Origin of the sequence: Sphingomonas molluscorum (assembly GCF_039522995.1) — a bacterium.
In the GTDB taxonomy this organism is placed as follows: domain Bacteria; phylum Pseudomonadota; class Alphaproteobacteria; order Sphingomonadales; family Sphingomonadaceae; genus Sphingomonas; species Sphingomonas molluscorum.
The window spans coordinates 274,499-331,251 of record NZ_BAAAEL010000001.1 but is presented as its reverse complement, the minus strand read 5'-3'; the positions used below and the strand labels follow the sequence as shown (position 1 = coordinate 331,251).

General features: G+C 64.9%; 51 protein-coding genes and 2 pseudogenes (2 of these 53 running past the window's edge). 26 read left to right on the top strand and 27 right to left on the bottom strand.

Annotation, left to right across the window (positions count from 1 at the left end):
- Window positions 1–913, top strand: the 3' portion of a protein-coding gene (locus ABDZ92_RS01650) for a retropepsin-like aspartic protease (RefSeq protein ID WP_125962498.1). 128 nt of this gene lie to the left of the window's left edge; the window shows 913 of its 1,041 coding nt (coding positions 129–1,041); its start codon lies off the left edge, out of view; its stop codon occupies window positions 911–913.
- Window positions 914–1,188: 275 nt separating this feature from the next.
- On the opposite strand, the gene ABDZ92_RS01645 is transcribed toward ABDZ92_RS01650, so the two are convergent.
- On the bottom strand, window positions 1,189–1,461 hold the full coding sequence (locus ABDZ92_RS01645) for a hypothetical protein (RefSeq protein ID WP_125962499.1): 273 nt from the start codon (window positions 1,459–1,461) through the stop codon (window positions 1,189–1,191).
- A 301-nt stretch (window positions 1,462–1,762) separates the two neighbouring features.
- Here ABDZ92_RS01645 and ABDZ92_RS01640 point away from each other — a divergent pair, with 301 nt between their 5' ends.
- Both ABDZ92_RS01640 and ABDZ92_RS01635 read left to right on the top strand, forming a co-directional pair.
- A complete protein-coding gene (locus ABDZ92_RS01640; RefSeq protein ID WP_125962500.1) occupies window positions 1,763–2,002 on the top strand; it encodes a hypothetical protein in 240 nt (79 codons plus the stop codon).
- A gap of 40 nt (window positions 2,003–2,042) precedes the next feature.
- A complete protein-coding gene (locus tag ABDZ92_RS01635) occupies window positions 2,043–3,923 on the top strand; it encodes a hypothetical protein (RefSeq protein ID WP_206432282.1) in 1,881 nt (626 codons plus the stop codon).
- Between the two features lie 901 nt (window positions 3,924–4,824).
- On the opposite strand, the gene ABDZ92_RS01630 is transcribed toward ABDZ92_RS01635, so the two are convergent.
- The 4 genes from ABDZ92_RS01630 to ABDZ92_RS01615 form a co-directional block, all read right to left on the bottom strand.
- Window positions 4,825–5,924, bottom strand: a protein-coding gene (locus ABDZ92_RS01630; RefSeq protein WP_272695223.1) for an IS3 family transposase whose coding sequence is annotated in 2 segments (ribosomal slippage) — window positions 4,825–5,663 and window positions 5,663–5,924 — 1,101 coding nt in all. Because the reading frame shifts where the segments join, the coding sequence is not laid out codon by codon here.
- A 75-nt stretch (window positions 5,925–5,999) separates the two neighbouring features.
- Window positions 6,000–6,596 carry a GGDEF domain-containing protein gene (locus tag ABDZ92_RS01625; protein WP_125961726.1) on the bottom strand — a complete coding sequence of 199 codons (597 nt, stop codon included), beginning with the start codon at window positions 6,594–6,596 and terminating at the stop codon, window positions 6,000–6,002.
- A 3-nt stretch (window positions 6,597–6,599) separates the two neighbouring features.
- Window positions 6,600–7,205, bottom strand: a complete 606-nt coding sequence (locus tag ABDZ92_RS01620; protein WP_125961725.1) for a sensor histidine kinase — start codon at window positions 7,203–7,205, stop codon at window positions 6,600–6,602.
- A gap of 82 nt (window positions 7,206–7,287) precedes the next feature.
- Window positions 7,288–7,980, bottom strand: a complete 693-nt coding sequence (locus ABDZ92_RS01615) for a Crp/Fnr family transcriptional regulator (RefSeq protein ID WP_272695278.1) — start codon at window positions 7,978–7,980, stop codon at window positions 7,288–7,290.
- A gap of 321 nt (window positions 7,981–8,301) precedes the next feature.
- Here ABDZ92_RS01615 and ABDZ92_RS01610 point away from each other — a divergent pair, with 321 nt between their 5' ends.
- Window positions 8,302–8,553, top strand: a complete 252-nt coding sequence (locus ABDZ92_RS01610) for a hypothetical protein (protein ID WP_164521318.1) — start codon at window positions 8,302–8,304, stop codon at window positions 8,551–8,553.
- Window positions 8,554–8,629: 76 nt separating this feature from the next.
- Here ABDZ92_RS01610 and ABDZ92_RS01605 read toward each other — a convergent pair.
- The 10 genes and pseudogenes from ABDZ92_RS01605 to ABDZ92_RS01560 form a co-directional block, all read right to left on the bottom strand.
- Window positions 8,630–8,977: pseudogene (locus ABDZ92_RS01605) on the bottom strand (PRC-barrel domain-containing protein).
- Between the two features lie 76 nt (window positions 8,978–9,053).
- Window positions 9,054–9,176, bottom strand: a complete 123-nt coding sequence (locus tag ABDZ92_RS01600; RefSeq protein WP_272695220.1) for a hypothetical protein — start codon at window positions 9,174–9,176, stop codon at window positions 9,054–9,056.
- A gap of 512 nt (window positions 9,177–9,688) precedes the next feature.
- Window positions 9,689–10,720 carry a hypothetical protein gene (locus ABDZ92_RS01595; RefSeq protein ID WP_125961722.1) on the bottom strand — a complete coding sequence of 344 codons (1,032 nt, stop codon included), beginning with the start codon at window positions 10,718–10,720 and terminating at the stop codon, window positions 9,689–9,691.
- 192 nt (window positions 10,721–10,912) lie between these two features.
- Entirely contained in the window at window positions 10,913–11,824 is a 912-nt protein-coding gene (locus tag ABDZ92_RS01590) for a hypothetical protein (protein WP_125961721.1), read from the bottom strand.
- Window positions 11,821–11,985 (bottom strand): helix-turn-helix transcriptional regulator, encoded by a 165-nt coding sequence (locus ABDZ92_RS01585; RefSeq protein ID WP_125961720.1) that lies wholly within the window; start codon window positions 11,983–11,985, stop codon window positions 11,821–11,823. Before ABDZ92_RS01585 ends, ABDZ92_RS01590 begins: the two co-directional genes overlap by 4 nt.
- A gap of 208 nt (window positions 11,986–12,193) precedes the next feature.
- Window positions 12,194–12,988: a hypothetical protein gene (locus ABDZ92_RS01580; protein ID WP_125961719.1), complete on the bottom strand. Its 795-nt coding sequence runs from the start codon at window positions 12,986–12,988 to the stop codon at window positions 12,194–12,196.
- A gap of 10 nt (window positions 12,989–12,998) precedes the next feature.
- Window positions 12,999–14,177, bottom strand: coding sequence for a tyrosine-type recombinase/integrase (locus tag ABDZ92_RS01575; RefSeq protein ID WP_125961718.1), 1,179 nt, complete (start codon window positions 14,175–14,177; stop codon window positions 12,999–13,001).
- 427 nt (window positions 14,178–14,604) lie between these two features.
- Window positions 14,605–14,837 (bottom strand): annotated as a pseudogene (locus tag ABDZ92_RS01570) (transposase); the annotation flags it as partial.
- A gap of 78 nt (window positions 14,838–14,915) precedes the next feature.
- Window positions 14,916–15,212 (bottom strand): putative quinol monooxygenase, encoded by a 297-nt coding sequence (locus ABDZ92_RS01565; RefSeq protein WP_125961717.1) that lies wholly within the window; start codon window positions 15,210–15,212, stop codon window positions 14,916–14,918.
- Between the two features lie 71 nt (window positions 15,213–15,283).
- Window positions 15,284–16,069, bottom strand: coding sequence for a DJ-1/PfpI family protein (locus tag ABDZ92_RS01560; protein ID WP_343761303.1), 786 nt, complete (start codon window positions 16,067–16,069; stop codon window positions 15,284–15,286).
- Between the two features lie 129 nt (window positions 16,070–16,198).
- Between ABDZ92_RS01560 and ABDZ92_RS01555 the strand changes: the two genes are divergently transcribed.
- From ABDZ92_RS01555 to ABDZ92_RS01545, 3 genes are all read left to right on the top strand, one after another.
- Window positions 16,199–17,107, top strand: coding sequence for a LysR family transcriptional regulator (locus ABDZ92_RS01555; protein WP_125961716.1), 909 nt, complete (start codon window positions 16,199–16,201; stop codon window positions 17,105–17,107).
- A 594-nt stretch (window positions 17,108–17,701) separates the two neighbouring features.
- Complete coding sequence (locus ABDZ92_RS01550; protein ID WP_125961715.1) at window positions 17,702–18,559, top strand: NPP1 family protein; 858 nt, start codon at window positions 17,702–17,704, stop codon at window positions 18,557–18,559.
- 128 nt (window positions 18,560–18,687) lie between these two features.
- Window positions 18,688–19,143, top strand: coding sequence for a hypothetical protein (locus ABDZ92_RS01545; RefSeq protein ID WP_272695218.1), 456 nt, complete (start codon window positions 18,688–18,690; stop codon window positions 19,141–19,143).
- Window positions 19,144–19,209: 66 nt separating this feature from the next.
- Here ABDZ92_RS01545 and ABDZ92_RS01540 read toward each other — a convergent pair whose 3' ends face one another.
- From ABDZ92_RS01540 to ABDZ92_RS01530, 3 genes are all read right to left on the bottom strand, one after another.
- Window positions 19,210–22,218 carry a TonB-dependent receptor gene (locus ABDZ92_RS01540; RefSeq protein ID WP_125961713.1) on the bottom strand — a complete coding sequence of 1,003 codons (3,009 nt, stop codon included), beginning with the start codon at window positions 22,216–22,218 and terminating at the stop codon, window positions 19,210–19,212.
- A 111-nt stretch (window positions 22,219–22,329) separates the two neighbouring features.
- Complete coding sequence (locus ABDZ92_RS01535; RefSeq protein WP_343761293.1) at window positions 22,330–23,262, bottom strand: FecR family protein; 933 nt, start codon at window positions 23,260–23,262, stop codon at window positions 22,330–22,332.
- A complete protein-coding gene (locus ABDZ92_RS01530; protein WP_125961711.1) occupies window positions 23,259–23,795 on the bottom strand; it encodes an RNA polymerase sigma factor in 537 nt (178 codons plus the stop codon). Before ABDZ92_RS01530 ends, ABDZ92_RS01535 begins: the two co-directional genes overlap by 4 nt.
- A gap of 415 nt (window positions 23,796–24,210) precedes the next feature.
- Here ABDZ92_RS01530 and ABDZ92_RS01525 point away from each other — a divergent pair, with 415 nt between their 5' ends.
- Window positions 24,211–24,732: an alkaline phosphatase D family protein gene (locus ABDZ92_RS01525; protein WP_343761699.1), complete on the top strand. Its 522-nt coding sequence runs from the start codon at window positions 24,211–24,213 to the stop codon at window positions 24,730–24,732.
- A 100-nt stretch (window positions 24,733–24,832) separates the two neighbouring features.
- On the opposite strand, the gene ABDZ92_RS01520 is transcribed toward ABDZ92_RS01525, so the two are convergent.
- Both ABDZ92_RS01520 and ABDZ92_RS01515 read right to left on the bottom strand, forming a co-directional pair.
- Complete coding sequence (locus tag ABDZ92_RS01520; RefSeq protein ID WP_125961709.1) at window positions 24,833–25,462, bottom strand: class I SAM-dependent methyltransferase; 630 nt, start codon at window positions 25,460–25,462, stop codon at window positions 24,833–24,835.
- A 378-nt stretch (window positions 25,463–25,840) separates the two neighbouring features.
- Window positions 25,841–26,707: an SDR family oxidoreductase gene (locus tag ABDZ92_RS01515; RefSeq protein WP_125961708.1), complete on the bottom strand. Its 867-nt coding sequence runs from the start codon at window positions 26,705–26,707 to the stop codon at window positions 25,841–25,843.
- Window positions 26,708–26,813: 106 nt separating this feature from the next.
- On the opposite strand from ABDZ92_RS01515, the gene ABDZ92_RS01510 reads away from it, so the two are divergent.
- A complete protein-coding gene (locus ABDZ92_RS01510) occupies window positions 26,814–27,743 on the top strand; it encodes a LysR family transcriptional regulator (RefSeq protein ID WP_125961707.1) in 930 nt (309 codons plus the stop codon).
- Between the two features lie 104 nt (window positions 27,744–27,847).
- Here the strand turns inward: ABDZ92_RS01510 and ABDZ92_RS01505 are convergent, their stop codons facing one another.
- Entirely contained in the window at window positions 27,848–28,705 is an 858-nt protein-coding gene (locus tag ABDZ92_RS01505) for an aldo/keto reductase family oxidoreductase (RefSeq protein WP_125961706.1), read from the bottom strand.
- Window positions 28,706–28,798: 93 nt separating this feature from the next.
- Between ABDZ92_RS01505 and ABDZ92_RS01500 the strand changes: the two genes are divergently transcribed.
- From ABDZ92_RS01500 to ABDZ92_RS01485, 4 genes are all read left to right on the top strand, one after another.
- Window positions 28,799–29,728: a LysR family transcriptional regulator gene (locus ABDZ92_RS01500; RefSeq protein WP_125961705.1), complete on the top strand. Its 930-nt coding sequence runs from the start codon at window positions 28,799–28,801 to the stop codon at window positions 29,726–29,728.
- Window positions 29,729–29,916: 188 nt separating this feature from the next.
- On the top strand, window positions 29,917–30,933 hold the full coding sequence (locus tag ABDZ92_RS01495; protein ID WP_125961704.1) for an LLM class flavin-dependent oxidoreductase: 1,017 nt from the start codon (window positions 29,917–29,919) through the stop codon (window positions 30,931–30,933).
- A 330-nt stretch (window positions 30,934–31,263) separates the two neighbouring features.
- Entirely contained in the window at window positions 31,264–33,993 is a 2,730-nt protein-coding gene (locus tag ABDZ92_RS01490) for a TonB-dependent receptor (protein ID WP_272695217.1), read from the top strand.
- Between the two features lie 49 nt (window positions 33,994–34,042).
- Window positions 34,043–35,605, top strand: a complete 1,563-nt coding sequence (locus ABDZ92_RS01485) for a sulfatase family protein (protein WP_125961702.1) — start codon at window positions 34,043–34,045, stop codon at window positions 35,603–35,605.
- Between the two features lie 38 nt (window positions 35,606–35,643).
- On the opposite strand, the gene ABDZ92_RS01480 is transcribed toward ABDZ92_RS01485, so the two are convergent.
- Complete coding sequence (locus ABDZ92_RS01480; protein ID WP_206432235.1) at window positions 35,644–36,003, bottom strand: hypothetical protein; 360 nt, start codon at window positions 36,001–36,003, stop codon at window positions 35,644–35,646.
- Window positions 36,004–36,114: 111 nt separating this feature from the next.
- Between ABDZ92_RS01480 and ABDZ92_RS01475 the strand changes: the two genes are divergently transcribed.
- Complete coding sequence (locus ABDZ92_RS01475; RefSeq protein ID WP_125961701.1) at window positions 36,115–36,450, top strand: hypothetical protein; 336 nt, start codon at window positions 36,115–36,117, stop codon at window positions 36,448–36,450.
- Window positions 36,451–36,587: 137 nt separating this feature from the next.
- Here the strand turns inward: ABDZ92_RS01475 and ABDZ92_RS01470 are convergent, their stop codons facing one another.
- On the bottom strand, window positions 36,588–36,968 hold the full coding sequence (locus tag ABDZ92_RS01470) for a hypothetical protein (RefSeq protein ID WP_125961700.1): 381 nt from the start codon (window positions 36,966–36,968) through the stop codon (window positions 36,588–36,590).
- Window positions 36,969–37,341: 373 nt separating this feature from the next.
- Between ABDZ92_RS01470 and ABDZ92_RS01465 the strand changes: the two genes are divergently transcribed.
- Window positions 37,342–38,262, top strand: a complete 921-nt coding sequence (locus tag ABDZ92_RS01465) for a VOC family protein (RefSeq protein ID WP_125961699.1) — start codon at window positions 37,342–37,344, stop codon at window positions 38,260–38,262.
- A 390-nt stretch (window positions 38,263–38,652) separates the two neighbouring features.
- Entirely contained in the window at window positions 38,653–39,345 is a 693-nt protein-coding gene (locus ABDZ92_RS01460) for a DUF3313 family protein (protein ID WP_125961698.1), read from the top strand.
- A 120-nt stretch (window positions 39,346–39,465) separates the two neighbouring features.
- On the opposite strand, the gene ABDZ92_RS01455 is transcribed toward ABDZ92_RS01460, so the two are convergent.
- Complete coding sequence (locus ABDZ92_RS01455) at window positions 39,466–40,335, bottom strand: LysR family transcriptional regulator (protein ID WP_272695216.1); 870 nt, start codon at window positions 40,333–40,335, stop codon at window positions 39,466–39,468.
- Between the two features lie 166 nt (window positions 40,336–40,501).
- Between ABDZ92_RS01455 and ABDZ92_RS01450 the strand changes: the two genes are divergently transcribed.
- Window positions 40,502–41,602, top strand: a complete 1,101-nt coding sequence (locus ABDZ92_RS01450; RefSeq protein WP_125961697.1) for an aldo/keto reductase — start codon at window positions 40,502–40,504, stop codon at window positions 41,600–41,602.
- A 95-nt stretch (window positions 41,603–41,697) separates the two neighbouring features.
- Here the strand turns inward: ABDZ92_RS01450 and ABDZ92_RS01445 are convergent, their stop codons facing one another.
- Both ABDZ92_RS01445 and ABDZ92_RS01440 read right to left on the bottom strand, forming a co-directional pair.
- Window positions 41,698–43,026, bottom strand: coding sequence for an MFS transporter (locus tag ABDZ92_RS01445; RefSeq protein WP_125961696.1), 1,329 nt, complete (start codon window positions 43,024–43,026; stop codon window positions 41,698–41,700).
- A 59-nt stretch (window positions 43,027–43,085) separates the two neighbouring features.
- Window positions 43,086–44,183: a TetR family transcriptional regulator gene (locus ABDZ92_RS01440; RefSeq protein WP_164521325.1), complete on the bottom strand. Its 1,098-nt coding sequence runs from the start codon at window positions 44,181–44,183 to the stop codon at window positions 43,086–43,088.
- 233 nt (window positions 44,184–44,416) lie between these two features.
- Between ABDZ92_RS01440 and ABDZ92_RS01435 the strand changes: the two genes are divergently transcribed.
- From ABDZ92_RS01435 to ABDZ92_RS01425, 3 genes are all read left to right on the top strand, one after another.
- On the top strand, window positions 44,417–46,723 hold the full coding sequence (locus tag ABDZ92_RS01435) for a TonB-dependent receptor (RefSeq protein ID WP_125961694.1): 2,307 nt from the start codon (window positions 44,417–44,419) through the stop codon (window positions 46,721–46,723).
- Window positions 46,724–46,743: 20 nt separating this feature from the next.
- Window positions 46,744–47,607: a tyrosine-protein phosphatase gene (locus tag ABDZ92_RS01430; protein ID WP_125961693.1), complete on the top strand. Its 864-nt coding sequence runs from the start codon at window positions 46,744–46,746 to the stop codon at window positions 47,605–47,607.
- Between the two features lie 268 nt (window positions 47,608–47,875).
- Window positions 47,876–49,837 (top strand): putative bifunctional diguanylate cyclase/phosphodiesterase, encoded by a 1,962-nt coding sequence (locus tag ABDZ92_RS01425; RefSeq protein WP_125961692.1) that lies wholly within the window; start codon window positions 47,876–47,878, stop codon window positions 49,835–49,837.
- A gap of 12 nt (window positions 49,838–49,849) precedes the next feature.
- Here ABDZ92_RS01425 and ABDZ92_RS01420 read toward each other — a convergent pair whose 3' ends face one another.
- Complete coding sequence (locus tag ABDZ92_RS01420; RefSeq protein WP_125961691.1) at window positions 49,850–50,776, bottom strand: crotonase/enoyl-CoA hydratase family protein; 927 nt, start codon at window positions 50,774–50,776, stop codon at window positions 49,850–49,852.
- 167 nt (window positions 50,777–50,943) lie between these two features.
- On the opposite strand from ABDZ92_RS01420, the gene ABDZ92_RS01415 reads away from it, so the two are divergent.
- From ABDZ92_RS01415 to ABDZ92_RS01390, 6 genes are all read left to right on the top strand, one after another.
- A complete protein-coding gene (locus ABDZ92_RS01415) occupies window positions 50,944–52,122 on the top strand; it encodes a GGDEF domain-containing protein (protein WP_125961690.1) in 1,179 nt (392 codons plus the stop codon).
- Between the two features lie 81 nt (window positions 52,123–52,203).
- Window positions 52,204–52,362, top strand: coding sequence for a hypothetical protein (locus ABDZ92_RS01410; RefSeq protein WP_164521324.1), 159 nt, complete (start codon window positions 52,204–52,206; stop codon window positions 52,360–52,362).
- Window positions 52,363–52,515: 153 nt separating this feature from the next.
- A complete protein-coding gene (locus ABDZ92_RS01405) occupies window positions 52,516–53,235 on the top strand; it encodes a Crp/Fnr family transcriptional regulator (protein WP_125961689.1) in 720 nt (239 codons plus the stop codon).
- Between the two features lie 173 nt (window positions 53,236–53,408).
- The gene (locus ABDZ92_RS01400) at window positions 53,409–53,651 is read left to right on the top strand and encodes a DUF6894 family protein (protein ID WP_125961688.1); all 243 of its coding nucleotides are present in this window, start codon (window positions 53,409–53,411) and stop codon (window positions 53,649–53,651) included.
- Between the two features lie 12 nt (window positions 53,652–53,663).
- The gene (locus ABDZ92_RS01395) at window positions 53,664–55,523 is read left to right on the top strand and encodes a M61 family metallopeptidase (protein ID WP_125961687.1); all 1,860 of its coding nucleotides are present in this window, start codon (window positions 53,664–53,666) and stop codon (window positions 55,521–55,523) included.
- 87 nt (window positions 55,524–55,610) lie between these two features.
- Window positions 55,611–56,753, top strand: the 5' portion of a protein-coding gene (locus ABDZ92_RS01390) for a DUF885 domain-containing protein (protein ID WP_125961686.1). 675 nt of this gene lie beyond the right edge of the window; 1,143 of the gene's 1,818 nt are visible here — the first part of the coding sequence; its start codon is at window positions 55,611–55,613; the stop codon falls past the right edge of the window.

Sequence of the window (56,753 nt, the reverse complement as noted above, 5' to 3'; positions counted from 1 at the left end):
GCTCTACCAGTCCGTGAACCGTGTGCTTGTGATGATGCGCGTGGGTGATGGCGATCTGGTGCCGATGGTGTTCGACACCGGCTCCGACGGTGCGACGATCGAGCGGTCGCTGGCAAAGCGTCTTCAGCTAAAGGAGATCGGCCAGGTTCGAGCGGTCGATGGAACCACCGGCAACGAACAACTTCTGACCGAAGTCACCATCCCTGATGTCAAGCTCGGTGGCCTGAAGGTTGGCAGGATCGACGCCGCAGTTTTCGATTACGACCGGAACGATGCCATGGGTATCGTCTCTTCGGAAATGTTCACTGACAGTCTCTTGTACTTGGACCTCTCAAACGATCGAGCGCTGCTAACCCCACGAAACACGTCTCGCCTACCAGCTGGAGCGGCTACTGAGTACGTGGAGGGGATACCCAGCACGCATATCGTACTGCCTGATGGTTCGACTCTGCCAGCTCACTTCGACACCGGCTACAACGCCGCGCTGAGTCTGCCCATATCGATGATGAACAAGATTCCATTGTTCGAACAAGCGAAGGTCATCGGCAGGTTCAAGTCGATCAACACCGAAGGTGAGGTCTACGGTGGGCGTGTCAAAGGTACAATCAAGATCGGCCCAGTCACGCTCGAAAACCCCGACGTTGCCTTCCTCGGCGATCTGGCAAACATCGGGTTGCCGATAATCCGTCAGGTTACCTTGGTGATCGACGCGGCCGCTGACCGGAATTGGGTCCTGCCTGCCGGTGCTCAACCCGGACCGAGCCACTCTCCCCACCCCCTAAGAAACCATTTCGCTTATTCTGCCGGCATGGCACCATGTTGCCCCTTCGCCGTTAACAACTCGGCGCCGCCTGCTGCGCCACAGCAAGAGGTCAACGCGTGCGCCAAAAACCGAGCTTACTCGCGAAGTTGATCTGCGTCCTGATCATCGCGGCGGCGATCATGGCAGTATGGGCGATCGTTCGGTCCCTTCACACGCAACCCACAACCACACCCCCCGGAAGCCAGTCCCTTCCGGAACAGGCGGCACATGAAAGCCGGGCGAGGTGACGAGATCCAGCGCGGCGCGCTCGGTTTGGGGGCGGCATTTGGACCGCTGAACAAAGAAGGGGCGCTCGAGTCAGCTCGAACGCCCCTTCAATCATGCGCTTGGGAGCAGCTCAACCTGCCCCAAAAGCTCTGTCGGTACTAGATGCCATTCGACAGATTGGTGTCCGGATCGTTCGTCCGCATATCGTCGGCCTGGTTCTGACCGGTCGCGCGAACTGCATCGGCGCTGTTCTCGAGGCTGTCCTCGCCGGCTTCCGTGGTCGCGTTGTCAGCGGCTTCCTCAAGGTTATCGGCGTATGCCTCTGCATTCGCTTCGATATTGTCCGCAGCCTGCTCGCGCGGGTCGGAGTTGCAGGCGGAGAGAGAAGCCAGGGCAGCTGCCGCGGTGGCGAGTGCGAAAATCTTCTTCATCGGGTTTCATCCCCTTTTGGATGGAAAACTGGAAATCACTGTAGGCGGAGGCGTTGGAGCAGAGTTCGTCAACGGTAGCAAGCTTGAGGCGCTGACGCCTACTCGCCCTGCCCGGCCGGGTAAGCGCCGGCACACCTGTTCAACCTGCATCAGATCTACCTCACCGCCGCATCTGCAGCCGCGTGGATGTCATCCTCACTGTGCACGCGATAGGCGCGCCCAACACAGTTCGGCCACCCGCCACGAGCTGCGGCTGAACGATGTGGCTGGCGGGTGGGGCATATTCCCAGTCGAGGCGCTGGTGATCGCCGACAGCAGCGATGTGTGGGAGGCGGAGATTGGTGGTCGCATGCTCCGCGCGATCGGTGGCCACCTCGTCTACACCGGCAGCTGGCGACCGATGCGGGAGATCGGCGCGCAAGTCCCCGGAACGCACAGCATCGTCAAGATGACCGTGACCGACGCGCACACCTACGTCTCGAATGGCGTCCTCTCGCACAACATTAAGATGAACACGCCCGAGATGCCGAACCAGACCTGAGGCGCGCACCTCCACCACTTCCAAATAGGGGAAATCGCCCATGGCGACCGACGCTCGCTGGAACATGGCGTTCCGGCGCAACAACGTGCGCACGTTCACAATCCAGCTGGCAGGTGTGGACATGACCGGCAAGACGATGCGCCAGCAGGTGCGTCTGGCGCCGGACACCCCCGGTGCGCCCGTCATTGCGCTGGAGACAGTCACCTCCGCATCGGCGGAAGGCCTGCGCCTGGCGACCGTCGAAACCGTCGACGGTGTGCCGGTCAGCACGATCGCCGGGCGCTACAATCTCACGACCATGCGGGACAAGCTGCCCTATGGCGGCGAGGTCGGCGACGACTACCCCAACAAGCTGGTGAACCCGTGCGCGGGGTACCGGCCCCACGACGGCGGCGTCATCCTGTTCTCGCGTGACGCGCGCGGCGACGTGCCGAACCTCAAGCTCTTCGAGCTGGGGTATGACACCGCCGGGAACTTCACCAAGGGCATCGGTGGCGTGCCGTTCGCAGTCGGCGGCACCGACGCCGGCGCGCGCGAGGTGCAGGGCGTCATCCCGCCCGACTGCATCCGCGCCTATATGGGCCCGCAGGCGATCGTCACGCTGCCGGACCAGACGTACATCGCGCCGGGCTGGGGCGTGGTCGGCACCTCCTACCGGATCTGGCTGCTCAAGCGGGGCGTGGCGGACGGCGAGTGGATCCGCTTCTGGACCATCGCCCAGGGGCAGGCGGGCATTCCCAACAGCAACCGCGTCCAGGGCGAGCAGAGCGTCACGCCGCTCAAGAACGGCAACCTGCACGTCGTCGATCGGCGCACCTTCATCAACAACGTCGGCGCGCGCGCCTGGTGGGACGTCGACCTGAATGGCAATATCGTGGCCTCGGGTCGCCGCGGTACTGGTGGGCCTGCTCGTGCCCGTCAGCGCCGAATGGGGCTCCGCGGGCAACAGCTTGGCCGCGCAGATGATCGTCAACGCGCCGCGATCACAGGCGCCGCCGTCGTTCAACGGCGATCCGACCCTGTTCGCCTGGAACCTGTTCCTGATGACGGCCGGCATGTTCCTGGGCTTCATGCTTTCCGCGCGGCAGGCGCAGAGGATCTGGGCGCAGCGGGTCTACGACCATCCGCTTCACCCGGTGACGCTCTACCGTGCGGTCACGTTTCTGGCGGCCCTCGCGCTTATGATCCGGTGCGGGACCGAGGCGCTGAACCTGTGGGGCTGGAACCCGGCGGATCCGGCCACCTATGCCCGCGTCGTCATGGCGAAGCGGTGGCTGGATCCGGTCGCGCTGGGCTGCGGCTTCTCGTGGATGGCGATCGTGGTGCTCGGCGAGCCGGGCATCCAGTACAAGCTGCGCAGTGGTCCGCCGCCGGTCGACATGTGGTCTCGCTGACCGGTGCTGGCGCGAGCGGCGGGGGTTGTGCTTCTGAGCGGCATCATTGCCGCTGCGGCTGTCCTCCTTCGGTGAAGGCTCAGGCGGCTGCGGCGGGGGCGGCCGCGGCAGTTCCCATTCCGGTCGTATGGTCGATGGCGGGCTATCAGTTTCAGGCGGGGCTGTTGGTGGTGACCGTCGGGATCGTCCTGATCACGCGGCTGTGCGTCTATCTCAACACTCAGGGCAAGAAGCAGATCGCGCTCGACCTGGCGGTGACGGCGCTGTGCAGCGCGATCGCGGCGCTGTGGACGCAGGCGCACCAGCTGGACCTGCTGCCGGCCGGCATCAGCGCGATGACCATCGCCGGCATCGGCTATGGCCTGATCGGCATGGCGAAGAGCCAGATGCTCAACGCGGTCCGTGAGGGCTTCCAGGCGATGACCCGTACGCGTGGCGCACCGGCGCCGCCCCATCCAGCTGAGCGGACGCTGAGCGATGACGATGAAATCGAGCGGCTGACCCGGGAACTGCGCAAACACGATTGATAAAAGCCCCACCTGAAGGGACAGGCGGGGCAGGTTCTTAGGAGAGGGGCGCCGGCTTCATGAGGAGAGCCGGACAGCGGTTGTTCTGCCAAGGCAATGTTACGCCAGGATTAACAGGGTCGGGCGAGTCCCGTACTTCTGGCCATTCAGCTCATCGTCGACCAATATTCCGAGGCTGTGATCGCACAGCCGAATGGGTTTGCCGGTCCGAGTGTTGGCGCCGGCGACGCAGCTGGCTCACCATCTTTTCCCATTCTCGGGCCTGAGCTTCGTGCCGGAGGCGCCTGGCCTCCCGCCTTTGGAGCTGACGGTTCCGCTGCCGCCTATGCCAAAGTAGCCCGGCTACGGTGGCAGCGACCGCAACCATTAGGAAGAACGTTAACCACATAAGGCACCTGTACGCTTCGACGCGCTTACGTTGCGCGCTGCATCCTGAACCCCCTGTGACCTGCACTGATCCGCGCCTCATGGCGGGAACGACACAGCTGACCAATGTGAGCGAGAAGCCGCGTTATCTGGAAGATAATCGTCGTCGGCGGAGGTCCAGGCTGCGCGTCCACGAAGAGCGAAGAAGTCGCCCCGGCTCTTCGTGTTGCTGCCCGGGAGCCGGGGCGAGAGCGCGACAAGGGAAGGCGCGCTCATTCGAACCGCTGCCATTCAACTATGGCCGAACGATGAACCCGGCCAGCACGCCCGAAAAGGACGAACCATGCCAAAGACGGCGACCCAGCTGGTCGACGAGGTGATCGCGCGTGAGGGTGGCTATAACAACCACCCGGTCGACCGTGGCGGCCTTGAGCTGCCCCCTTCTGAGTGGTCCATCGACTATGACAGTCTGGATCGAGGTGAGCCTCACCCCGTCTCTGGCCCGGTCTTTATGAGAAAACCGGCTCTCTTTTCGTCAGGGCAGGCATGCCTGCCCTGACGAAAAAGCGCGCTCCATCGGGGTCTGGTTGCCGAGGGAGCTATGCGGACGGTGCTCGTTGTAATCGCGCCGCCACGCCTCACATTTTACCCGTGCGTCGTCCAGGCTCAAGAACCAGTATGCGTTGAGGCATTCGGCCCGCACCCGGCCGTTGAACGCCTCCGCGAACGCATTTTCGGTCGGCTTTCCAGGCCTGCTGAAGTCCAGCACCACATCATGCTGGTACGCCCACAGGTCGAGATCCTTCGAGATGAATTCCGGGCCATTATCCAGACGAACGCGCTTGGGACGACCGTGTGCCGCGGCAATGCGGTCGAGCGTCTCGACCACGTCAGATCCGCGGTAGCTTGTCCGCACGTCAAGCGCTGGCGACACACGGGTGAAGTTGTCGACGATCGACAGCACGCGGATCTTGCGCCCGTCGAACAGCTGGTCCGACAGGAAATCCATCGACCAGCACTCGTTGGGTGCCGTCGCCGGCGTCCGGTCATCGCGCAGCTTTGCTTTCACCTTGCGCTTGGGTGTCTTGTTGCGCAGCTGCAGCCCGAGTTCGCGATACAGCCGATGAGTGCGCTTGTGGTTGATCTCCCAGCCCTCCCGTCGGAGCAGCACATGGATGCGTCGATACCCGTAGCGAACACGGGTCGCAGCCAACTCCTTGATCCGCATCTTGAGGCCGGCCTGATCGAGGCGGCGGGACTGATAGCGCTGGGTCGATCGATTGATCGGAAACGCGCCGCAGGCTCGCCGTTCGCTAACCTGGTAGCTCGCCTGCAAATAGCCGACGATCTCCCGGGCTCGACCAGGCCCTACATTTTTCGGCGGATGACATCCTGCAGCATCTCTTTGTCCAGGCTGAGGTTGGCCACCAGCCGCTTCAGCCGGACGTTCTCCTCCTCCAGCACCTTCAGGCGCTTCATCTCCGACGGCATCAGCCCTCCGTATTTGCTACGCCATCGATAGTAGGTCTGGATTGATATGCCGGCCTTTCGGCAAACCTCCTCGACGGTTGTTCCATCCTCGGCCTGCTTGAGGATGAACGCTATCTGCTGCTCGCTGAACCTCGACTTCTTCATCGGCGGATTCCCTCGTCCGGCACCTGCCAAACCTAACCGGGAATCTCTCACAAAGAATGGACCAATCCGTAGGGCTCAGGTCACCTGACGCCGGAGCACGCCGGCCGCTCCCGCGGCGAAGGCGCGGAGCGCCGCGTCGCCGGCAGCATGGCCTTGCTGATCGTTGAGCGCCTTGAAGTCATCGAGGTCGATCGTCGCGAGGAGCATGGTCCTGCCGGCAGCACAGGCGGTGCGGAGCAGCTTTTCTGCGTGCCGTTCGAATGCTGCCTTGTTCATCGCTCCCGTCATCAGATCGCGACGCGCCATGAAGCGTTCGCGATTGAAGGAGCGTCGAAAGCTGCTGATGATGACGGCGATTAAGATGTAGGAGCTGAGGCGTATCAGCACCTCTACCCCGAGGGGTACGGGGCGCTGATCACCGTATCCACCAAGATAGGAGCTGATGGACAGGATGGCGGCGGCGACCGCGACTAGGTAAGCTTGGCGCTCGCCCAGCGACCAGCCCGCGGCGCAGATCAGCGGGACGTAGAGCGGCCCCATGCCGATACCGGGGTTCGCATGATCCACGGAAGCGAGGGCGGCAGCTGCCGCGATGATGGTGAGCCACGCCTGCCAGGCCGGCCACGCTTCCAGCCGTTCAGCCAGCCGGCCGATGGGGAGATGTCGCATCATGGATCAGGCGCCGATCGCCGCCAATGGTGCGATCAGCGTCCAAGTGACGCCGGTTACAGGGAAGTCCAGTTCCGCGTGGCCCCGCAGGCTGCGGCTCGCGGCGGTGCAGATCAGCCGGCTTCCAAACCCCTGCCGCTTGGGCTGGACTACAGGCGGGCCGCCGCGCTCCGCCCACTGAATCCATAGTTGCGCCTCATTACCCGATCCGAGCACCTTCCATGCCAGATCGACGATTCCTGCTTCGCCGGACAGCGCGCCATATTTTATCGCGTTCGTCGCCAGCTCGTGGAACACGAGGGTGAGCGTCATCGCAGCCCTGGGACCAATGATGAAGGTCGGGCCGTCGAGATGCACCCGCTCCGCATAGGGGGAGAAATGTGCGACCGCCTGTTCCGCCAGTGCGGGCAGCGGGGCGGCCTGCCATTGATGCGACAGCAGATGCTCGATCGCGCCGCCCAGCGCGGCAAGGCGGTCGTCGATCGTTGCTCTGGCGTCCTCCAGGGAGTCCGCGGATTGCAGGCTCTGGCTCACGATCGAACGCACGACGGTCAGAATGTTCCTGAACCGGTGCTCCAGCTCCCGCAGCCGAACCTCGCCGGAATCTATCATCGCCCGCCTTTCAAATTTGCAGGTTTGTCGACTGCAGCCGTGGCGCTCGGCCTGTATCTTCGTACGCTAGCGCCCATTGCCGTTAGGAAGGTCGGGCGGCGGTTTTGCCGAGAGGCCCCAGCAGGCGACGATATTCGGCTTCCGGAAGGCCATAGGCCTCGCCAGCAATATCTTCGAGCTTCTCGCGATCGGTGATCGTTACCCGGCCCCGCTGCGCGCGGATCATGCCGACACCTTCGAGAATATGCAGGGAGACCGTGATGCTGGTGCGCTGGGCGCCGACCATCATTGAGATAAAATCATGCGTCAGCATGATTTCGTCGCCGTCAATCCGGTCGTGACACATGAGGAGCCAGCGCGCGACGCGGGCCTCGATCCGGTGGTGAACATGGCAGACGATGCCATGCGCCAACTGGACGATGAAACTCTGCACGTAGCGCGCGAGCAACGAGCGCAGGCTTGGACTCTGCTCCGTCAGCTCGGTGAGCGTCGCGGTATCCGCACGAAGGCCGGTTGCTCCGTCAACCTGCACGATCGTATCGTACGGCGAACTCTCAGCACCCATCATCGCGCAGAAGCCCGAAAGGCCGTCCCGGCCGAAGATGCCCACCTCAGCACTGCCGCTCCCCGGCAACGTCGAGACAACGGTCGCGACCCCTCCCTCGGGGAAATAAATATGCTCGATCGGTTCGCCGGCAACGACGAGTTTCTGGCCTCGGCCCAGCTCTACCCGCGTCAGGTGCGGCTGCAGCAGTGCAAGATCATCATCCTCCATCAGCGTCAAAAGAAGGTTGGAACTAAAAGCTTCACGCGAACTCAACGAACATCCCCCTGAAAACCCCTGCGGCATGTCGCCTGGAACTGGTAACGTAAGCGATACAAAATGGGAGGGGTCAGTGGAACATGCTGTCAGCCAACTGTCAGGTAGCCGACACTTCAAGCCGCCAACCTTCATCGAAGCCGACCCGGACCTATATCGGTGGCAGGGCACTACCCAAGAGAGCCGGCAGGAAGCACCGCAGCTTGCGTTCGGGTGCGCGGGTCGGACATCCGCCGGTCCTTTTCCCGGTGAGATGCAAGCGGGATGGAGAGGTATGTGAGCAAGGAGAATCTCGAATATTACGAGCGGCGCGCCCGCGACGAAACCGCCGCGGCGGTGTCCGCCCGTTCAATCGAGGCGGCCTCCGCGCACAGGCTGTTGGCGATCGAATATAACGCGCAGGCGCGCGAGCTGAGAGCCCGGCTGGAAGGCATTGCGGTAAAGCAGGACAGACACCTTCCAAGCGGTGAAGGTCCTCGGTCGCGTCCCAAGTTATCGATCAGGACCGGAAAGGCATCGGCTGAGTAGATACCGGCTCACGCAGCATGAAGTGCTGGGCGGCGGTTTCCCGCCGCTCATACCGTATCAATAGGTAGTCCGACCCTTAATAGCCAAAGACCTCCCGGCGATCGGCACGGTCCAACGTCGTCTTGTCCTACCCTGTAACGCGTACCGCCTCCGAGCACTTCTTTGGTCAGATCGACCACATAGCCTCCCTTCTCGGTATCATAGGTGAGTTGGTCCGAGGGTAGCGGATGATAGTCTTCGCCTATGCCGAGAAGCCATCGAAGGATAGGACGGCGTATTCGACCTTGCCCGAGCGCTTGTCGACCATGAAGTTGTAGACTGAGCCAATCTTGTCACCGTTGCGGTTGTAGACAGCGGTGCCCTCGATCTTGTCCGAGGCGATTAGTCGATCGGCTTCGTCGGTCGCGATGTTGGTGTTTGCCATTTGCAATCTCCTCCCATGAGGAAAACGAAGGAGCCGGTCCCGAATATCCGGTGTTGTGGCCGAGAGGATGCCTGGATCAGACAGACGGATAGCGTCGCCGGCTCGGCGTGGAACGTTGTTCGTCGCTGCGCAGAGTCGTCAGCGGCGCTTCGTAGGTTGAAGCTGCCGCGATCTCGGCAACGGCGTCGCCGTTGTTCATCAAACGGCCGTTTACCGGACGGCGGAATTAGGGCCGCTCAGAGCCGGTCCTTTCCGCGGGGCAACGTTCATCAACCCGTTCAGGAAACAATGCGCAGGAAAGGTCCGCGTACGTCAGCTATCCGCACCGAGGCGCCCGATAGCTGCCTGACGGCAATGCCCTCAGAGTCGGTCGCTCAAGCCGTTGCTCAAGCAAGATCAATGAACGGCGGCTTTTTGGGAGCAGGCAGGCCGTGCCTGAACGACTGAGTTTGGGGCGCATAGCAGCCGTTGCTCTCGGGCCCAGGCTAAGGCCGGGGAAGTAAGCTCGGCGCCCCGAAGCGGTCGATTCGCTTCCCATCGCCAATGCTATCTCTCTCGCGCGGAGAGCAGCTATCGCGGAGGTACAACGAACATCCCGTGGACCGCCAAACGAGGCCTTAGCTGCAGCTGGCGCTCCCGACATAGCGACTGCCGACCCTCACTTGCGAGCAGGCGTCGACACCACCGGCACGACGCCTGCCAAAGTTGGGGTTAGCAGGTGGACGAGGCTGCCAGCGTGTGCCGACGCTGGTGGATGCTGCTGGGGGCAAATTCAAGCTCGGGGTGCAGGTCGAAGTAGCGTGCCCAGGCAGCCATCAGCCTGTGCTCGTCGCACTGCTCCCCGTGCTCACGATTGCGGCGTTCCCACCTGCGCAGTCGGGCGCCGTAGGCGGCGGTGATCATGCTGGCTTCCGGGCCTACCGCAAACACGGCGTCGTACGGAGATATCTGAGAATAAATCTCCGCGAAGCGCAGCGCGACCGTGGGCGTGAAACGTCCAGCCTCGGGTCGCGTGCGCATCCGGCCGTCACGGCCTCGATATCGGTTTTTGGAGACGCAGGTATCTTTGAGGATGTACTGGGCCAGCATCGCCATAGAAGCCGCGGTTTGATCCTGATTCGGGAGCGCGCGTTGAAAGCCGGCGAACTGCGCAGCGGATTCTGCGCGGGAGCGAAACGTCACGCTGGGCACCCCGATGCGGTTCGGGAAGGCCCGGCTGCTACAGAGCTTCTCAGCGCTGTTGCGAGGTTGGAACTTGGGATCTCGCGTCCAACACAACGCGTGCACGTGAAAATGGAGGTAGCGTGTCTGCTCGCCGTCGAACGGCCTGCTGAATACGTCGATGTCGAATGCGCATACGGCATTCAGACCAAGGCGGTTGAGCTGGCGACGAACGGACCTCTCCATGGCTTCTAGGTCGATCTCTGGTGCGGTGATGGGGGTGAGGCCTGCGTTCCAGGCAAAGGTGGCGAGAAACGCCCGCACGTCGGGGTCCCGGCGCACACGCCGGTATTGTTCCAGCATCTTGTCGATCAGGATGTAGGTGGCGGCCCGCCGGACCTGCATGTTGGCCAGCGGCAAAAAGCCGTACGGCGGATTATCTGGTTTCGAGAAGTGCAGGACGTGTCCGTCTTGGCGCGGTGGTACGTAGTACGCCAACCCACGCGCAACTTTTTGATGGAATGAGTCGAATTTGGCGCGCGCAGCGCGTCGCGCCCTCAAACGAGCTTCGAGGAAAGACATGTGGTACGGGATCCATGAAGAGAACCCTGGCAATGACCCGCTAGACCCCACCAACCTATAAGCTGGGTAGGCTGGGGAGGGGTATTACCTGGGGAGGGGGTGGGTTACAGGCTGCCCGCTGCCGTAACTGAGTTCGAGCAGGGCAGGGGTGTCGCCGGACTGGTCACAGGATACCAGTCCGGCGACTGCCGTTTACAGGTTGATGAAGGGTGGTGCTGGCCGGCAGTTATTCAGCGCGTCGAGCCACATGACATGCTGAACATATTCGCGGCTCATCGATCCCTCCGATTTTTTAATGTTGCGCGCTTCGGCGAGCGGCGCGGCTGACGCCATCCGCAGAATCGTCTCACCCATGCCTGCCCCGAAGAAGGCTTTGCTAAGGGGCAGCAAGACGTCCATCTGGAGCGTGGCAAGGTGGCGTGCTTGCGCATGCTCCTTGAACGGTATCATGCGTAGCTGCTTGGCAAGCTGGCTTACATCGGCCCGCAGCAGCTTGTGCGCCTGCATGAACCGTTCGACGACTCCGCGGGCGGTTCGCTCGTCGGGATTGTCGCAACGTTCGGTTCGAAGCGCTGGGCGAGGGCCTAGCGGTTCAGCACCAGAACGCACGTCGGGGAGAACGGGGCGGCTTTGCTCGCCGTCGAGTTCCAATATCAGCGTCATGAAGACCGCAAAGGCGCTGTACGCTTCCCCCTCAATGCTGGAGGGGCCAATGGCTGTGATCACGCGCGACAGCGAATTAGGGGCGATCTTCTTTGCCGAGGTGTGAAATTTTGAAAGTTTTCTGATGTCAAGTTGGAGATGCGACTGTCGGCTGTCCAAGCTGCCATTGTAGCGGCTCTGAATAGCGATGCTTTGTAGGCGGCCGTCGCGCACGAGTTCGCAAGCCAATCGAGAAACCTCAGTTGTCATCGTCGCGATGGCATGCTCACTCCCGACTGGCGCGAAGGAAAGCCTTGAACTGCCGCTGTGATATAGGCTCTTCGCTATGCTGGTCATCTCAGGCGACGCCGCCAGGATATCTGCCAGCGGATCCCGCTTACCAGGGGCCGTCGCGCCTGCAGCAGCACCCTCGTTGCGGTTCAGACCCTTCTTATTGCTCACTTCTCACCTCCGAAAAGAGCCTTGAGTTCCGCAACAGAAAGATAGGTCTTACGGCCGACTTTAAGCCTGCGCAGCCGGTTTTCCGCCATGAGCTTGTACAAGGTAGTTTTGGAAAGGTGTGTTTCCGCACACGCTTCCTTTATTGAAATGTAATCAAACATTCTGAAATCCCCAGTGGGCCACTCGACCGGCGGCCGAGCTGGGGAAGGGCATCTACGCAGATTCGCAGGTCAAAATACCCGGCGGGTTCTGTCCCCCAATATCGCGGTTCTGAAGCTCGAAGCCCTTTTTGGGGGAGCAGCTGCTACCCCCAAAGTGCGGCCGCTCAGATCCTTGGAGCGATTCTCGTGTCCGGGGGACGTAAGCGGCTCACGTGGCCGGCTTGCTCTTCGCAGTCTTGTACGCTCGCTTCAGCTTCAAAGTCTGCCGCAAAGCCTTTATCTCGTCTAGGACTGTGGAATCAGCTAAGCTTAGTACGCTACGTGAGGCAACTATAGACGCAATCTCTTCATCAACGGTGTTTGGGTTATCCTGCCAAAATCCATATTCCTTACTCAATATGGAATCTATTTCAGCAAGAACCTTCTGATCTGATGTGATAGTTGCAAGCCGTGATTGCTTGGCAAGGTCTCCATTGTTCGTGGCCAGTAAGAACAGCTCGTGCCAAAAAATTCTCCACTGTTCGAGGCTCTTTAAATTACTGAACGAGCCAGCTCCTAAGCTAAGAGATCCAGGAACCATAACTTTCTTCACATCTGCGCTGTTGAGTCGAACGCGTCGCATTAAGATTCGTCTGGTAGGATGTAGCGATGTAGTGACGTAGAGTCTGCCAGTCCTAAAGTCCCATCCGGCTACGTCGTCGTGCCAGCAGACAGACTTGCGCCAGACGGCCCTTGGTACTTTGTGCTCCTTTGTAATCCGAATTTGGCGCAGCGGGGTTTCGGTTTCGGGCTCCGTCTTCCAAGCCGCATGCAAAGTCTCTTCCGACGATTCCCATCGTTTTGCCGCTCGGGCGCGAATGGTTCCCTCTCTGAGGGAAAGCGCAATGATCTCGCGAGCGTGAACAGGCCCTCCATTCAGGCCGCCATACTGCTTTATAACCTGGCTGGGGGGCAGCGCCCTTTCCAAGCTAAGAGGTTTCTTCTTCGGTTCCTCGGTGCTCAACGCGGTTGTCCTATTTAAGATACCCGGCCCAGTCGTGCATTAGCTGGCGCCGGCGATCAACGGCAGTGCCGCGGCGATACGCGCGTTCAGCCTTGTTCTGGATGGTGTGGGCGAGTGCCTGCTCCACAATCTCGCGGGGGTAGGTTGTGGTGTCACCGGCCCAATCACGAAAGGTGCTGCGGAAGCCATGCGTCGTCACGTGTCCATAACCCATTCGACGCAGCAACATGGTCATAGCCATGTTGGATCGAGCGGCTCCGGCTATTGCGAAGATCGGCTCGCTCGGGTTCATTGCATCGGGTCTGATCGACTGCAGAAGGGCCATGGCCGCGTCGGAGAGCGGGACGATGTGCTCGGCGCCTGCTTTCATTCGTGAGGCCGGTATCGTCCAGAGCTTCTGGTGACAGTCGATCTCACCCCAGGTGGCTCCAAGCGCCTCTCCACTGCGCGCTGCTGTCAGGATCACAAACTCGAGACAGCGTGCCGCGAGGGCAGGACGTGCCCGCAAGGCGGCCATGAAGACAGGCGCTTCGCGGAAGGGTAGGGCAGGATGGTGGCCACGTTGCAGCTTGGATTGCTTCGGCAGCAGAAGTGCCAAATGACCGCGCAGCATTGCCGGGTTCATGCTTTCGCGTGGGCGGAGGCCGCGAGCCTTGGCAGCGTCCAAGATCTTTTCGATACGACCGCGTACCCGCTTTGCGGTCTCGGCCTTGGGAAGCCAGATCGGCTGCAGCACCGCGAGCACGTCGTCTGTGCTGATGTCGGTGACGGGCAGGTCGCGTATGCGGCTGGCATGATCGCGCAGGCTGTTCCGCCACTGCTGACGATGCACTGGGTTCTTCCAACCCTCCTCCACGCTGCTGATATACTGCTCGGCGAAGGCGCCGAAGGTTGGGATGGCTGGTTCATTCTGAGCCTCGGTTGGTGACAGTACGCTCCGCGGATCCTTTCCGGTGGCGACCGCTTCGCGCATCTCGCCAGCGATCCGACGTGCGGTTGCCAGGCTGACCGACGCAGCAGCGCCAATGCCAATCTCGGCCCGCTTGCCGTTTGATGCTTTCATGAACACCCAGGAGCGTCCGCCCGCTGACGTGATGCGCAGATACAATCCGCCCCCGTCCGCATGCCGGCCGGGCTCCTTCAGCGAAGCGACTTCCCGTGCGGTTAGCTGGTTCAACGTGCGTGCCATGAGCCTCCAGAGGGTTCGAATTCCACCTGTTTCATGCCCACTTCTATGCCCACTTTCAACTTGGCTCTAGGCGAACAAGCGCGAACCAACCCGGACGGCTGAGCAACACCGAAGTTCGCCAAGCCATTGTAAGTAAGTGCTTATCCGGTCATTTGCGATCGTTCGCGAACGTCAGCGGAAGAGGATCTTCTACGGACTCCCTCTCCGCCAGAGCTTTCTCTTTTTCAGCGACTTATTGGACTCGGCAGCGGTGCTGCCCAAGCCATGCCCACTTTCGTAGCGGCCCTAGGCGGACGGCGGCGAACGCTTGGCATCTGAAGCCAAAGCTCATCATCAGCGTGCTTCTGTCGATCGCACGGCCCCGGAGTTTTCGTTCCTTCGGCTGTGCTAGAGCCTCGCTCTTGGCGTAGACTCATAAGTTCCGGAGTCACAGCCGCATTGAGGCGAGCTGGACCATGGCGAGGAAGTCGGCTGCGAGCTCGTCGCAGCGGGTGCCGACGCGGCGGAAGTGCTTCAGCTTGGAGAAGAACCTCTCGATCAGGTTGCGCTGGCGATAAAGCCGCTTGCTGAAGCGCCGATTGCTCTTGAGCGGTATGTTGGGCGTGGTGCCGCGGTCTGGATCAGCTCGCGGATGCGGTCGGCATTGTAAGCCTCGTCAGCGGGCGCGACGGCGCGCGAGGCCGTAGCGCTCTGGCAGTCGCGCCCGAGGCGCACCGGACCTCAGCACCCAAGGGCACCTCAGGCGACCTGGATGGGGGTGAGCACCGCGGACGTGCGTTCGGCGAGGTCGTTGATGACCGACAGGTAGCGTTGAAAGTGCGGCGTCGCCCGGTGCGCGGCGACGGCATCGGCATCGGCGTAGAGCTCGTCGAGGACGAAGCGCGCGGGGACGACCTGATCCTGCCACAGGTCATATCGCAGGTTGCCGGGCTCGGCGCGGCTCAGCCCGATCATCTCGTCGAGGAGGGTGCGCAGTTCCTCCGCCTTGCCCGGCTTGGGGACGAGGGTGGCCATGATCTTGACGTGAGTGGACATTGAATTGCTCCTTGTGAGTGGGGTTGCGCCGGCGGAGCGCGGTCGAAGCGCTCCGCCGGTCGGGCGCGTCTTCACGCGCCCGTGCGCTGGCGATCGAGCGCTTCCACCAGGGCGGCGGCGATCCGGTGGTCCGAACCCGGGTTCTGGCCGGTGATCAGCTCGCGGTCGACAACGACGTTAGGCTCGAAATCGATCGGGTTGGTGGTCACCACGCCACCCGCGGCTTCAAGCGCGGCGGGCATGTCGAAGGGCAGTTTGCCATGAAGCAGATGCTCCTCGGCGAAGTGCTCCTCGCTCGCGGAGAAAACGGTCATTCGATAGCCGGCATAAACCCAGTCGCGGGCGTATTCCGCCGCCTCGGCCTTGTTTCCGGTGACCAGCGCGGTGCGAAAGGCGCGGGCCTGCGGCAGAGCGGCGGTGACCGCGATCGGACCGTGGCAGAGGAGCGCGGTCGGCTTTGCGCGCTCATGGAAGTGGCGCAGGATCATGCCCATGTCCTCGTCCTGCATTAGATCGACGGCGGGGGCGTGGCCGCCCGGCACGAACAAACCGAGGTGGCGGTCCAGCCCTTCCTCCACTACCGAGCGCAGCGTGCGTACCTGTTTCATCGTCGGATCATCGGCGAAGAAGGTCTTCGCGCGACTATAAGCAGCTTCGTCGCCGCCAAAATGATCGACCGAGTCCGACGCTACGTCGATGTGCGGCTTGGTCCCGTGGGGCGTGGCGAGCACCACGTCGTAGCCGGCATCAATCAGCGCCAGCACCGGCACCACGGTTTCGTTGAGATATTGCCCGATCACGGCTGAACCGCCGCCCTGAAGCTCGATGCGGGTCGCGTTGGAACCGGTCACGAGCACTGTACCCTTGGTCATGTGAGCCTCCGTTTCACGCCCGCTTCGCTGCGGGGCGAGGGCAAGATGACGCTGCACTAGACATTGCAGAAGTTTATCTTGTGCATTCAAGATATGCCGCGCACGCTATAACACATGCGGTATGACCTGAACCTGCTGCCGATCTTCATCGCCCTGATGGAAGAGCGCAGCGTGACCCGCGCCGCCGAGCGGCTCGGCATGACGCAGCCGGCGCTGTCCAACGCGCTCGCGCGGCTGCGCCTGATGATGAAGGATCAGCTTTTCGTGCGCGAGCGTTACGGCATCCAGCCGACCGCTATCGCGCTGGATCTTGCGCCGGCGATCGCGGAGGCGCTGGCGAGGCTCGATGACGCTGTGCTCGGGCAACAGGAGTTCGATCCTGCGCAGGCGGAGCGGCTGCTGACGATCGCGCCAAACGGGTATGCCGAGTTCGTGCTGGTGCCGGCGATCGTCGCAAGGCTTCAGCAGGTGGCGCCCGGCATCAGGCTGCGCCTGACCCCGTATGGCAACGATCTGACGGACACGGGGGTTGTCTCCGGCACGACGGCTCTGGTGCTCGGCCGGATTGTCGATCCGCCCGACAATCTGGTCGTCCAGCATGTGATGGACGAAGGGCTCGCCTGCATCGTCCGTGCGGATCATCCTGACATAGGCGGCGGCATCACGCGCGATCAGTTTGAGTCGTTGAGGCACGTCAATGTCGTGCCGCCGGGCCGGATGCGCGCAGGGCTGTTCCAGGCACTGGCCCAGCAGCAGCTGAAACGCGACGTCGCCATCTCCGTAACCAACTTCTTCGCCGTCGCGGAGATGGTGGCGGTGACCGATTACTGCGCCACTCTCCCCAAGCTGATCTGCCGACGGCTGGAAAACGATCCTCGCCTCAAGGTCCTGGCTCCGCCTGTCGACCTTGGAACCTTCCCCGTGGAAATGGCTTGGCATGTTCGATACCGCCACGATCCCGCCCACCGTTGGTTGCGAGCGCTCATTTCTGATGTGGCGGCCAACGAGCTTTCGGTGGCCTGATTCCGACGGAACGATAGGACGAGGCGCCAGGGGAGCCGCAACAGTCGTGCTGCCTGCCTGCGGCTCAATAGCCTTCACAAGCGAAAGCGGGTGAACCGGAAAATTCCGCTCAGGCGGTCCAGCGCGACGTGCGCCTGCGGAGCGCGTCAATTCGACACATGATCAAGTGTCTGAAGTTGGACGACCCGTGCAGGCACTGAATGACCGAAATTGGGTCTTTTCAGCCGCTTGACCACCGGGGAGGAAGGGCAACGGCCTCGTCATGATTTGCGCGGATTTGTTATGGGTGGGCGGAGCCGTGCGTCCGAAAATATTTTTGTCCCATCCCGTCAAGCGAGTCCGTCTTTAACCTAGACGAGTTTGCTCCAGGGGTGCGGATTGCTGCCCCTGCGACGTGTTCCCAAATGAACTTCGCGCTGTTTTTACGTTGATGGTCGAAGATGCGAAATGGCGTCGAATCATCCACAATAAGATTCGCCAAGGTATGATTGGTTATTAAGAACTCCCGAAGTCTATTGTCACGACGGCTTAACAAGTGCGTTGCATTCTTTCTATTGAGGTGATCGTACGACGCCTCGCAAAGGAGGAGTTTGCATGAAGAACTTGGATGATGCCCACTGGGCGTCGCTTTTTTCTCTATCTCTCGTCGCTTCTGGCGCCCTGCTGCAGCCATCGGCCGCACAGGCGCAGGGCTGGCCGGCGCCGGTAGCACCCCTGCCCGAGATGGCGACGGCGTTGGACAAGCGGTTCCAGCCGGCCGTCGATTTCGACACCGACGTCTGCTTCAACGTTCCGGCGGTGAACGCTTCGGGCGCCGTCAGCGGCGGGGCGTCGACCTATGCAACGCGCCCGCCGGCTTCCTGCCGCAACCCCAATTATCTGGCGACCAGCAACGTCTATGTGCGCGCGCGCTGCAACAACGGCTATTGCGCGCGAGTCTACAGCTACTTCTGGCAATCGGATTTCTCCCACGCCTTTGACTGGGAATCCATCATCGTGTGGACGACCGACCAGGGCACGAACAGCAAAGTGGTGGGCGTCACGCGCGGCGATCACGGCGATTGGGACACTCGTGCTACCAGCGGTGGCCAACTCCGCTTCCAGAGCGACGCGAGCGGCGAGCATGTAAAGCTGGTGTTTCACTACGAAACTTGGGGCTTTTCGCACCTTTGGCGCTTTTCCAAGACCGACAACGGCGACGAGCCGCCCGAGAACGGCACCGGCCGGTGGGTGATCCAGCCGCTGGTCAGCTGGAACGGCTATCCGTCGCGCAGCGTGCGCGACGCCGTATCGGGCGATGTGTTCGGCGGCGCAAATTTCGACAACAAGGACTCGCGCTTCGCGGGCGTGCTCGCCGCCGCGCTCAACACCGGCATCACGCCGGGCTTCAATCCGAACCTCGATTCCGGTCCGAACTCGCCGGGATGCCCGGCCGGCTCGACCATCTGCTGAGCCGACCGTCGCCGCGAGCATTGCGGCGGCGAATGCGTTGCGGATCGGCTGGCCGGACGGTTCAACCGCCCGGCCAGCCTTTGCTTTTGGGAGTTTCGATGCAAGCACATCGCGAACAGCGCGGTAGCATGCCGATGCTGGGGTGGGCGGTGGCGGCGGCTCTGGTCGTCGCCGGGATTTGGTTTGTGCAGTCGGAGGAGGAACCGGCGGAGGTCGAGGGGATCGTGATCCAGCGCCCGGCGGCCGCTTCACCCCGCCTTTCGCAGCCCCGAGCCGCTATGGCCGCGCCGGCAGCGACGCTGCCGACCCCGCCAGACACGGTCGTGGGCCATGTCCGCGAAGCCTATCCGCTGCTGACGGACGTCGAGTTCGGCTGCGATGCGCAGGGCTGCGGCGTCACGGCAACGATCCCGCCGCCGACCGACACGGCGTTCCTGGAGAAGCGGCAGGAAATGCTGCTCGGCGGCCTCGCCCGGCGGATACAAGCGGACGGATACCGGACCTTGGGTCCCGTTCAGATGGAGGAGGTGGGCGACAATCTCTTCCACATTCGCTTGGCAGTGGCGCTTGCGCAACCCCGATAGAAGGGGCCGGGCAGGCGGAGGCACCGGAGAACGCCTGGCGTCCTCCGGTGCTTCCTTGCGGGTGCCTCAGAACTCCGCGCTAACCCCGAGCGCGAAGGTACGGCCGCTCGTGGTGTAGACCTCCCGGCGCTCGGCATCGAGCAGGCTGGAGAATTGCTCGATCGGCTGGTTGGTCAGGTTGATGCCCTCGGCGATCAGGCGGACGTTGGGCAGCAGGTTGACGTGCGCCTGGAAGTCGACGTTGTTGGTCGCCTTGATGCCGCCGCCCGAATTCGCGAGCGCGTTGCCAGCACCGGTCAGATAGCGGTCGCGATAGGCGCTGGAGATGCGGGCGCCCCAAACCGGGTTCTCGTAATAGAGCGTCGCGTTGAACGCCCACTTCGATAGGTTGTCGAGCGGCAGCACGCGTGAGCTCGTCACGCCGCCGGTGGTGTAGAAGGCGGTCCGTTCCCCATCGAACCAGGTGCCGTTCACGACCACGCCCAAGTCCTTGAGCGCCCCGGGCAGGAAGGTGAAGTCATGCTGGAACGCGACCTCGACCCCCTTGATGTCGGCGCCGGGGCCGTTGATCGGCTGGCTGACATCATAGGGCGTGCTGGCGTCCTGGCCCTGGATCAGCAGCGACAGCGGCAGCCCGGTCTCGCCATAAGGTATCTGCTGCGATGACGAGGTGATGAAGCTATCCATGCTTTTGTAGAAGAAGGCCACCGACGCGAAACCGTCGCTGTCCATGTACCATTCGGCTGAACCCTCGACTGAAGTCGCTTTGAAGGGCTTCAGGAACGGGTTGCCCAGGCTGAGCGAGCCGCCGTTCGGGCGGGTCGTGATCGATCCTGCAGCGGCGAGATCACCGAGGCCGGGCCGGTTGACGTTGCGGCTGGCGCTGACACGCAGCACGACGTCGCGCGCCACGTCCAGTGCGACATTGGCGGCGGGCAGCCAGCCGCCGCTGTTGTTCTGGATCGACACCGGCACGAAGCCGGCGCCGGTCGCGAGATTGCCCGACGAGGTCAGGTCGGTCGAGTAGTAGCGCACGCCCGCATTGGCGCGCAGCCGCATGCCGCCGAGCTCCGTGTCGAGGTTGAGCTGCGCGAACCCGGCCCAGGTCTCTTCGTCCACCCGATAATCGCTGCCGGCCTGCAGGTTGGCCGCGGTCAGGTTCCGCTTGTCGCCGATATAGGCATAGGTGCCGTCCACATTGCCGACGATATATTGGATCGTGGTGTCGACCCCGACCAGCTGCTTCAGGTCGTTCGGGATCGGGGTGAGGCCGGGCACATTGTGGAACACCTTGTTCGCCCAAGTGTAGCCGCTGTTCACGAAATGCTTGTACGCGCCGCCCGCCTTTAGCGTCAGCGCGTCGTTCAGCTGCCAGGCCGCCTCAAGCTGGCCGTTGGTGTAGCGGTTGACGATCTCGTTCTCCTGGACGTCCAGCCGCTGCAACTGCCAGTTGTTCGGATCGGTCAGGTCCTTGCCATAGGTGTTGAACGGCCGGTCGGGGCGCGTGTCATAGCTGAAGGCCATGTTCTTGGCCTCCATGAACACCTTGTCGAACACGGGCTGGGCGAAGTCGGACTGCTCGAAGCCGGCGAGCGCGTGGATCGTCAGCCGGTCGGTCGGCTTCCACTCGGCATTGGCGACCGTCTGGTAGAAGTCGGTGTGGTTCTCGACGATGTGGTGCTCGGAACGCTGGTCGATGCCCGTGAAGCTCGCCGCGCGCAGGGTGTTGGTGTCGTCGATCACCGCGCTCTGGATGATCTGCGTGCCGTTGATCGACGTGCCGGTCAGCGGATTGGCACCGGCGCTGGCGATTGCATAGCCGTCGCGATGATCCCACAGCCGGCCGTAGAGCAGGTCGACATCGATCTTGAAGCGGTCGCCCGGATGATATTGAACCGCGGACGTCACGCCCAGTCGGCGACGATCCGTGTACCAGCTCGACGGCGACTGGGCGGTCGGCTGCCAAACGCCCGCCAAGAGGTTCGCCCGCGTGGCGGCATCAATGCCCGGGGCGATGTTCTTCGGCGCATATTTGGTGAGGCCCCAGCCCCAGTTGCGGTAGCCATATTCGTTGTTTCGGATGTGGCTGTACGCGACCGAGAACAGTGCGCCGAAATCGCCCCAACGTTCGGACACCAAGCCCACCAGGCGCGGCGTCACGCCGCTGGTGTTGGTGTTGGTCTGCCCCTTGGCCGACACGACGAACTTGGCACCGTCATAGTCGAACGGCTTGGCGGTGGTGAGTTGCACCGTGCCGGCGATGCCGCCTTCGTCCTGCTCGGCCGAATAGGATTTCTGTACGGAGACGCGGCTGAACAGCTCCGACGCGAAGAGGCTGTAGTCGAATGAGCGCGACCGGCTGACGCCACCGCGATTGTCCATACCCGACGCGGTGTTGCCCAGCACTTCCATGCCATTGAGCTGGGTGCGGGTGAAGTCGGCGCCCAAGCCGCGCAGCGCGATCTGCCGGCCCTCGCCGCTGTCGCGGGTGATGGTGATTCCGGGGATACGCTGCAGCGATTCCGCCAGGTTCAGGTCGGGAAAGGCGGCGATGTCGGTGGCGACGATATCGTCCTCGGCACCCACCGCGTTGCGCTTGAGCTGCTGCGCCTCGGCGATGCTCTGCCGAAAGCCTGTGACGACGACCTCCTCGGTCGACAGTTCATCCGACGCTCCGGATACATAGGAGGCACTGTCCTGCACGACCGGCGCCGGACGCACGGCTGCGGCCGGGATGGGCCGCGGGACCGACAGGTTCGCCTGCGGCTTCAGAATGGCCACGCCGCCGCGCACGGAGGCGACCAGGCTGGTGCCGCGCAGCAGCTGGTCGAGCGCCGCGCGCGTGGTAAAGGCGCCGCGAACGCCGCTCGTCCGGCGGCCCGACACCATCGCCGGTGCCACCACCACTTGCATCCCGGTCACGCGCGAGAAGTGCGACAGCGCCGACCGCAGATCCGACGCCCCGATGTCGAAGCGCACGGCGGCTGCCGGCGTCGCCACCGGTTGCGCCTGAGCCGTCACCGGCGCCGCACATGCGATCGCCAGCGCGCCCTTGGAAATCCCCCAGATCTTCATTCCATTCCCTCCACTCGGCGCAACGGCGCCTCCGAGGCAAAGACGAGGGCGGCATGGGATCAGGACAAAAGAATTTTGTTGCAGCGCAGCGTCAGTTCTGTGACGCCAATGTCATGGTTGCGCCGTCACCAGCCGCAGCCCGTCCTCCTCGCGGGCGACGCGGAATCCACAGATCTCCCCGATCGCGCCCAGCAGTCCTTCCGCATCGTTCAGCTTGAACCGGCCGGAAAGCGGCAGTTCGGCAAGATGCGGGGGCGGGGCCGCGACCGCCGGCCCGGCGCGTCGGTTGAGCTCCTCGACCAAGTCGCCAAGCACCATGTTGTCGGTGTCGATCCAGGATCGTCGCCAGTCCTGCGGAACGCCATCGAACCGGGTCGGATGAGTGGCGGCACCATGCGCAAAGCTGGAGCGCCAGCCGGCGGGCACCACCACGTCGCGGGCGCTGCCGGCCTCACCGCCGAAGCGGACGCGGCCGCGATAGACCGCCAGCTTCACCGCCTGGCTGGCAATATCGACCGAGAACGCCGTCCCCAGCACCCGGGTAGTGGAGTCGCCCGCGCGGACGACGAAGGGGCGGTTCGGCTCGTGCGCGACGTCGAAACGGGCCTCGCCCCGTTTCATCGCCACGGTGCGCAAGCCACCGTCGAACGTGACGTCCAGGCTAGTCGCGCCGTTGAGTTCGACCTTTGTCCCATCGGCGAGCGCGACGACCCGGTATTCGCCGCGCCCGGTTTCAAAATGCTGGTTCACCGCGGCAGGCGTCTGGGGCAGGCTCGTCTGCCAGGTGCCTAAGCCGACTGCCAGCCCCAGCATCGTCACTATCCCGGCGCCGGCGGCCCGCTTGCCACGCGCGCGCATCCGGCGGACCTCCTCATCGGACAGACGGCTGCTGGCAGCGATCTCTGACAAGGCCGCAGTCAGCGCCGGATCGTCGAGGACGCGCTGGATGTCGGCCGCGGCGCTTGGCGGGGCCTCGGCAAGCACCGCCTCGTCTTCGCGCATCGCCCAGTGCGCCGCCTCGCGGAGCGCCTCCCGCCGACTCATGCCCCGCCTCCGATCGACAGGCCGCGCCGCTCCAGGGCGTGCCGGAGGTCGGCAAGCGCGCGCGTGCAGTGCTTCTCGACCGAAGCCTGGCGCATGCCAAGATCGGTCGCCACCACGGCACTCGGCACCCCGTCCAGGCGGCGCCTCAAGAAGATCTCTCGCCGCAGCGGGGGCATGACCTTGAGCGCGCGGACCAGAATGTCCACGCGCTGTCGGTAGTCCAGCACCTCCTCGGCCCGCGGCAACGGACAGGCGATCTCTTCCGCCAGCTCTGCGACCGGCGGGTGCGCCCGCTGACGGCGGAAATGGTCGTGCACCAGGTTGCGCGCCACGGCGAAGCAGAACGCGGCCGCGTCCGCGATCGGGCGCGTGCGGCGATAGTCGTAGAGGCGGAGATACGTTTCTTGGACGATGTCCTCGCCCTCAACCTGGTCACGAAGCCGCTGCGAGACGAAGCGGTGCAAGGCACGCCGCATTTCCGCATCGTGCACGGCAGCGGCCGGCCGCTCGCCGATAGCCGTCACTTCGATCATGACGTCGACCCTCCACCACAAAGGCCGCGTCCGCCGATCAGGCGCGCAGCATCATTGCCCCCCGGCCAAAGATGGCTGCACAGCGACTATGCCGGCCGCATGAAGTTCCCGTGACAGCTGCTCCGCCGCTGGCGGCCCCGTTCCACTTGCGTGCTAGGAGCTTTACCAACCACTCGGCGTCAGGACCGCCCAAGGCCGGCTTCCGAGGCAACCTTTCCGTGGCGATGGCCGCCTTCTCAAGAGGCTCATGAGGCCAAGCTTTGGGAGTGTCATGCAACCGTCGTTTGCTGCTCCTATCGGGCGCTGACGTCGGCCGTGGAGACATCTGTCATTGCTTTCCTCGATGGGAACGTTTGAGCGGCTCATGGCCCGCGATCCTGCGCGCACCCTGCTCGGAGCGGAGTAAGAGCGCTGGCTGGCGCAAGGCCTCGCGCGATCGGGAAGTCGCTGGAACCTGCTCGCCCAGCAGGTGCTGATGATGGATCTCGACCTGGGGAACGCACCGGGAGCGCGCGAGCCGATTTTCAGCATGGACACCTGGGGTGGCTATCCGGCGGCACGGGAGCGTCTGCTCGGTCACATCGCGGATCAGCGGGTGCGCAACCTAGTCGTGCTGACCGGGGACGCCCACCAGCATTTCGCCGGCAATCTCCGCCGGAAGGACGGGCCGGTGCTGGGCGCCGAGTTCCTGACGACGTCCGCTACCTCCGGCGGAGACGGGGCGGGCGCACTGCCGGGCAACGACATCATCCTGTCGCGCAATCCCGACCTGAAGCTGCTGGAGGATCGCCGCGGCTACTCCATCTGCACGCTCACGCCCCAAAGTTGGACGACCGACATGATCGCATTCGATCAAGTCACGGATCGGCGCTCCCCGCGTACCACAAACCACCGGTTCGTGGTTGAGCATGGTGTTCCGGGGATCGTCGCAAGCTGAAGAGGCGATGGTGAGGCGAGCCGAGCGACAGGAGCGTTCACTTATAGGCCAGCCTTCAGGCCGGGGCAGAATGTTGAGGCCGGAGCCGATCCCGTATCGGCTACGGTGTGTCCCGCTGCCGGGCCAACCACACCGTGCGGTAGCCACAGGTTGGGTCCTGGGCCACATGCGCGGCCACATCGAACCCATGCGTCTCCAGCAGCGCCCGGTATTCCGCCTCGTTTAGGCTGCCATGATAGAGCGGATCGCCCTCAAGTTCGCCGATCGCGACGCCCTCGACGTCGCCGCTGGTGAACATCAGCGCCGCGCCGGGTGCGGCGTGAGCCTGGAAGCGCGCGAACATGCTGCGTTGGTCTTCTGGCGAGAGATGGAAGAAGCTATCCCAGGCAAGCAGGCCGGCGAAGCGCCGCCCCAGTGCCAGCTCCCGCATGTCGGCTGCCAGCACCTCGACGCCGGGTAGGTTGCGCCGGAACAGCGCCAGCATGGTGGGTGTGACGTCCAGCCCGGTGACCGCATAGCCTCGCCGCACCAACTCGCGAGCGAGCGGCACGCCCGCGCCGCAGCCCAGGTCCAGCACCGCACCGCCCGCGGGCAAGAGCGCGTCGAACTGGTCCAGCCACACTGCCTCCACGAGAGCGGTGCCGCGCAGGGCCGCCCAGGCGGCACCGTGACGCTGATAGACATCGACGATGGGCGGAATCGCGCGCGGCACGTTTTTGTCCTTGATCATAAAGGCCGTTCTCCGAGCAGATGTCGCGTCACGCCCGTGGTCTTCTGAGCGTAAAAAGCCCTTTTGAGGCCCTGGACAGCCTCATCGTGCAAAAGCCTAGTCAGTTAGATGAACGAGCGTTCGCTTGTAAGCAGCGGACGAGAGCCTCTGAACGACCGGATGTGGGCCTTTGCGCTCACTAAGCTGCCCGTCCTCTTCCGCCCCACACACGGATGCTCAGCTGCGCAATCCGAACGACCGAAGCAGCCATTTGTCACCACCGGCTGAGCTGTCCTGAACGAATGGCAGATGTTGGGGACGCGACGGAGGCACTGAATGGCCGACTATGGGTCCACCTGTTGCCGGACGATCCCAGCAACAGGTGGACGCTTCATGGAACTAGGCGCCAGCGATTCGAGCCGCGGCCTCGCGGTAGCTGTGAAGCGGGCGGCCCAGCAGTGCCGTCAGGCGGTCGACGTCGCGGGCTTCCGGGATCATGCCGTCGCTGACGTAGCGCTCGGCCATAAGCCGCATCTCGTAGGCGGTCCATTTCGGCATGAACGTCGCCATGTTCGCCTCGAAGCCGCTGGGGTCGTCGCCGCCATAGGCGACCGGGCGGCCGAGCACGTCCGACCAGATCGCTGCCACCGCTTCGCCGGTCAGCGTGTCCGGCCCGACGACGTTGATCGTTTCGATCGGCAGCGCGGCTTCGGCGGTGTCGCGACGGATCAGCTCGATCGCGGCGATCTCGGCGATGTCGCGGGCGTCGACCATCGCCACGCCCTTGCCGCCGATCGGCATCGGGTAGATCCCGTGGTTCAGGATCACATCCTTCACCATCACCTCGTTGTCGATGAAATAGGTCGGGCGCAGGATGGTGGCGCCGAAGCCCATCGCCTCCAGCATCCGCTCGGCGCCGTACTTCACCGCGAAATGCGGCACGTTGACGGCGCGATCGGCGTCGAACACCGACAGGTAGACCACGCGCTCGATCCCGGCTTCGCGCGCCAGATTGAGCGTGACGATCGCCTGGGTGAACTCGTCGCCGGTGACGGCGTTGAGGAGGAACAGCGTGCGGACGCCGACGAAGGCGGAACGCACGGCATCGATGTCGAGCAGCTCGCCCTGCGCCACCTCGACGCTGGCAGGAAAGGACGCCTTGGCGGGATCGCGGGTGAGCACACGCACGGCGGCGTCGCGCTGGACAAGCTGCTCGACGAGGTGGCGGCCGACGCGGCCGGTGGCTCCGATTACGAGAATGGTCATGGTATTCGCTCCTTCGCTGGGTCTTGCTGACGAGGCGAAGATGCGTGATCCATGGACGCGCAACTAGGCGCGCAATCTGGACGCAGCGTCTCACTGGTGGAACGACATGGACCTGCTTGCGCTCGCCGACTTCACACTCGTCGCCCGCCACGGCGGCTTTGGCAAAGCGGCGCGCGCCGCGCGCCGGCCCAAGGCCACCTTGTCGCGGCGCGTGGCCGAGTTGGAGGCGGCGCTTGACCTGCGCCTGTTCGAGCGGGGTCGACGCGACCTCAAGCTGACGGAGGAGGGGCGCGCCCTGTTCGAACGCGCCGGCGCGTTGCTGAGCGAGCTGGAGGAAACCGCCGCAGCGATCGCATCGGGGAGCGAGCGGGTGCGGGGGCGGCTGCGGATCAGCGTGCCGCTGCTGTTCGGGCAGCTGGCGATGGGGCGGCTGGCGGCCGAGTTCGTGCGGCAGCACCCTGAGGTGCGCCTTGAGGTTACGACAGACGACCGGGCGGTCGATATGATCGAGGAGGGCTACGACCTCGTGATCCGCGTCGATCCCGCGGCCGACGAGGCGCTGGTCGGCCGCCCCTTCCTGCACGATCGACTGGTAGTGGTGGCTGCTTCGGAGGTGCCGCGACCGACCGACGCGGCCGCGCCAGTCGTCGTCCGCGGAGGCGATGCCGCGGCGATCTGGTCGGTGCGCGCAGGGGATGGACTGAGGGAGTTGAAAGTCGATCCGGTCATGCGTCTGTCCTCGATGGTGATGATCCGCGACGCGGTTCTCGCAGGGGGCGGGGCAGCTCGCCTGCCGCTGTCGCTTGTCGGCCGAGATATCGCCGACGGCCGGCTCGCGCACTGGGGTGACGTGGCGGGATCCGACATCGCGCTTTGGGCCCTCTATCCGAGCCGCAGGCTCCTCAATGCCAGGGTAGCGGCGTTCCTCGAATTCCTGCGCCGGTCGTTCCCCGCGGGGGCGCCGGAGGAGCTCGCCGCCTTTGTTGAAGGCCGGGGACGGGACTTCGGGGAGGCGCAGGCTTTGCCGCCGACATGAACGAGCGGCCGATGTCGGATGGTCGAACTTCCGCTGCGGATGTCGCCTTTTGCGGATGCCAAGGCGGTTCAGGGCGCAGCAGTGTGCTACTGCGCCCTCCTGTGTCAGCCGATGGCGTTGAGTTCGGCGACGGCGTCGTCGGGCAGCGTCAGCGATGCCGCGGTAAGGTTCTCGTGCAGGTGCGCCTCCGACGAGGTGCCGGGGATGAGCAGGATGTTGGGCGCGCGTTGCAAGAGCCAGGCAAGCGCCACCTGCATAGGCGTCGCGCTCAGCCGTTCCGCAACATGGAAAAGCGCCAACGACTGGAGCGGGTTGAATCCGCCAAGTGGAAAGAAGGGCACATAGGCGACGCCCTCGGTCGCCAGCATGTCGATGAGGGCATCGTCCTGGCGATGGGCGAGGTTGTACTGGTTCTGAACGCATACAATCCTGGCAATCCCGCGTGCCTCTTCGAACTGCGCGGGCGTCACGTTGCTGAGACCGATATGCCGCACCAGCCCCTGGCGTTGCAGATCTGCAATCGCCTTCAGCGGAGCAGCCAACGATCCTTCGGCCGGGCCGTGCACATCGAACATCAGGCGCAGGTTGACGACGTCGAGCGCCTCCAGCCCGAGGTTCGTCAGATTGTCCTCGACGGCGCGCGCGAGCTCGTCCGGTTCGAACGCCGGCAGCCACGCCGCATCCTCGCCGCGGCGCGCGCCAATCTTGGTGACGATCAACAGGTCGTCCGGGTAGGGTGACAGCGCCTCGCGGATCAGCCGGTTGGTAATGTGCGGGCCGTAGAAGTCGCTCGTATCGATGTGGTTCACGCCCGCCGCGATCGCGGCACGAAGCACCGCCAGCGCCTGGTCGGGATCGCGCGGCGGACCGAACACGCCGGGTCCGGCGAGCTGCATCGCGCCATAGCCCATCCGCTTCACGCTGCGCCCGGCCAGCGGGAAAGTACCTGCCTTGTCGATCATTGTCGGTCTCCTGTGTGCTGGAACCGAGATACGGCTTGCGGATCGTGCGGATAAGTCGGAGTCATCCGCACGGGCTGTACGGAAAACCGAACGATGAAAGCCGACCTTGCCGACCTCAACGCCTTCCTCGCGGTTGCGCGGGCGCGCGGGTTCCGCGATGCCGCCCGTGCGGTCGGATCGAGCGCTTCGACGCTCAGCGAAGCGGTCCGGCGCCTGGAAGCGCAGCTAGGCGTCCGCCTGCTCCACCGCACTACGCGCAGCGTCACGCCGACGGAGGTAGGCACCCGGCTGATCGAGCGTCTTACGCCTGCTTTGGACGAGGTGGAGGCGGCGCTCGAGGTGGTAAACCTGTTCCGCGAGCGGCCGGCGGGGACACTGCGCCTGAACGTACCGGTGAGCGCGGCGCGGCTGGTGCTGCCGGCAATCCTGCCCGGCTTCCTCGCTGCCTATCCCGACATTCAGGTCGAGATCGTCGCCGAAGATGGCTTCGTCGACGTGGTGGCATCGGGCTGCGACGCGGGCATCCGATATGACGAGCGGCTGGAGCAGGACATGATCGCGGTACCGATCGGACCGCGCGTGCAGCGCTTCGCAACCGCGGCGTCACCGGCGTATCTGGACGCGCATGGTCGCCCAAGCCATCCGCGCGACCTGCTCAAGCATGCCTGTCTGCGCGGCAGGTTCACCAGCGGCGCGCTGACGAGTCCATGGGAGTTTGAGCGCAAAGGCGAGATCGTGCGAGTTGAGCCGCAGGGCCCGTTGATCGCCAGCGTCACGGGCGCGGCGGATCTGCTGGTCGACGTGGCAATCGGAGGCGGCGGGATCGTCTCTCTGTTCGAAGATTGGCTGCGACCGGCGATCGATAGCGGAGCGTTGCAACCGGTACTGCCAGAGTGGTGGCCGGCATTCTCGGGACCGTTCCTCTATTATTCGGGCCGCCGTCTGGTGCCGCCGCCGCTGCGCGCGTTTGTCGACTTCATTCGCAGCCAGGACACAGCCGTCGGTGAATGCCCGACCAGATGAACAGATGTCCGCTCCTGGGGAGCGGCTTTGTGCGTCTGAATGGCGTTTTGTGGGTCTTTTAGCCCCGTCGTGGGGCGGAAAAGATGCGTTTCCCTGTGCCGCCGCGAAGCCAAGCCAGACGCATCCTATGTAGGAGGTGGCGAGGCTGATTGCCGCGGCCGGCGGCATCCATCCAACCGGAGTGCATCATGAAAAAGATCGGGTTCCTTTCGTTCGGCCATTGGTCGGCCTCTGCGCAGTCCGCAACCCGATCCGCCTCAGACGTGCTTCTGCAGTCGATCGATCTTGCTGTTGCCGCGGAAGAACTCGGCGCAGATGGCGCGTACTTCCGCGTTCACCATTTCGCGCAGCAGTTGGCATCGCCTTTCCCACTGCTGGCGGCGGTGGGCGCTAGAACCAGCCGGATCGAGATTGGCACGGGTGTCATCGATATGCGGTATGAAAACCCGTTCTACATGGCGGAGGATGCCGGATCCGCCGACCTGATCAGCCGCGGCCGGCTGCGACTCGGCATCAGTCGGGGCTCGCCCGAGCAGGTGATCGAGGGATGGCGTCACTTTGGCTATGCGCCCAGGGAGGGGGAGAGCGACGCCGATATGGGCCGGAGGCATGCGGAGGTTCTGCTCGATTTGCTGCGAGGTGAGGGTTTCGCGGAGCCGAGTCCCAACCCGATGTTTCCCAATCCACCAGGCTTGTTGCGGGTGGAACCGCATGCGCCGGGCCTGCGTCGGCGCATTTGGTGGGGATCGGCGTCGAACGCCACCGCGATCTGGGCTGCGCAGCGCGGCATGAACCTGCAGAGCTCGACCCTGAAGGCGGACGAGAGTGGTGAGCCACTTCACGTACAGCAGGCCAAGCAGATCCGGCTCTACCGTCAGGCATGGAAGGAAGCAGGGCACGATTGGGAGCCGCGTGTTTCCGTCTCGCGCTCGATCTTCCCGCTCATGAACGACCGCGACCGTGCATATTTTGGGCGGGGCAGTAGCAGCGACCAGATCGGAGTGATCGACAATATGCGCGCGGTGTTCGGCCGTTCCTACGCCGCCGAACCCGAACAGTTGATCGCCCAATTGCGGGCGGACGAGGGCGTCGCCGAAGCCGATACGCTGCTGCTCACGATTCCGAACCAGCTTGGCGTGGACTATAACGCCCATGTGCTTGATGCCATCCTCACGCACGTCGCACCCGCGCTCGGCTGGCGCTGAGGCGCCACCGCCGATCCTCGCGGGTGCGCTGCCACCGTTGATCGGAAACCGAGCCTCTGCGCGATCTTACCTGTCCTTCCTGAGGACAGCGATTGCTGATGCACCGGTTCAGCTCGCCGACGAGGGACGTCCCACCCGCCCGCTGCGCCTGAATGCCTAGCGCAGGGACCTTGGCCGCCCTGACAACCGCAGGTGTTCTCGACGCAAGCAAAGCTATCTCGTTATTCCCACTCGATTGATAGGAGAATAGAAGAAGACGAACTGCAGGGAGCGATGATGACTGCTGAATGGACGCGGGTTTCCGGTGCTGTCGCATCGTTGCTTCTGGGAATGCCTGTTGCAGCCGTCGCGCAGACGGCGACCGTCGACACGTCACTGACGCCAGATGCAGAGCAGCCGCTCGCCGATACCGAGGGCGGGGATGGGCAGGATATCGTGGTGACCGGTATCCGCAGCGGCATCGAGCAGGCCGTTCGGATCAAGCGTGACGCCGACAACATCGTCGACGTGATCAGTGCCGAGGACATCGGCCGCTTCCCCGACGTCAACGTGGCGGAGTCGGTGCAGCGGATCAGCGGCGTGCAGATCAACCGAACCCGCGGCGAGGGTCGCAGCGTCAACATTCGCGGGCTTCCCGACACCTTCACGCTGGTGACGCTCAATGGCCGCGCCGTTCCCAACGCGCTCAACGACCTGTTTGCGGGCGTCTCGCGCTCGTTCGACTTCTCCGCACTGGCGCCGGAGTTCGTGCGCACGCTGGAGGTGTACAAGTCGCCCACCGCGGACCTTGAGGACGGGGGCCTGGCGGGAACCGTCAACATCCGGACGCCACGCGCTCTGGATCTGGGGAAGCGCGTGCTGGCGCTGTCCGCGCAAGGTGAGCATGAGAGCAACTCCGGGAAGCTCTCGCCGCGCCTATCAGGCTTGTTCGCCGATACCTTTCTCGATGGAAGGCTCGGGCTGACTCTCGGCGCCTCTTACACCCAGCGCCGCCCCCAGACGCAGCAGATCGAGACTGGCTGGAACACCGTCACCGAGGCGCAGGGCGTGCCGCTCGGCGGCGGGAGCGACGACCTCAACGGCGACGGCGTCATCGAGCCGAACCGGCTCGTCCGCATCCCCGGGCTGATCATCCATGACATGTTCACCGAGAACAACCGCCGGCTGAGCGGCATCGCCTCCGTTCAGTTCCGGCCCAGCGACGCGGTGGAGCTCTATGTCGACGGTTTCTACACACGCGTCGACGTTGAGGCGGTGCGACAGGAGAATTGGCAGAACTTCGCCGGCGCGGGCGGGGTCCTCTCCTCCCGTACGGAAATGCTCGACGGCGTGGAGACTGCAACCGACTTCACGGTCAGCAACATCGACCTGCGTAACGGCGGGCGTTTCCAGGATCGCAGCGGCTACATCCGTTCGCTCGTGGGCGGCGGCAAGTTCGAGGCGGGCAGCTGGACCGTGGTGCTGGAGGGTTCGGAGCAGCGCTCGCGCCAAACCCGCGACACGCTCAACATCGCCGACAGCATCAACGGAACGGCGCGAGTGGTGGCGAGGCCGGGCGATGCCATCCCGAGCATCACCTATCTCGATGGCTTCGACACCAGGAAGCTCGACCCCGAGAATTTTCGACTGCTCAGCCTCAACGGCGAGCTCGATCGCCTGACTACGGACCGCCTGCGCGACATCAAGCTCGACGTGCGCCGGGATCTTGGTGAGCGGGGGCTGACCGCGCTGCGCGCCGGGGTCAAATACACCGATCGTGCCGTGTATTCGGACAACAAGACGCTGACGATCTCCGCTGCGGGTGTCTCGCAGCTCTTTGGTGGATTGCCGCCCGGGCCGATCGCCGGATCGTTCAGTGCCGCCCCGTTCATGATCCCCATCCGATCTGGTGCCGGGGCGTTCCTTGGCAGCTACGACGGTGGCGGCGCCTTTCCCACCCAGTGGCTGGGCTCGGACGCGCGCTCCTTCGTGGCGGGGCTGAGCGATGCGGAACTGATCGCGGTGGGGACCTACACCAACGATGCGACCGGCATCCTGGACGTGCAGGAGAAGATCCTGGCCTTTTACGGCCGCGGTGATCTCTCCTTCGGCAGGCTCACCGGCAACCTCGGCCTGCGCGTCGTCCGCACCAACCAGACCACGGCTGGTGTAGCCCCCGACCTCAACGGCATCACCGTCGAGGTCGAGACCGGCAACACGACCCGCGTCCCAGCCGCCGAGCCGCTACGGGTCGAGCGCAGCTATTGGGACTGGCTGCCGAGCCTCAACCTCAAGTTCGAAGCGACCGACCAGCTTCAGCTCCGCTTTGCGGCGTCGCGGACGATCTCCCGCCCCAATCTCGGCGACATCTCCCCAACAACCACCGCAAACGGCAATGCGCTGACGGTGACGCGCAACAACCCCTATGTGGACCCCTTCCGGTCAAACAACCTCGATGCAACGATCGAGTACTACTTCGGACAGGACGCCCTCGTCGGGGCCTCGCTCTTCTACAAGAACCTGGAAAGCCTGATCCGGCGTGAAACCAGCATCGTTTCCCTGCCGGTTTCCTATATCCGCACGACGGGTACCACCATGATCCAGACCGACTTCACGGTAAGCGAGTTGGTCAACGGTTCGGGCGTCGATCTGAAAGGCGTCGAACTCTATTTCCAGCAGGCGTTCACCCGGCTCCCTGCTCCGTTGGACGGCTTGGGCACGATCCTAAACTACACCTATATTGACAACAGCGATCCCACACAGCTCACCGCTGCCTCGAAGCACAACTACAATCTGATCGGCTATTACGAGAAAGGACCGATCGGCGCGCGGGTGTCATATTCGTGGCGCAGCAGCTATCTGGCGTCGGCAGCCACCGCTCCTGCAATGGGACGCGTCAATCGGGCGTTCGGTACGCTGGACGCCAGCATCAGCCTCCAGGTCACGCCACAAGCCTCTGTGGTGCTCGAGGCGGTGAACCTGCTCGATCGCGACGAGATCGTCGAATACACAACGGGCTTGCCGGCCAATTACCTGGACGCCGGACGCCGTGTGTTCGGGGGCATCCGCCTCAACTTCTAACGACCTGCCTCTGCCGGCCAGAGTGTCGGCCCATCTGACGGAGACATGCATGGCTGACACAGTCGATCGGCGCGGCGTCCTGCTCGCCGGCAGCGGCGGCGCCTTCGGGCTCTATTCCTGGGCAGCGGGTGCTCAGGGCGCAAAGGGCACCTCCCCGCAACACCTTCGGCTCGCGCGTCAGCCCGGCACCAAGCCCAAGAACATCCTGTTCGTGCTCACCGATGACCATCGGTTCGACGCCATGGGGTTCATGAAGGCGCAGGCTTTCGGGGACACGCCCACGCTCGATCGGCTGGCTCGCGAGGGCGCGCACTTCCGCAACGCGTTCGTCACCACCGCGCTGTGCTCGCCGTCGCGCGCGTCGATCCTCACCGGCCTCTATGCGCACCAGCACAAGGTCGTGGACAACAACCATCCGATCCCGCCCGGGCTGATCTTCTACCCGCAATATCTGCAGCGCGCCGGCTATGACACCGCCTTCATCGGCAAATGGCACATGGGGGACGAGGGCGATGCGCCGCAGCCCGGTTTCGACCATTGGGTGAGCTTCAAGGGCCAGGGCACTTATCTGCCGAGCGCTGACGGGCTCAACGTCGACGGCCGCAAGGTACCGCAAAAAGGCTATATCACCGACGAGCTGACCGACTATGCGCTAGATTGGATCGGGAAGCGCGATCGTAAAAAGCCGTGGATGATGCACCTCGCGCACAAGGCGGTGCATTCCGAATTCATCCCTGCGGAGCGCCACAAGGGGCGCTACGACAAGGAAACATTCCGCTACCCCGAGAACATGAAGCCCGGCGTGCCTGGCCGGCCTATTTGGGTCGAGAACCAGCGCAACAGCTGGCACGGCGTCGACTATGCCTATCACGGCACGCTCGACATCGCGGATTACTACAAGCGCTACATGGAGACGCTGCTCGCGGTCGACGAGGGCATCGCCCGGATCATGGATCTGCTCGAGCAACGCGGCGAACTCGACGACACGCTGATCGTCTACATGGGCGACAATGGCTTCATGTTCGGCGAGCACGGCCTCATCGACAAGCGGGCAGCCTATGAGGAGTCGATGCGGGTGCCGTTGCTGATGCGCTGCCCCTCGCTGTTCGCGCCCGGCAGCACCATCGAGCAGGTGGTGGCGAACATCGACATCGCACCGACGCTGCTGGCAGCGGCAGGATTGCAGGCGCCCTCCTATATGGCGGGATCCGACATGCAGCCGCTGGCGCGCGACCCTGCCGCTCCCTGGCGTGCTGAGCTGCTTTACGAATATTACTGGGAGCGCAACTTCCCCCAGACGCCGACCGTCCACGCCCTGCGTGAGGACCGGTACAAGTACATGCACTTTCACGGCATCTGGGACCTGGACGAGCTTTATGATCTTGCCGCCGACCCGCACGAGAACAACAACCTGCTTGCGCAGCCCGGGCATGAAGATCTGGCGGAACGGCTCAGTGGCAGGCTGTTCGACATCCTGGAGAAGACGCAAGGGATGCAGATACCCTTGAGCGCCGATGCGGGCTTTCGTGCCGACTTGCGAAGTTCGGCTGGAGGCAAACAAGGTGCCTTTCCTGCGGTGTTCTACCGACCGCCGGTTGAACGCTCAAAGTAAACCCGAGCCGAAGGCACTCTGGCGTAGAGCCGCCACCTTCACTGATGGCGGAGAGTCTTCTCAAAGCCCTGGTTTGCCTTCGTCATTTTGACTAGCCTCCGCAAATAAGTACGAACATGCCGTTCGAACCGGGTATCGTCATGGAGGCCCGTCGCAGGATATTCGTCCTGGCCAATCAACTCCTTGAGGCGGGCGGCGAGCGCAGCCTGGTCGTTGATGCAGTCGGCGCTCTTCAGCGCATTGCACGCCCATTCCTCTGCAGCGGCCTTGTCAAAATCATCCCGGGCTTCATAGCCGCGCCTGTCCGCTGCCGCCTGATCCAGCCGCGACGCCTCTTGACGGCGCTCCAGCCACTTGCGGACCAACGCCGCGTCCCAAGGTTTCAACGGATCCGTCATCGTTCTTCCCCGATCGGTCCGCGGCGGTAGGACCGTGTTTGGCCGCTTCCCATATGATGCGCGGGATCGCTTTGCTACAGGCGAGGGCAATCAAGGCAGTTGGACCGAGCTATGGCGAGACGTTCGAAACAAGACCCCTACGATCACCTTCCGCAGGAAGACGACGCCCCGGCCGTGCCAGTGTCATGCTGGCTCTGCGGCCGGCCGACCGGCAAGACCATTGTATGGCATCATCCCGTACCCAAGAGCCGCGGTGGCCGCGATGTCGTGCCCATGCATCCGATCTGCCAACACACCCTGATCTCCAACTTCACCAATTCCGAATTGCAGCGGCATGGCATGGAGGTGGCGGGCCTGCTGGATCATCCGAACGTGCGCAAGTTCGTGGACTGGGTGGCGAAAAAGGATCCGGATTTTACCGCGACGATCACGAAGAAGCAGCGCTGATATATGGCGTTCGATTATCTCAAGGGAACGGCAGGTTTCGGGAACGGGTAATGCGACCTGAACAGCTGAGTTTGGGTTTTCGGTCGCAAGCCGCCGGGGAAGCATCAGGCTTTACTGGCAGTGGGCCCGCCTGTCGTTCAAAGCTTCATGTGGAACCACAGGCCGTAGAGCATCAACGCTGATCCAAGGGACCAGAAGGTCGTCGCGAGCCTCTTGAGCTGGGGGGCGCCGCTGATCACGAAGCTCACTGGAAAACGGTGCAGGCTGGCGGCGTTGAAGCGCCGATGAAAGGCGCCATGCGCATCGACCATCTTGTGGAAGGCGACGTTCATGATGTTGAGCATCGCGGTAACGTTGATCGTGAGCAGCACCTGGATCAGGATCGTCGTGAACGCGTGAGACGGCTGCATATCGAATTTCTTCAACGTCCAGCCCACCATCGTGAGGAGGGCCATCCCGCCGAAGATGGCGCCGAGTGCGAGCTTGATGACAAGCCCGGCGCGAAGGCGTGCGGACATGATCAGAGACGCTACGCACAGCGAGACAGAGACGAACCAAGCAACGACATGCATGTGAAGACTCCGAAGATCGCGTCTCCTTAGCCGCTTCCGCTCGAAACGGCAGCAGCAGCGACATGAACGAGCGTCCGTTTCCAGGCAGTGGCTGGAAGGCTGCGTGCGGCCGATCTTGGGTCAAAGAGCGCAGCGGTGCGGGTCAGTGTTCGGTACCGAGACCACTTCTTGTTCCAGCACGGCGTCGTAGCAGACAGCGGCATCGCACCTCGGCAACGGTATCGACGAGAGCCGAGCACGTGAACCCGTGACAGTGCCGACATCGCTGCCTAGGCTGCTCGCCACGGCTTCAAACGCGGCCGGGTGAGGAGAGGCTGCCATGACCCGTCGTATCGCAGTGCTAGCCTGCGCAGCTGCCGCTCTGCTCGGGGCCAAGGCGCCGCCGGGTCCGCGTCCGGGCATCACCGGCATCTCGCACCTCGCCGTCTATGCTCGGGACATGGCAAAGTCCGAGCACTTCTACACGCACGTCCTGGGGGCCCGGAAGGGTACGGACCCCGAGAACCCGGCCGGCGTCCGCTACTATCTGAGCCCGCGCCAGTTCGTGGAGGTGCTACCCGCGCCCGCCGGGCAGGGGCCCAGCATGCTGGCGCACGTCGCCTATGCGACGACGGACGCAGCGGCGCTGCGGGCATGGCTGGCCGCGTCAGGCGTCTCTGGCCTGGGCGCGATGCAGCGCTCCACCGAAGGGGATCGTTGGTTCGCCCTGCGCGATCCGGAAGGCAACGGGATCCAGTTCGTCCAATCCGCGAGCGCTGACGCCAACGCCGTTCCCGGCGCGATCAGCGGGCGCATCATCCACGTCGGCTACGCCGTCCACGACCGGGCCAAGCAGGACGGGCTGTACCGCCGCCTGCTCGGCTTCCGGCCGTACTGGTATGGCGCATTCGAGCCCGACAAGGTCGACTGGGTGTCGCAGCAGACGCCCGATGGTCGGGACTGGCTGGAATACATGATGGTCGGTCCGGGCTCGGACGTGCCGCTGACCAAGGTCGACGCCCGCCAGCTGGGCGTACTGAACCACCTGTCCTTGGGCGTTCCCAACATGCAGGCCACCGTCGCGACTCTGCGCCGGGAAGATCGCCTGAGCCCGCGTCACGACGGCCCGCAAATGGGCCTGGACGGCAAGTGGCAGGCCAACCTCTACGATCCCGACGGTACGCGCGTCGAGCTGATGGAGTTCCAGCCCGTGACCAAGCCGTGCTGCTCACCCTTCACCGCCGAGAGCCCGACTGGGTAGGTGCTGGCGACGTTGAACGAACGACGGATAGGCGGAGCAGGCAAACGGGGTTCGAGTGACCGCATCTGGGTCTTTTCAGCCGCTAGGCTGTCGCCAGGAGCGGACAATCTTCGCGCCTCGTGATGATTGCGCAAATTTGTCATAAGCGCGTTTCCAGGCGTTGGTGATGTTCCATGGGACGCCCGCTCGGCTGCCACTCTGAGGTGGCTGCGCACGATCGGCCGAGCATCGGCTTCCGCATGGCAAATCCCGGTAGCTGCTGTCCCGCCGGCGCTTCGCGCAGCCGCACCGGGGCTGCGGACATATCCCGACCATGATCGGTGATTCTGCCGATGGCGAACCGGGCCCTCGAGAGCCTTTACTCCTGATCCAAGGACAGGAGACCCCCCGATGAAAAGCTTTGCGATCGTAGCATCGCTCCTGCTGGCAACAGCGACCGTGCCGGCCGCGATCGCGCAGGACAAACACAGCTGGGACAACCTGCTGCGCGTCAAGGCCAAGAAGATGGATGCGGTGTATCTGCTGCCGCAGGCGGACTTCCGCGGCTATACCAAGGTGATGCTGGATCCGACGCAGGTCGCGATGCGCAAGGACTGGAAGCGCGACCGCAACAACGAAACGGTGGGCATCTTCGAGGACGTGACCGACAGGGACGTCACCCGGATTCTCACCGAGGCGCGGACGGGGTTCGAGAAGCTGCTTCGCGAGGCCTATACCAAGGCGGGCTACCAGATCGTCACCGAGCCCGCCGCCGACGTTCTTCGGATCGAGACCGCCGTGGTGGACATCGACGTGGAGGCGCCGGATACCATGTCCGCGGGGATGACGCGCGTATACACGCACGAAGCCGGAGGTGCGGTCCTGGTGGTGGAAGCGCGAGATTCGGTCACCGGTGCCGTGCTCGGACGCGCGGTAGACGGGGACACGACGGGCGACCTTGGCCCCTATCTGCGCAACCGGGCGACGAATACCGGCGAGTTCGAGCAGCTTTTCTCGCACTGGGCGAAGGTGAGCGTCGACGGCCTTGCGGAACTGAAGCAACTGTCGCCGGTGGATGCGCAGGGACGCCTCGCCAAACGTTGAACAGGCGAACTCGCGGGTTGAAATGCGTTCGTGGGCAAACCCTCGTCCGAGTGGCCAAGGCCTTGCGGCAGCGGCTCGCCCTGCGCGGGCGGTACGTCGCTGTTCAGAACAGGGCCGTCTTCAGGACGCTGCGAGCCGGCTTGCGAGCGCATCGAGGAGGATGCGCGTCTTTACCGGCAATAGTCTTGCGGAAGGGTAGAGCGCGATCACCGGCGCTTCGCCGCCGTGCCATTCCGGCAGCACGCGTTCGAGCACGCCACTGGCGAGGTCGTCCGAAACGTCGATCTGCGACTTCATCATGATCCCGTGCTCGGCCACGGCCCAATCCCGCACGACATCGCCATTGTCGCATGTCATGCAAAAGCCGTTTGCGACCGTGAATGATCCTCCGGCTTGCGCGGTCAGCGACCAGGGCGTGCCCGCTCCGAATCCGAGCAGGCGATGCGCAGCAAGCTCCTGCGGGGATCCGGGGCGGCCGTGGCGATCGAGATAGGCGGGCGCGGCCACCAGCAGCCGCCGATTGTCGGCGATCTTCCGCATCACCGCCGAACTGTCGGGCAGATTGCCGATCCGGATGGCGAGATCATAGCCGCCGGCGACAAGATCGACCACCGTATCCGTCAGCCGCAATGCCACCTGCAGCTTTCGGTGCTCACGCGACAAGGCGCCAAGCAACGGCGTCACATGGGCGCGGCCGAAGGAGACGGGCGCGGTCACGCGGAGGCAGCCGACTGCTTCCTGCCGGCCGTGAGCCAACCGCTCCTCTCCTTCTTCGATCGCCTCGATCGCACGAACGACGCTATCGAACAGGTCCAGGCCCTCGTCGGTCGGGGCGAGCCGTCGCGTGGTTCGATGGATCAGCCGGACACCCGCACGCCGTTCCAAAGAGGCAAGGCGCTTGCTCACGACCGCGAGGCTGGTGCCCAGTTGCGCGGCGGCCGCGGTGAGGCTGCGCTGCTCCACGATCTCGCGAAACGTCTTGAGCTCCATCAGATCGCTAAGCAGCCGATCCTCCATTCGCGCGAAAGTTCCGCTGCCACTATCAACCGGCGTTCGATAGTCAATCGATCCATCGCGCCATTGTGCCGTGCAGCATCAATGCCGATCGTTAGCGCCCTGCCTGGAAGATGCGGCAGAGCTGACACGGAGATTGCAGATGGACATCCACCGCCGCGGGTTCCTGGGTGGCGCTTCCGCCGCCGCAGCAGCAGCCATGATGCACGGAGCGGCTCCTGCCTCCGCTGCGGTGCAGCGCCTCGCGGCGGGCGGGCGCTGGACCCAGAGCTTCCGGCCGCCGCTTGGCCTCGGACTGGGCGGCGTTCCCCTGGCGGGCGGGTTCAAGCCCACTTCCAACGCCGATGCCCAGGCTGCGCTCGAGGCCGCTTGGAATGCCGGTGTCCGCTACTTCGACACCTCGCCCCAATATGCATTCGGGCGCAGCGAGCGGCGCATGGGCCAGTTCCTGAGCGAGAAACCCCGCGGCGACTATATCCTATCTACCAAGGTCGGGCGCATCTTCGAGGCGGGAACACCGAAGAACACGCCGGTCTGGCCGTCGCCGCCTCCCTTCAAGGCGCGCTACGACTTCAGCGCTGCAGGCGTGCGTCGGTCGATCGAGGACAGCCTGCAACGGCTGGGCGTGGATCGCATCGACATGGTGTTCATCCACGATCTCTCGCCCGACAATGCGGACATGGGCGAGCGCTGGACGGAGTATTTCGAGCAGGCGCGCGTGGGCGCCATGCCCGAACTCATCCGCATGCGGGAAGAAGGCCTGATCCGCGGATGGGGATTGGGCGTCAACCGGATCGATCCCCTGCTGCAAACGCTGAAGGTCAGCGATCCCGACATCTTCCTGTCCGCGACGCAATATTCGCTGATCCGGCATACGGAATCGCTGCAACGGCTGCAGCCGGCCTGCCTGGAACGCGGTGTGCCGCTCATCATCGGCTCCCCGCTGAACGTCGGCTTCCTGAGCGGCGCCGACCGGATCGACTATCTCGGCACGATCACGCCCGACCTGGAGGCGCGCAGGCGACGTATCGCTGCGATCGCACGGGCGCACGGGACGGATATGCGTACGACCGCATTGCGGTTTGCCAGCGCGCCCAGGAGCGTTGCGGCAGTCCTCGTCGGTGCCCGGAACGGACGGCAAATGGCGGAGGACGCGGCGTCGATGCGAGCCAAGCTTCCCGCCGATCTATGGGCCGAGCTGAAGGCGGAGCGGCTGATTCCGGCAGATGCGCCGACGCCGTAACAGCGGGCAGCCAGATGAATGACCGCTCCGATTGGTCGACGAAGGCGGACCTGCCCGCCTTGAGATTTGACCCACTCCAGGCCGCGTAGCCGTTCTCAAGGTTCTGCGGTAAGAGCCTGCTGCTGGCGCGGAGGCCACGTGCGGCGCGTGCGTGAACCGCGCGGCCATCCGAGCACGGCCAGCGCCGCCAGTCCGCACAGGATCGGCGGCGTGCTGTAGACGAGCCGCATGGTGGCGCTCAGCGGCCCGTGCACAGACGTGCTGCCGATCGCCTCCAGCGCCAGCCAGGCGCCAAGGCCCATCGCCAGCTTGAGGGTGATGTTGCTCATCGAATAGCAGCTCGCGCTGTGGCGCAGGCCGGTTTGCGCGGCACTTCGGGTCACTTCCGCCACCATCGTGCGCAGCAGGAGATAATCGACGCCAAAGAACAGGTTGCGCGCGACCAGGAACAGCGCCAGCGGCATCAGCGCTCCCGGCGGCAGCAGCAGCGCCAGCGGGGTGAGCGCGACCTGCCAGCAATACGCAAGACGAAGCAGGCGGTGCGCGCCGATCCGCGGCGCCAGCCTGCTCCACAGCGGCAGCGTCACCAGCGGGATCGCCGATTGCGCGAGCAGCAGCGTGCTGCCCCAGCCCGCCAGCCCGAGCGCCTGCTCGACGAAGAACAGGAAGCTTGCGCCGATCGCCGCGTCGGAAAAGCCGGCGAACAGATACAGCAGCAGTACCGGGCGCAGATCGCGCGAGCGAAGGATCTGCGCGAACAGCCGCAGCGGATTGGCCAGCTCGCCGCGGCGCTCAACCGGCAGCGCCGGCTCGGCGACCAGCCGCAGCGCCAGCGCCGCAGCGAGCGGGGCGAGCAGCATCACGGTCAGGCCGAGCGCGGCGACCTGCCCGGTCCGTCCCACCGCGAAACCGCGCTCGAGCAGCGCCGGCATCAGCACGACCGCGATCATCCCGGCGATCGCGAACCAGGTCTTCGCGCCGATGATCCGCAGCCGTTCCGTTGCGTCCCTGCCCAGTTCCAGCGCCCAGCCGCCATGCGGCGTGACCATCATCATATAGCCCAGGTGCAGCAGCAGGCAGGCCGCGAACAGCAGCGCGGGATTGCTCCACGGCCAGTCGAAGAACACGCCGCCGGCACCGATCGTCACCAGCGGGGCCCCGATCGCGAGCCAGGGGCGGCGATGGCCATAGCGGGTTGGGAAGCGGTCGCTCGCCCAGCCGATCAGCGGATCGATGGCGCTGTCGAACAGCCGCGCCGCCATGAGCACCGCACCCGCCGCGCCGAGCGACAGCCCGAGTGTGGTCGCAAAGAAGCTCGGCAGATAGACCCGCCATGCCAGCTCGATGGTCTGGAAGACGACCATCGGCAGCGAGAATGCCGCGAGCGCCGCCGGCCCGAGCCGGTCGGGCGAAGTATGTCGCAAGATGACGCCCCTTTCGCGTGCGCCCTGCGCGCACGCGATGACGCCGGTATGACGGCGGCCTACTTGGCCGAGGCGCGATCCAGCCGCGCGAGCAATGCGGCATAGTCGGCGCCCGGCGTCCGGGTGGTGCGACCCGAGCAGATCTGGGCGCGGCTGCGTCCGCTGGCGAGCGCCGAGATGATCGCAGCGTCGATCGGCGCGATGGTGCGTTCCGGGCCGACCAGCCCCTGGAGAAAGCGGCCGGAAGAGCGCCCGCGCAGATAGCGGAGCCGCGCGGCGAGCGGCTGCAGCGCCGGGGTGCGTGCCGCCGCCATGAATAGTTCCTCGGCGGCGAGCTGGTGCGCGCGCTCCGGACCAAGTCCCTCCAGCTTCGCACGCGCTTCCGCGCGGGTGAGCGGCGGCAGCGGCCGCGTCTCCCCGACTTCGGGCGCCATGCGGCGGTAGATCGCCTCGAAGGCACCCTGGAGCAGGTCGGCGCTGGTCCGGAACTTGTACGAGACCACCCCCAGCGTCACGCCCGCCGCAGCGGCGACGGCGCGGTGGGTGAGCCCGGCGACGCCGCGTTGGGAGATCGTATCGGCAGCCGCATCGGCGATCGCATCCGCGACCGCATCGCCGGGCGGGGGCGGGGGGAGCAGTGCGGCGGCGTCGGCGCGTGCGCGCTCGAACCATGGTGCCGCGCCGCCAACGCGTCCCTCGAACCAGCCGGCCCAATGGTCGCACAGCTCCGAAAGGGCGGCGCGATCGACTGGCCGACGCCAGCGAAGCAGGTGCAGCGCGCTGGCCCCGTCAAAGAACCATGCGGTCGACTGCGCCATGTCGCCGATCCCGAGCCGGCCGCAAAGCGCCTCCCAAAACCGTCCCCATAGCGCCTCCCACGCGGCCGAGATCGACGTCTGTACCGGGTCGCGCAGAGCGGCGAGCTCGGCCTCGCGCCGAACGAAGGCAAGCGCCCGCTGCGTTTCGCACCAGTCGTCGATCAGTCCGGCGAGCACTGGGCCCAGCGCGGGCGCGCCTGCGCCGATCGCGTCGAGCTGAGCATCGCACCAGCGTTCGGCAGCAGTGTGCGCCTCACGCTGGGAAGTTTCCAACAACTGTTCCACGCTGCCGAAATGATAGTAGATCGACGACACCGGCAGGCCGGCGGCAGCGCTCAAGGAACGCGCCGAGATGGCGGCGCCGCCTTCATGCTCCAGTCCAGAAAATACAGCGGAAACAAGCTTTTCCGAGGAGGTTTTCTCCCTTTGAGTGGCAGTGTCCGGCGTTTTGGGCATTGGAGTTCCCTGTTTCACGATCGGCATAATCCGTCACCCGCTGCACAGATACAAGCGTCACATGAACTACATACAAGCGTTCTAATTGCTCGCCGACTCGATTGGGGAGCAGATCAATGAAGCGGGGTTTTTCAACAAGGGCGCGTGCCTTGTCGCTGTGCGGCGCGGCGCTCTGGGCGACGACTTCGGCGGGTAGCGCCGCGGCGCGGGACGCGAAGGAGGAAGTGCTTGCCGCCTCCGTCGAGCCGTCCGTCGATCCGGCGGACGCAGGTGAGCAGGAGGGGCTGACCGAGATTGTCGTCACCGCGCAGAAGCGCGAGACCAACCTGCAGAAGACGCCGATCGCGATCTCGGTGCTCGGTACCGAGGATCTGGCCAATCGGCACGTCCAGAGCCTCGCCGATCTGATGGACGGTGCGGTCCCCTCGCTGCGCGTTGCGCCGTTCTTCTCGCGCAACTCGGCGCTGACCGTCGGCATCCGCGGCATCGTGCCGTTCGATGCCAACCAGCCGAGCCGCGACTCCGGTGTCGGCATCTATATCGACGGTGTCTATCTTGGCCGCTCGCAGGGCCTGGGCATGGCGCTGATCGACATCGAGCGGATCGAGGTGTTGAAAGGCCCGCAGGGCACGCTGTTCGGCCGCAACTCGACCGGCGGAGCCGTGAGCATCGTCAGCAAGAAGCCATCGGGCGAATTCGGGCTGCGTGCGACCGCCGGGGTGCGCAACTTCGGCGGCTATTCGGCCGAGGCGCATCTCGATCTGCCGTCGATCGCGGGGATCAGCCTCAAGTTCGACGGCGTGCTGTCGAAGCGCGACGGCACCGTCGAGAACACCCTGGCAGGCGAGGACGACTTCAACCGCTTCGATCGCAAGGGTGTGCACGGCGCGGCGCTGTGGGAGCCGAGCGCGAGCTTCAGCGCGCAGCTCGACGCCGACTACAGCCATGACGTGACCACGCCCTATTACGTCCAGCTGATCAACAAGAACCCGGCGGCGCCGGCGCTGGCGCCGATCGTCCAGGTCCAGCCCGATCGCGCCGACACGGTCGATATCGGCGTCCCGCAGCAGGGCAATGTCGGCGAGACCTATGGCGCCGCGCTGCACCTGAACTGGCGCCCGGCCGAAGGTATGGAGCTGCGCTCGATCAGCTCGTATCGCCATCTTGAGCAGGATCAGTGGGACAATGGCATCGGCGCGCATGCCGGCGTGTTCCGTCCGAACGCCAATTTCGCTCGCTACAGCCTCGCGTCGCTGCGCCAGGAGCAATATAGCCAGGAGTTCCAGCTGGTCGGCAGCGCCGGCGCGTTCGATTACGTCGCCGGGCTCTACTACTATCACGAGGCAGGCGACGACGACGCCTGGAGCCCGAACACGATGCGCTGGAACGCCGACGGTACCGCGGCGACGCCGCTGCCTTCGCTCGCGGCCGGTGCCACCGGGCCGTTTCCCGATCGCGCCAGCACCGCCAAGGCGGACAGCTATGCCGCATTCGGCCAGGCGACCTGGACGCCGGTGGACATGCTCCACCTCACCATCGGCGGGCGCTACACCCACGACAAGAAGAGTGGCCAGCTCTACAAGGTCAATGGCGCTGATGCGCCGTACAGCTTCGACTTCTCGGCCGACCGCTTCGACCCGCAGGTGACGCTGGCGTTCGATCCGAGCACCGACGTCCATCTCTACGGCAAATGGGGCACCGCCTATCGCGCGGGCGGCGCCAATTCGCGCTCGCTCACCTATCGCGCGTTTGGCTCCGAACAGGTCTCGACCTTTGAAGCGGGGGTGAAGACCAGCTTCTGGGACCGGCGCGCGCGGTTCAACTTCGCGGCCTATACGACGCGCTATACCGACATCCAGATCGACTTCACCGCGGTCAATCTCAACAACAGCAACCGCACCACGATCGAGACGGTCAACGCGCCCGGCAAGGGCACGATCAAGGGCATCGAGGCCGACCTATCGGTCACGCCGCTGAGCGGCCTGACCCTGAGTGCAGGCTATGCGTACACGCATGGTGAACTACCTGAGGCGGCCAATCCGTTCCTGAACGGCGCGCTGCAGAACGTGTTCATCGTCTACACGCCCGAACATGCCGGCAGCGCGGCGATCGACTATACGGTGCCGGTCGCCGGCGAGACGGTGCTGCGCGCGCATCTCGATGCCAATGTCGCCGAGGGCTACCGCGCCCAATCGGGCGAGGACGTGCTGACCGACAGCTCGTTCGTGGTGAACGGCCGGCTGGCGCTGGGTGGGCTGCGGATGGCCAACGGTGCCGCGCTCGAACTGTCGCTGTGGTCGCGCAATCTGTTCAACGAACAGCATTTGTTCGTGCGCAGCCACGCCGCCTACGCCGCCGGCGGCGACTACGGCATCTTCAACGAACCCCGCACCTTCGGCCTCGACGGCACGATCCGCTTCTGACCTTTTGGAGAAACCAGACCATGCGACTTCTTCCTCTCGCGGGCGCGCTCGGCGCGCTCGCCCTTCTTGCCGCGCCGACGCTTCCCGGCGCCGCCCAACCGCAGCCGCAGTCGCGGGCGCAGGCGAGCCACCAGCGCGTGCTGCCGCTTCAGGGCGGCCAGAATTTCCGCGACCTGGGCGGCTATCAGACCGGCAATGGCAAGGCGGTGCGTTGGGGCATGCTGTACCGTTCGGGGGCGATGAACGGGCTGACCCCGGCCGACTTCGCCTATCTGCAGAAGCTGGGCATCCGCACGGTGTGCGATTTCCGCAGCCCCGACGAGCGGCGCACCGCGCCGGTGCGCTGGCCGGGCGGCAAGGCGCCGACGGTGTTTGCCGACGATTACACCCTCGACATGGGCGGGCTCGACTTTCGTAGTGCCGGCAGCTGGTCCGAAGAGGAGGCCAAGGCCAAGATGGCCGGGCTCTATCCGCGGCTGCTCGACCAATTCAACGGCCAGTTCCGCCGGATGTTCGCCCAGCTTCTTGCCGGCAACGCGCCGCTGGCCTTCAACTGCTCCGCGGGCAAGGACCGGACCGGCGTCGCCGCCGCGCTGTTGCTGACCGCCCTCGACGTGCCGCGCGAGACGGTGATCGGCGACTATCTGCTGAGCAACCGCTATTTCGATCCGAACAAGGTCGTGCCGTCCGACGAATCGAGTGCGGCGTGGAAGCGGCTGCCGGCGCCGGTGCTCAAGGCGTTCATGGGCGTCGACCGCCGGTATATCGAGGCGGTGTTCCAGGTGATCGACGCCCACCCGGGCGGCGCGCGCGGCTATCTGCGCGACCGGCTGGGCCTGGGCGATGCGGAGCTCCGTGCTTTGCGGCAGCGGTACACGGCCTGATGGGCAGGTTCCGGCGGGCCTCATGGGCTCGCCGGAACGCATCGAGATGGCAGAACCGGGAAGTTCCGCTTCCACCGCCATCTCCGCCAGTTTCTTGTGTCGGGCGAGGACCAGCCAATCTTCCGTTCGGGCGATGCCTCCTCTCGCCTCAGGCGCGGATCGGGGATGTCGATTCCTGTCGCGCGTCCGTTCTAGAGAAAGCGGTCGGCTGCACGCGTTTAGCGCCGGCCTTTAGACAAAGTAGACGGTTCGCGCGCATGATGGTGCAATGGCGCGTTTGATCGTTCGATTGAAACAGCTCCGGCAGTCCGATGACCGGATCACGGCGCAGGTTCGGGCGGTACTGGTGGAGTCGCTCTATGCCTCTCGCCAGTCGCTGATCCTGGGGGCGCTGACCAGCACCGCGATTGCCGCCGTCGTGTCCCTCTCCAGCAAGGACGCCTGGCTGATCGTCTGCGCGATCCTGATCGGGGTGGTCGGGCTCGTCCGCATCGTGGATGCGGTGCGCCTGCACCGGCAGGAACTGGCGGAGGGCGCGCGAGGGCCCGGGACGGCGGGGCGGCACGAGCTGCTCTACCGGCTTGGCGCGCTGAGCTATTCCGGGCTGCTCGGCCTGTTCGGCCTCCTGACACTGGTGCGCACCGACGACGGCGTGCTGCAGCTGCTCTCGGTGACGACGGCGATCGGCTATGCTGCCGGGATCGCCGGGCGCAATGCCGGGCGGCCGTGGATCGCGCTGTCGCAGCTCTGTTGCGCGTCCCTGCCGCTTGCCGCCGGGCTGTTGGTCGCGCTCGATCCGCTAAAGGCGGTGCTCGCCGCCGTGATCCTGCTGTTCGTGGCGGCGATGATGGACATCACCCTCCAGACCTATGACGCGATCTTGAAGGCCACCATCGCCTCCCATGAGAATGCCGCCCTGGCCGAGCACAACGCAGCGATGGCGCGGCGCGACGACCTGACCGGCGTCGCCAACCGGACGGCCTTTCGCGAGGAGTTCGAGCATCGTCTTCAGGCCGTGGCAGCGGGGCAGGGCAAGCTCGCGCTGCAATGGCTGGATCTGGACCGGTTCAAGGAAGTGAACGACTCGTTCGGGCACCTGGCGGGCAATGCCTTGCTGGTCGCGGTGGCAGGGCGATTGCGGGAGCGGTACGGCGAGTCCTGCGTGGTCGCCCGGCTGGGCGGGGACGAATTCGCGATCGTGTGCGCGGTCGGGCACGAGCAGGAAGCGGTTGCGAGCGGCCGCACCGTGCTGGAGCTCGTGAAGCAGCCGGTTTCCTTCGACGGCCACAGCCTTCGCACCAGCGCGTCGATCGGCGTGGCGATCGCGCCGGAAGATGGCCGGGACGCCGACACGCTGCTGAGAAACGCGGACCTTGCCCTCTATCGGGCCAAGGAGGGCGGCGGCGACCAGCTTTCGTTCTACGAACCAGAGATGGACGAGAAGATCGAGCGGCGCCGCCAGCTCGGCGCGGAACTGCAGGGAGCGATGGAACGCGGCGAATTCCACCTGATGTTCCAGCCGATCTTCCGGATCGCGGACGAGCGGATCACCTCGTGTGAGGTGCTGCTGCGATGGACCAACCGCCGGTTCGGCGTGGTCTCCCCGGCCGAGTTCATCCCGATCGCGGAGGACAGCGGCCAGATCGACGATATCGGAAGCTGGGTGCTGTTCCAGGCGTGCCAGGCCGCTCGCGACTGGCCGGACGCAGTCACCATCGCGGTCAACCTGTCTCCAATCCAGCTGCGGTCCGCCGACCTTCCAGCCGTGGTGGCGCGCGCGCTGGAGCAGAGCGGGATACCGCCGGGGCGGCTCCAGCTGGAGGTGACGGAGTCCGTCCTGCTCGAGGACGTGGATGCGTCGTTCGCGGCGCTGGAGGCGCTCAATCGCGTCGGTGTCTGCACCACGCTGGACGATTTCGGAACGGGGTACTCGTCGTTGAGCTACCTCACCCGCTTTCCGTTCCAGACGTTGAAGATCGATCGCTCGTTCATCTCCGACCTGGATCGCAGCCCGGCCTCAATCGCGATCGTGCAGACGATCGTGGATCTCGCGACCAAGCTGGGGATGCGCACGGTTGCGGAGGGCGTCGAGACGGAAGCGCAGCTGATCCAGCTGCGCCGCACCCGCTGTGACGCCGTGCAGGGATATCTGCTGGCCAGGCCGATGCCGGCGAACATGGTCGGCACCATGCTCGCCGGCGATGCGGTCGAGACTAGCCCGGACGCCTGAACGTCCAAGCGATCAGGCGGCGGCCTTCTCGAGCAGGCGGGTCTGCGCCGCGATCAGGCGACGCATCCGCTTGAGGTCGCCCTCGGTCAGCCGCACCGCGGCGTCGGCCCAGAGCTCGACCACCGCTTCCAACTCGGCGAGCGGGAGCGGGTTGATCGCGCGCGACGCCTCATAGATCGCGCAGTGCGCGGTGTGGCGGCGGCGGTTCTGGCGGATATACTCCTCCACCGTCCGGCGGCCTTCGCCGGGCTCGGCCAGGCCGTGGACGAGCCCGAGGTCGTAGAGGTCCTCCGCGCTGTAGGTCTGCCCGCTCAGGATCATCTGCTCCGCCCGTGCGGCGCCCAGCCGACGGGACAGGAAGCAGTGGGCGCCCATCCCGGGGAACAGGCCGAACAGCGTCTCGGGCAGGCCGAAGCTCGTGCCCCGCTCGGCGATCACGACATTGAAGGAAAGCAGCGCCTCGAAGCCGCCGCCGAGCGCGTCCCCTTCGACCAGCCCGATGGTCACGATCGGCAGGTCGAGGCCCAGCATGTTGCGATGGAGGATGCGCACACACGCACGGCCGTAGCGTGCCAGGGCATCGCGATCGTGCGCGCGGATATGCTGGGAGAAGAGGTCCAGGTCTCCGCCGAGCGAGAACACGCCGGGGAAGCGCGAGCCCAGCACCAGATAGCGGATCGGCGCGGTTCCGCTGGTGCAGGCGCGGACGATGTCGTCCTGCCATTGGCCGAACTCACGAAGCAGGTCCGGATTGAAGCTGGGCCGCACCCGCGGACACATATAGGTCCAGAGCGTGTCCAGTTCGGTATCGAACTGCACATCCAGCTGTTCGAATGCGAATAGCGGCCGGGCGTTGTTGTCGGCTGCGTCCAGTCGAGGTGTTTGCGTTGCCGAATCGTGCTTGATGCCGGCTTTGAAGCGGGGTTGATGAATAGTCATGATGCTTGCCTTCTTCTGCACAGCATTATTGCTGCCTGCGCAGAATAGGTGGGCAATGATGACGATCCGCCCGGCGCCCGCGAAGATCCAAACCTTCTGTTAAGGATATTCTGCCATTAAGGGCGAACAACGATGCACCGGGGGGTGCACAGGTTGCGAGCCTTTGTATGAGTGCACGATCCGGCTTCGGGTGCGAACTGCCCCGATGGTCTCTGACGCGATGGCTGGTGGAGCCAGGGGAGGACATCCCCGACAGCATGCGCAGGACGCTGCTGCACAGCCTCTATGCCAGCTTGCCGATCTTTGCAGGCGGGGTGCTGAACACCGTCGCGGTGTCGGCGCTCGTCGCCGCACGGATGCACACGACGGCGGCCTATCTGTGGGTGGCTCTGGAGGTGCTGCTGGCGGCAGCGCGATTGCCGGCACTGGTGCTGGGACGCAAGGCGATCGCCCAGGGACGGCGGGGTCCGACCGACATCTACATCTCGCTTGCCGTGCTCTGGGCGGCAAGCGTCGGCTATGGCACCTTCATGTGCGTCGCGAGCGGGGACTGGGTCGCGGCGGCGCTCGCCTGTCTCTCGGCGGCGGCGATGGTGGGCGGCATCTGCTTCCGCAACTTCGGCGCTCCACGCCTGGTGGCGGTGATGATCGGGCTGAGCCTGGGGCCCTGCGCGGTCGCCGCAGCATTTTCCGGCCAGCCGGTGCTGCTGCTCGTGATGTTCCAGATCCCGTTCTACCTCATCAGCATGAGCGCGGCCGCCTTCCAGCTCAACCGGTTGCTGGTCCGGACGATGCGAGCGGAGATGATCAACGACCATCACGCCCGGCACGACCCGCTCACCGGCCTCCTCAACCGCAGCGGCCTGGCGCGCTGGGCGGAGGATCGGATGGGGCACGGCCAAGGCGCGCTTGCCGTCTTTTACCTCGACCTCGACTGGTTCAAGAGCATCAACGACACGCTGGGGCACAAGGCGGGGGATACCGTCCTGGTCGGCGTCGCCGAGCGCCTGCAGCAGCTCGCAGCCGGGCGGGGGCAGGTGGCGCGGCTGGGCGGGGACGAGTTCGTCCTGGTGGCGGAGGCCGTGGACCGCGGCGGTGCCGAGCTGTTGAAGGCGCGGATCAGCGCCGCGATCGCCGATCGTGGCTATTTCGTCGATGGGCAGCAGGTGCATGTCGGCGCCAGCGTGGGCGTGGCGCTTTCGGAAGAGCATGGGGAGGACCTGCCGATCCTGCTGGAGATCGCCGACCTGGCGCTGCACCATGCCAAGTCGAGCGGACGCGTCGTCGCCGGTCCGCTCCGCATGCGCGAGACGGCCCCCGATCTTGCTGCGCCACGAGTGAACTAGTCCGCCCGGCGCATCTTCCGCCGCCAAGGCACCCAATCGGCCGATGCCGCGTTACCGACCGAGCGGCATGGAGGAGCGATCATGGCAGGCACGGACAAGAGGGACCCGTCGAGGAAGCCTGCAGGGCTGCTCGGTCTCTATATCGTGATCGCCTTTCTGGTTGCGATCATTGCGGTGTCCTACGCGTTGGGCTGGGGCGAGCACGACGACACCACGGAAGTCCAGCAGATCGGCGGCTAGCTAGCCGGCTGCGTCTCGCGCCAGAGGCAGGCGGCGAGCACCGCAGGGGTTGGCGTCGGTGAAAGGCTCCGGCTATCTGGCCTTGCGCCACCACACGCGGCCGTTTGCGGCCACGGGTGGGGAGGGGTGGGTCTTCGAAGCCGGGACAGGTGCATGATCGAACGCCATTTGCTGAAGCTGCGTGCGCGGGACTCGCTGAGCGCGGAGGAGGAGCAGGCGATCCGATCTGCCATCGACGACGTGCGCGAGCATCCGGCAGGCCGGACCATCATCCACGCCAACGTGGAACTGAGCGAATCCACGCTCGTGCTCGACGGCCTGGTCTCGCGCTACAAGGACCTGCGCAACGGCCAGCGCCAGGTGACGGAACTGCACGTACCGGGTGACTTTGCCGATTTGCACAGCTTCACGCTCAAGCGCCTCGACCACGACGTGATGACGCTGACGCCGTGCCGCGTCGCGACCATGTCGCACGAGAACCTCAAGCGAATCACCGAAGAATTTCCGCACCTGACCCGCGTCTACTGGTTCGGGACCAACCTGGATGCCGCAATCCACCGCGAATGGACGGTGTCGCTCGGCCGCCGCACGGCGATCGCGCGCATGGCCAATCTGTTCTGCGAACTGCACGTGCGGTTGGGCATCGTCGGACTGACGGAGGGAAGCAGCTATCGGCTGGACCTTACCCAGCAGCAGCTTTCCGAATGCCTGGGCCTGACGCCGGTGCATGTGAACCGGGTGCTGCGCGAGCTGCGGGAACAGAGGGCGGTCGAGTTCCGGAGCGGGCGGGTGATGATCCACGACCTGCCCTTGCTACGCCGCATCGCGGAGTTCGATCCGAGCTACCTCTACCTTGAGCATCGTTCCCGCTGAGCCGCCGGCGGGCTGCCGCGACGCGGTGTCGCTCGTCTCTTCAAGTCGTGGAAATAGGGGCAGATTTCACCTCCGATCAGGTCCGGAATCGGCAGTCGGAGGCTCGGGCCGGAAATCGTGTTGATCTACATTTAAGATGGCAACCCAGGGCCCGCCCCGGGATTTTCAGGGGTATGCCCGCATATTCCTTTCATCTCTGCACGCTCGACAAGAGCCGTCCGATCAAGAACGATCATCACGAGTTCCCCGATGTCGGTGCCGCGCTGGCGGAGGCCGCGCGCATCGGCCGGGGCATGATCCGACAGCGCGTTCGCCGGAAGCCATGCGAACTGCGCGCCCGCCTCGACGTGCGTGACGAGGGGGATGCCCCCGTCGCCCGTATCCTTCTGGCAGAACTCGCCCGTCAGATGTCCTGAGGACAACCTTCCGTGACCGAGCTTGAAAACGCGGGCGGGGACTATCCCGTCCCTGCGCCCGAGGACGTGCCCTTTCCCGGGCGCATCGCCCTGCATGTGGACGCGACGGACATCACCCGCCGCATCTTCCGGGTGCGCGAAGTCGTCCCGGTGCCGGCACCGGGTATCCTGACGCTGCTCTTTCCGGAGTGGTTGCCGGGCTACCACGCGCCGCAGGCCCCGATCGAGCTCTTCGCAGGCCTGACCGTCACGGCCGGTGGAGCGCCGCTTTCGTGGAAGCGCCATGCCGTCCAGGTGCACGCCTTTCATGTCGACGTGCCGGACGATGTCGCGGAAGTGGAGGTCCGCTTCCAGTTCCTGTCGCCGACCGACGGCGCCCAGGGCCGCGTGCTCGTAGGTTCGGAGATGCTGAGCCTCCAGTGGAACACGGTGCTGCTCTACCCGGCCGGCTATTATGCGCGGCAGATCCCCTTCGACGCGAGCTTGACCCTTCCGGAGGGATGGCAGCAGGCGTGCGCGCTCGCGGCGGTGGACAGCGACGGCACCACCATCCGCTACGAGACCGCGCCCCTCGACGTTCTGGTGGACTCGCCCGTGTTCGCGGGGCGGCACTTCGAACGCGTTCCGCTGGACGACGCGGGGCAGGTGCACCTCAACATCTTTGCCGACAGCCCTGACCAGATCGCGCTCACGCCAGAGAAGGTCGCGCCGCATCGGGCCATGGTCGACCAGGCCGAGAAGCTGTTCGGGGCACGGCCGTTCGACCGCTACGAAGTGCTGTTTGCGCTCAGCGAAGAGATCGGCAGCATCGGCGTCGAGCATCACCGATCCTGCGAGGCGGTGACGCTGCCGACCTATTTCACGGATTGGGAGGGGAGTTTTTCCAGGCGGGACACCATCCCGCACGAGTTCATCCATGCCTGGAACGGCAAGCACCGGCGCGGCGAGGACAGCTGGACGCCGAGCTTCGACCGGCCGATCCGCAACAGCCTGATGTGGGTTTATGAGGGCCAGACCCAGTATTGGGACCGCGTGCTGTGCGCGCGCTCCGGCCTCTGGACGCCGGACTGGACGATGCAGGCGATCGCGCTCACCGCCGCCACCCATGAGGCCCGCGCAGGGAGCCGCTGGCGCCCGATGAGCGACACGACGCGCGATCCGATCATCGCCGCGCGCGCGACGCTGCCCTGGGCCAGCTGGCAGCGGAGCGAGGACTATTATTCCGAAGGGTCGCTCGTCTGGCTCGATGTCGACACGCGCATCCGAGTGTTGACGGACGATAGGCGGTCGCTCGACGATTTCGCGAGGGCGTTCTTCGCGGCCGAGGAAGCGGGCACCTGCACCACGCGCACCTACACCTTCGACGAGGTGGTCGCCGCGCTCGAGGATCTCGCCCCGTTCGACTGGGTGCGATTCTTCCGCGACATGATCGAGGGCAAGCACGAGGGCGCGCCGCTCCAAGGGCTGGAGCGGGGCGGCTACCGGCTGGTCTATCGGGACGCGCCGAGTAATTACTGGCGCAATGCCGAAACGCTCGCGGGCAACGTCAACCTGATGTTCTCCCTGGGCCTGACCGTCGACACGCAGGGCAAGCTGGAGGAAGTGCTGTGGGAGGGGCCGGCCTATGACGCTGCCCTCACGACCGGCACGACGATCCCGGAGGTGGAAGGACGGCCCTTCTCCCCAGAGGGGCTGCGAAATGCGGTCGCAAGGGCGAAGGGCCCCGAAGGCCGCGTTCGGCTGAAGGTCCGCGCGGGCCGGCAGGAGCGCACCGTCGAGGTCGCCTGCACCACCGGCCATCGCTATCCCCATCTCGAACCGATCGCGGGCGCCCGCCCGCGGCTGCTGGAGATCCTGGCGCCGCGCGGTTGACCATCCCGGGCAAGGAAAAGTGCGGCCGGGCGATTGCGCGGCGCGGGACGGCACGCGACAAGCAGGAAATCAAAAGGGGAGATTTCCATGCGTCCTGCCTTGGTGATGCTGCTGTTGCCGCTCGTGCCGTTGATCCAGGCGAGCGCCCCGCCCGTGATGCAGGCGACAAAGGTTGCGGTAGGGGAGCAGGACGCGGCGCTGCTCGCCTTCCTCGATCGCGCCTTTGACGAGCAGGTCGCCCTCAGCCCGGAGACGCAGACGCACCTGGGCTTCAAGAGCAATTATGACCGGCTGGACGACTATACGGACGCGGCAGCGCAGCGCCGGCGCGACCTATCGGAGCGGCAGCTGAAGCAACTGCGTGCGCAGTTCCGGCCGGATCGGCTGAGCGAAAGCGCGCGCATCAGCTATCGCCTGTTCGAATATGAGGCGGAGCGCGCGCGCGAATCCTTCCGCTTTCGGAAGCTGCGCTTTCCCGTGTCGACCAACGGCAGCCCCGCGGGTTCGATCCCGGTGCTGCTGATCAACAACCACAAGGTCGACACGGTCGAGGACGCACGCGCCTATGTCGCCCGGCTGCGCGATACGGAACGGGTGATGCGCGAGGTGGCGGCGACGATGCGCGAGCAGGCGGCCGCAGGCATCATCCCCAACAAGGTGAACTTCGCGCCTGCGCGGGCGGATGCGCGCAAGGTCATCACTGGCGCGCCGTTCGACACCGGCGCCGATTCGACGCTGATGGCGGACTTCCGCAAGAAGGTGGGGGCGCTCGACGCGCCGGCCGCCACCAAGGAGGCGCTGCTGCGCGACGCGCAGGCGGCGCTGACGGGGCCGTTCCGCCGCGGGTTCGATACGCTGTTCGCCGCGCTCGACGAGATCGAGCACAAGTCGAAGGGCAACTTCGGCGCCTGGAGCCTGCCGGACGGCGCCGCCTATTACGCCGACCGGCTGAAGAACTCGACCACCACCAGCCTGACCGCCGACCAGGTCCATGCGCTCGGCCTGCGCCAGGTCGCGGCGATCCGGCAGGAGATGGAGGCGATCAAGCGCGAGGTGGGCTTCCAGGGGACGCTGGAACAGTTCTTCGACCACATCCGCACCGACCCCAAGTTCAAATATCCGAACACCGAGGAAGGCCGGGAGGCGTATCTGCGCGACGCACGCGCGGTGATCGCATCGGTGATGGAGGTCGCGCCGCGCTATTTCCGGGTGCTGCCAAAGGCGCCGCTG

Bases quoted from the DNA above. Each gene is read 5' to 3' on its own strand.
- ABDZ92_RS01645 (WP_125962499.1), bottom strand. From the start codon at position 1,461: ATGAAGAAGATTTTCGCACTCGCCACCGCGGCAGCTGCCCTGGCTTCT.
- ABDZ92_RS01635 (WP_206432282.1), top strand. From the start codon at position 2,043: ATGGCGACCGACGCTCGCTGGAACATGGCGTTCCGGCGCAACAACGTG.
- ABDZ92_RS01625 (WP_125961726.1), bottom strand. From the start codon at position 6,596: ATGATGCGACATCTCCCCATCGGCCGGCTGGCTGAACGGCTGGAAGCG.
- ABDZ92_RS01620 (WP_125961725.1), bottom strand. From the start codon at position 7,205: ATGATAGATTCCGGCGAGGTTCGGCTGCGGGAGCTGGAGCACCGGTTC.
- ABDZ92_RS01615 (WP_272695278.1), bottom strand. From the start codon at position 7,980: ATGGAGGATGATGATCTTGCACTGCTGCAGCCGCACCTGACGCGGGTA.
- ABDZ92_RS01600 (WP_272695220.1), bottom strand. From the start codon at position 9,176: ATGAACAACGGCGACGCCGTTGCCGAGATCGCGGCAGCTTCAACCTAC.
- ABDZ92_RS01595 (WP_125961722.1), bottom strand. From the start codon at position 10,720: ATGTCTTTCCTCGAAGCTCGTTTGAGGGCGCGACGCGCTGCGCGCGCC.
- ABDZ92_RS01585 (WP_125961720.1), bottom strand. From the start codon at position 11,985: ATGTTTGATTACATTTCAATAAAGGAAGCGTGTGCGGAAACACACCTT.
- ABDZ92_RS01575 (WP_125961718.1), bottom strand. From the start codon at position 14,177: ATGGCACGCACGTTGAACCAGCTAACCGCACGGGAAGTCGCTTCGCTG.
- ABDZ92_RS01565 (WP_125961717.1), bottom strand. From the start codon at position 15,212: ATGTCCACTCACGTCAAGATCATGGCCACCCTCGTCCCCAAGCCGGGC.
- ABDZ92_RS01555 (WP_125961716.1), top strand. From the start codon at position 16,199: ATGCGGTATGACCTGAACCTGCTGCCGATCTTCATCGCCCTGATGGAA.
- ABDZ92_RS01550 (WP_125961715.1), top strand. From the start codon at position 17,702: ATGAAGAACTTGGATGATGCCCACTGGGCGTCGCTTTTTTCTCTATCT.
- ABDZ92_RS01545 (WP_272695218.1), top strand. From the start codon at position 18,688: ATGCCGATGCTGGGGTGGGCGGTGGCGGCGGCTCTGGTCGTCGCCGGG.
- ABDZ92_RS01540 (WP_125961713.1), bottom strand. From the start codon at position 22,218: ATGAAGATCTGGGGGATTTCCAAGGGCGCGCTGGCGATCGCATGTGCG.
- ABDZ92_RS01535 (WP_343761293.1), bottom strand. From the start codon at position 23,262: ATGAGTCGGCGGGAGGCGCTCCGCGAGGCGGCGCACTGGGCGATGCGC.
- ABDZ92_RS01530 (WP_125961711.1), bottom strand. From the start codon at position 23,795: ATGATCGAAGTGACGGCTATCGGCGAGCGGCCGGCCGCTGCCGTGCAC.
- ABDZ92_RS01520 (WP_125961709.1), bottom strand. From the start codon at position 25,462: ATGATCAAGGACAAAAACGTGCCGCGCGCGATTCCGCCCATCGTCGAT.
- ABDZ92_RS01515 (WP_125961708.1), bottom strand. From the start codon at position 26,707: ATGACCATTCTCGTAATCGGAGCCACCGGCCGCGTCGGCCGCCACCTC.
- ABDZ92_RS01510 (WP_125961707.1), top strand. From the start codon at position 26,814: ATGGACCTGCTTGCGCTCGCCGACTTCACACTCGTCGCCCGCCACGGC.
- ABDZ92_RS01505 (WP_125961706.1), bottom strand. From the start codon at position 28,705: ATGATCGACAAGGCAGGTACTTTCCCGCTGGCCGGGCGCAGCGTGAAG.
- ABDZ92_RS01500 (WP_125961705.1), top strand. From the start codon at position 28,799: ATGAAAGCCGACCTTGCCGACCTCAACGCCTTCCTCGCGGTTGCGCGG.
- ABDZ92_RS01495 (WP_125961704.1), top strand. From the start codon at position 29,917: ATGAAAAAGATCGGGTTCCTTTCGTTCGGCCATTGGTCGGCCTCTGCG.
- ABDZ92_RS01490 (WP_272695217.1), top strand. From the start codon at position 31,264: ATGCCTGTTGCAGCCGTCGCGCAGACGGCGACCGTCGACACGTCACTG.
- ABDZ92_RS01485 (WP_125961702.1), top strand. From the start codon at position 34,043: ATGGCTGACACAGTCGATCGGCGCGGCGTCCTGCTCGCCGGCAGCGGC.
- ABDZ92_RS01480 (WP_206432235.1), bottom strand. From the start codon at position 36,003: ATGACGGATCCGTTGAAACCTTGGGACGCGGCGTTGGTCCGCAAGTGG.
- ABDZ92_RS01475 (WP_125961701.1), top strand. From the start codon at position 36,115: ATGGCGAGACGTTCGAAACAAGACCCCTACGATCACCTTCCGCAGGAA.
- ABDZ92_RS01470 (WP_125961700.1), bottom strand. From the start codon at position 36,968: ATGTCCGCACGCCTTCGCGCCGGGCTTGTCATCAAGCTCGCACTCGGC.
- ABDZ92_RS01465 (WP_125961699.1), top strand. From the start codon at position 37,342: ATGACCCGTCGTATCGCAGTGCTAGCCTGCGCAGCTGCCGCTCTGCTC.
- ABDZ92_RS01460 (WP_125961698.1), top strand. From the start codon at position 38,653: ATGAAAAGCTTTGCGATCGTAGCATCGCTCCTGCTGGCAACAGCGACC.
- ABDZ92_RS01455 (WP_272695216.1), bottom strand. From the start codon at position 40,335: ATGGAGCTCAAGACGTTTCGCGAGATCGTGGAGCAGCGCAGCCTCACC.
- ABDZ92_RS01450 (WP_125961697.1), top strand. From the start codon at position 40,502: ATGGACATCCACCGCCGCGGGTTCCTGGGTGGCGCTTCCGCCGCCGCA.
- ABDZ92_RS01435 (WP_125961694.1), top strand. From the start codon at position 44,417: ATGAAGCGGGGTTTTTCAACAAGGGCGCGTGCCTTGTCGCTGTGCGGC.
- ABDZ92_RS01430 (WP_125961693.1), top strand. From the start codon at position 46,744: ATGCGACTTCTTCCTCTCGCGGGCGCGCTCGGCGCGCTCGCCCTTCTT.
- ABDZ92_RS01425 (WP_125961692.1), top strand. From the start codon at position 47,876: ATGGCGCGTTTGATCGTTCGATTGAAACAGCTCCGGCAGTCCGATGAC.
- ABDZ92_RS01420 (WP_125961691.1), bottom strand. From the start codon at position 50,776: ATGACTATTCATCAACCCCGCTTCAAAGCCGGCATCAAGCACGATTCG.
- ABDZ92_RS01415 (WP_125961690.1), top strand. From the start codon at position 50,944: ATGAGTGCACGATCCGGCTTCGGGTGCGAACTGCCCCGATGGTCTCTG.
- ABDZ92_RS01410 (WP_164521324.1), top strand. From the start codon at position 52,204: ATGGCAGGCACGGACAAGAGGGACCCGTCGAGGAAGCCTGCAGGGCTG.
- ABDZ92_RS01405 (WP_125961689.1), top strand. From the start codon at position 52,516: ATGATCGAACGCCATTTGCTGAAGCTGCGTGCGCGGGACTCGCTGAGC.
- ABDZ92_RS01400 (WP_125961688.1), top strand. From the start codon at position 53,409: ATGCCCGCATATTCCTTTCATCTCTGCACGCTCGACAAGAGCCGTCCG.